The organism is Collinsella sp. i06-0019-1H4 (genome assembly GCF_042849575.1).
Lineage (GTDB): Bacteria > Actinomycetota > Coriobacteriia > Coriobacteriales > Coriobacteriaceae > Collinsella.
The window spans coordinates 1,095,147-1,152,229 of record NZ_BAABYB010000001.1; the positions used below are offsets into that span (position 1 = coordinate 1,095,147).

The window sequence follows — 57,083 nt, forward strand, 5'->3', positions numbered from 1 at the left end:
TGATGGGGGCGAGTAGTCGGCCGTCCGCATGCTACAGAGAGCGGGAAGCGCTGAGAACCCGTGCATGCGACCGATGAAAATCACCCCGGAGCTGCGGTCCCAACGGGCGCGCCGCACAGGCACGTCTTAGTAGATATCGCCGAGATGGTCGTCGATACAGGCCAGCCGAGTAACGGATGCGAGCGCGCGAATATGCGGGCGAGGGCATCTAAGCTGGGTGGTTAAGCGAAGAGCTTTTGCGAGCGTACAGCTCGATTTGTGGCGCTTCGTCCCAGCTTGTAGGGACGGGCGCTTTTTTGGTGCCCAACGGGCGTGCGCGCCCACGACATGAAAGGGGTACCGTGGCAAACGAGTACAAGCAGACGATGAATCTGCCCAAGACCGGTTTTCCCATGCGTGCCGGTCTTTCCAAGTCCGAGCCCAAGCGACTCAAGGACTGGCAGGACAACAAGGTCTACGAGCAGGTTCTGAAGAAGAACGAGGGTCACAAGAAGTTTGTGCTGCACGACGGTCCTCCGTACGCCAACGGTCCGATCCACATCGGCCATGCCATGAACAAGATCTCCAAGGACATGATCAACCGCTACTGGATGATGCAGGGCTATGAGGTTCCCTATGTCCCCGGTTGGGACTGCCATGGTCAGCCGATCGAGCACAAGGTCGAGGAGAAGCTCGGCACCGAGAAGTTCAACCAGACCCCCACGGCCAAGATTCGTGAGCTCTGCAACGAGTTCGCTGTTGAGAACATCGAGCTGCAGAAGGCCGGTTTCCGTCGTCTGGGCGTGCTCGGCGACTGGGATAACCCCTATCTGACGCTCTATCACCAGCACGATGCCGCCGACATCGAGGTCTTCAAGGCCATGTTCGATAAGGGCATGATCTATCGCGGCCACAAGCCGGTTCACTGGTGCAAGCACTGCCACACCGCGCTGGCCGAGGCCGAGATTGAGTACTCCGACGAGACGAGCCCCTCCATCTTCGTGCGCTTTGAGATGACCTCCAAGCCCGCCGGCCTAGAGAACTTCGACGGTCCGGTCGACTTTATCATCTGGACGACCACGCCGTGGACCATCCCCTCTGACCAGGCCGTTTCCCTTAAGCCCGGCGCCGCCTATGTCGCCGTTGAGCACGATGGCCGTGCCGAGGTCATGCTCGAGGACCTGGCTCCCAAGTGCTGCGAGGAGTTTGGCTGGGAGTACACCCCGGTTATGGTCGCCGGCAAGCCCTATGTGGTTCCCGCTGAGACCTTCCACCACATCCACTACAAGCAGCCGATCTTTGACGGTGTTGAGGGCGTGGCGCTGCTGGCCGATTACGTCGGTGTCGACGACGGTACCGGTATCGTCCACAACTCGCCTGGCCACGGCGTCGACGACTACTTCGCCTGCCTCAAGGAGGGCATCACCGACATCTGCATGCCGGTCGATGACGACGGCAAGTTCTACACCGGCGAGGAGTTTGGCACCGGTGGTCCCTTCAGCGGTATGGATACCGATGAGGCCAACCCGCATATCATCGAGTTCCTGCGCGAGCGCGGCACCCTGGTTCTCGAGAAGAAGATCACGCACAGCTATCCGCACTGCTGGCGCTGCAAGCACCCGGTGCTCTTCCGTGCTACCGACCAGTGGTTTGTCTCGATGGACAAGACCGGTTTGCGCGAGCAGGCTGGCAAAGAGGTCCGCGAGAACGTCAAGTGGTATCCGGCCCACGCGGCCAACCGCATCGGTGCCATGGTCGAGCAGCGTCCCGACTGGTGCATCAGCCGTCAGCGCAACTGGGGCGTGCCTATCCCCAGCTACACCTGCGCCGACTGCGGCGAGAAGGTCATGAATGATGCCACGCTCGACGCCGTCATCAAGCTCTTCCACGAGAAGGGCTCCGACGCCTGGTTCACCGACGCTCCCGAGAGCTACCTGGGTGAGGCCTGCGTCTGCCCCAAGTGCGGCGGCCATCACCTCAAGGCCGATAAGGACATCCTCGACGTGTGGTGGGATTCCGGCGTCTCCTGGAAGGCCGTCTGCGAGTATCGCCCCGAGCTTGAGTACCCGGCTGACGTGTATCTCGAAGGCTCCGACCAGCACCGCGGTTGGTTCCAGAGCTCGCTGCTCACCTCTGTGGGCGCCAACGGCCATGCTCCGTACAAGGCAGTCGTCTCGCAGGGCTTCACGCTCGACGGTCAGGGCCGCAAGATGTCCAAGTCGCTCGGCAACGTCATCGACCCCAACAAGGTCTGCGACGAGATGGGCGCCGACATCATCCGCCTGTGGGTCGCCTCGGTCGACACCAGCTCCGACGTTTCCATCGACCACGAGATTCTCGCTCGTACGTCCGATGCCTACCGCCGTTTCCGCAACACGCTGCGCTTCCTGCTCTCCGAGCTCGAGGGTCAGTTTGAGCCCGAGACCGACGGTGTCGCCTTTGCCGACCTGCTGCCGCTCGACAAGCTCATGGTTGCCCGCCTGACCCAGGTCCAGGCCGAGGTCGACGACGCTTACTCCTGCTACGAGTTCCCGCGCGCCTACCGTGCGCTTTACGACTTTGTGGTTACCGAGCTCTCCAACGTGTACCTCGACGCCCTGAAGGATCGTCTGTACTGCGAGAAGCCCGGCTCGCTCGAGCGCCGCAGCGCTCAGACCGTGCTCGCCGAGCTCTTCTCGATGCTCATGCGCGATCTGCAGCCGATCTTGTCCTACACCGTCGACGAGGCCATGGCCTATGCGCCCGCCGGCTGCGTCGATCACCAGAAGTACGCCGCGCTGCTCGATTGGTACAAGTCGCCTATCACGGTCGACGAGGCCAATGAGTTTGAGGGCGTGCTCGAGGCTTCGCTCGAGCTCCGTAGCGCCGTGACCAAGGCCCTTGAGGATGCCCGTTCTGCCGGCACCTTCACCAAGAGCCAGCAGGTTCGCGTCAAGGCGGTCGTTCCCGCCGAGATGTATGCGCTGTTGACCGGCGACAAAGCCGTCGACCTGGCCGAGTTCTACATCGTCTCCGATGTTGAGCTGACCCAGGGCGAGGAGCTTTCCGTTGCTATTGAGGCTGCCGAGGGCGAGTGCTGCGACCGTTGCTGGAACTATCGCACCACTGTCGGCGAGTACAACGGCCACGCGCATATCTGCAAGCGCTGCGCTGACGCTTTGTAGGTTACGGCGTTCGTAGAACGCCGTAACCTACCGACGCTGCGCGGGCCGCATTTGGACAATCTGACGTTCAATTTCAAGGGCGCGACCGAAAGGTCAGCGCCCTTTCATTTCACGTCATCTTGTCTCAAATGCGACCTGCTCGCTCATTTATGCTCTACCTGCGGTGTTTCCGTTCTTGGGAGATTTGTCGCTTCTTGCTTGCGTCAATGTATGATTATCTACTGCGTTAAACGGAATTCGATTATTCTTGAGGGTAGGGGATTTCTTTGGGTCGTGGTGCGGATATGACGCCGCCTTTGCGTTGGCGGTTGGGTGTTGCTGGTGGGGTAGCGCTCGTTGTGCTGCTTGTTGACCAGCTGACCAAGCTTGCGGTTCGTGCCGTTGGCGATGCCCTGCATGTGACCGTTATCCCCGGCGTGATCGATTTTCTGTTTGTCCGCAATATCGGAGCCGCCTTCAGCATGGGCGAGGGGCATGGCATAGCGTTTGCCGTGCTGGCGCTTGCGGTCATTGTCGCCATTGCCTTGTACTTGCTCCGTGCGCCTCGGCTCGCTCGTCTTGAGGTTGTGGGCATGGCTATGGTTGCGGGCGGTGCTATTGGCAACGCGATCGATCGCCTTGTCTTTGGCTTCGTGACCGATTTTATAGCCACCACGTTTATCGACTTTCCCGTCTTTAACGTGGCCGATATTGGCATTACGGTCGGCGTCGTGCTGGCGTTCATCGGTTACATGTTCTTGAGCCCCGCCGCTCGTGAGGTCGATGCGACTGCCGAACTCAACGCCCGTGACGAGGCCCGCGCCAAACGCAAAGCCAATCAGCGTGGGGAGCGTGCCCGCAAGATTCGCGAAAGGAACGAGCGCTAATGGCCGACATCCATATTCTCGTTGCCGACGATTCCGTTGGCCAGCGTCTCGATGCCTTTTTGGGCGCCAACGATGGCTGTCCCACGCGCTCTGCCTGCGCGCACTTGATTGAGGGCGGTGCCGTTGCCGTCAACGGCGAGACCTGCCTGTCAAAAAAATATGCTGTGCGCTCCGGTGACCGCATCTCGGTCGACCTGCCCGAGCAGCATGATCCCACCGATGTGATTCCCGAGGCCATTCCTCTCGATATCCGCTACGAGGACGACTACCTCATTGTGCTCTCCAAGCAGCGCGGCCTGGTGTGCCATCCCGCCCATGGCCACGAGAGCGGTACGCTGGCGAACGCCTTGGTCTACCACTGCGGCATCGATCATCTTGGTACCGTGCAGGGTGAGGACCGCCCCGGCATCGTGCATCGCCTGGATCGCGATACCTCGGGCCTTATGCTCGCGGCAAAGGACGACGACACCCAGCGCGCGCTTCAAAATCTTATCCGCACGCGCACGCTCGACCGTCGCTATATCACGCTCGTTCACGGTCACATCGCCATGGACGAGGGCACTATCAACACCGGTATTGCCCGATCGACGCGCGACCGCGTCAAGATGGCGGTTTCCGATGACCCCTTTGCGCGCCAGGCCATCACGACTTTCAAGGTGCTCGAGCGCTTTGATTCCGCGCGCTTTGACGACGGCTACACGCTCGTCGAGTGCCATCTGTTTACCGGCCGCACGCATCAGATTCGTGTGCATATGCGCCATATCAACCACGCCTGCGTGGGCGATCCACTCTACGGTAAGTGCGATGCACGCGCCGATCAGGGCCTGACCAGGCAGTTCCTGCATTCTTGGCACGTGGCGTTCGACCATCCCGTGACGGGGGAGCGCATTGAGTGTCGTGACGAGCTGCCGTGGGACCTTGCCGCGGTTCTGGATGACCTGGCCTCGCGTTCGCTCGGCCGCACTGCCGCCGGTGACGAAATCGTCCCGCAGCTCGGCCTGCTCGAAGCCTAGCCAGTATTAGGTGGTTTCTTGAACTCGGTAAGCCTGCGGTAAGATATACGGTTGTTTACGTAATGCGTTGCTGGGAGCCTGCATGCTCGCCTTTTTACAAACCAACACACCCATCGTGATCTTCAACCAGATTGTCGTCACGCTGCTCACGGTCTGCTTCCTGTACCAGGTGGTCTTCTTTGTCATTGGCGCTCTTCGTGGCGAGGTCGCGCCTCCCAAGGCCAAAAAACTCCATCGTTATGCCTTCTTTATCGCGGCGCATAATGAGGAGGCCGTAATCGCCAACCTCGTTCGCTCCATCAAGGATCAGGATTATCCGTCCGAGCTTATCGAGGTCTTTGTGGTCGCCGACGCCTGCACCGACAACACGGCGCAGCTCGCGCGCGAGGCGGGCGCTGTCGTTTATGAGCGCAATGACCTTGCCCGCAAGGGCAAGAGCTGGGTCATGGACTTTGGCTTCGACCGCATCCTTAACGAGTATCCCGATACGTTTGAAGGCTACTTTATCTTCGATGCCGATAACGTCATCGCCCGCGATTACGTCTCCAAGATGAACGATGCCTTTGATCAGGGCTTCCATGTGGTCACGAGCTATCGCAACTCCAAGAACTTCGGCAGCTCGTGGATCTCGGCGGCTAATGCTACGTGGTATCTGCGAGAGGCGCGCTTTCTCAACAACGCGCGTAATATCTGCAAGACGTCCTGCGCTGTCTCGGGTTCGGGTTACCTTATCTCGGCGAGCGTGATCGAGGGCATGCACGGTTGGCAGTTCCATACGCTGACCGAGGATATTCAGTTCACCACGTTCTGCGCCATTCACGGCATTCGCATTGGCTATGCACCGGCGGAGTTCTTTGACGAACAGCCCGTGACGTTTAAGGCTTCCTGGAAGCAGCGTATGCGCTGGACCAAGGGCTTCTACCAGGTGTTCTTTACGTATGGTAAGCACCTGGTCAAATCGACCTTTCGCTACCATCGCTTTGCCGCCTACGACATGTTTATGACGATCGCCCCGGGTATGTTGCTATCTCTGATCTCGATGCTCGCCAATGCCACGTTCCTGATTGTGGGCGGTCTTTCGCACGGCTTCCTGGCCACCGAGGTTGAGATGCAGGCGTGTGCCGCTTCTCTCATTATGACCTTCGCCATGATGTATCAGACGTTCTTTATCCTGGCGCTGCTCACGACCATCTTTGAGCACAAGCACATTCACTGCGCGCAAAAGTGGCGTCTGGTGACCAACCTGTTTACCTTCCCGATCTTTATGTTCAGCTATATCCCCATTACGGTGGCAGCACTGTTCTTGAAGGTCGACTGGGTGCCGACGCAGCACGCCGTGAGCGTTACCCTTGACGAGGTCATGCAAGGCGCCAAATAACCACGATCAAAACCACCACAAAGGGGACAGGCACCTTTGTGGTGGTTTTTGCGTTTGAGCTGCTGCCCAAGGAGGTGTTAGATGGTCTATATTCCGTTTTGGATTTGCATCTTTGCCGGCGCGGCGATTGATGCCCGTGAGCGACGGTTTCCCAATCAGCTTGCCGGCGCGTGTGCGGTGGCGGCGTTTGCAGGCGTTTGGCTCGACAAGGGCGTTAACACGGCGCTTGACCATGCCGGTCTTGCTGCCATCGCCTACCTTGCCCTTATGCTTACTGAGTCGCTCTGGCGTCGTGTTCGCCACGCTCCCGGCATTGGTATGGGGGACGCCAAGGCACTCTTTGCCCTTTGTACCTTCGATCCCTTGGGTGGTATCGTCGCGTTTGCGGCTGCGCTCCTGGCCCTTGCCGCCGCCTGTCTCATCGCAAAATCGCGCTCCCTGCCATTGCTGCCGTTTTTGGTGCCGATATTTGCCATAATCGAGGTTGTGGGTAGTACACTGTAACCGTTTGCGCGCCCTTTTTAAGGAGCATGCCATGGCAACCAATCAACAGACAGCCGCCATTAAGGCGCGTATGGATCGCATTCCCGCGGCGTTGTCGCCCGAGTTGGTCGGGCGTATCGCCGCCGACCGCGGCTCAGGTGTCGTTAATCCCTATCAATGTGGTGACGACCAGGTCATTCGACGCTTCGATCGAGCCGCAGATGTGGGCACGCTCATGCGTCCGGCATTTATGCGCGATACCGAAAAGATTTTGCATCTGCCCGCATACACCCGTTATGCAGGCAAAACGCAGGTCTTTAGTTTTCGCAGCAACGACGACCTGTCGCGTCGCGGCCTGCACGTGCAGCTTGTTTCGCGCATCGCGCGCGATATCGGACGTGCCCTGGGGCTCAACTGCGATCTGATCGAGGCGATTGGCTTAGGCCACGACTTGGGCCACACGCCCTTTGGCCATGCCGGTGAGCGATTCCTCAACGATATCTATCACGAGCGCACGGGTCGTTATTTTTTCCATAACGTGCAGTCGGTCCGCGTGCTCGACGCGCTGTACGGCCGCAACGTGTCGCTCCAGACGCTCGACGGCGTGCTATGCCACAACGGTGAGTACGAACAGCGTGTGTTTGAGCTTTCGGACATGAGCTCCTTTGACCAGTTCGACCTTACGGTTGAGGATTGCATTGCCACAGGTTACAGCGCAATTGAGCACCTGCGCCCCATGACGCTCGAGGGCTGCGTGGTTCGCATCTCGGATATCCTTGCCTACGTGGGGCGCGATCGCCAAGACGCCATTTCGGCGGGTCTGCTGTCACCCGACGCCTTTGACGATGACCTGGGCGGGGCATACAACAGCTGGATCCTTACGCATGCCTCCATCGATATCGTCGAGCACAGCTATGGTAAGCCACGCATCGAGATGAGCGAGGACCTGTTTGAGGAGATCCGCCGAGCCAAGCGCGAGAACTACGAGAAGATCTATAGCAAGGGCGGCATTGAAGGCGACTCCGAAGCGGAGCTGCGCGAGGCCTTCGAAAAGCTCTACGACCGTTGCCTGCAGGATATAAACGAAGGCGACGAGTCTTCGTATATCTTTAAGCACCACATTTCTCGCATTGAGCGGCAGCTTTTCTACTACGATCGCACCTATGCCTGGCAGGACGACAAGGATCAAGCGGTGGTGGATTACATCGCGAGCATGACGGACGGCTATTTCTGCGAGCTTACGAGCAAGCTGTTCCCGGGATTGAAGTTTCCGCACCGTACCTATATTAACGAACGGTAGTTCGTATTTATTCGGTATACTGTTGGTGGAAAACGTTTTTGATTGACGCACGGGATGGCTATGGACGACCTTTTTTCTGCTTCGACGCGCGAGCGTTCCTTTCAGAATGCGCCGCTTGCGGTGCGCATGCGGCCCAATTCGCTCGACGAGTATGTGGGCCAGCAAAAGGCCGTCGGTAAGGGTTCGTGGTTGCGTGCCGCGATTGAGCACGACGTGCTGTCGAGTGTGATTTTGTATGGGCCGGCCGGTACGGGCAAGACGACGCTGGCACATATTATCGCCAACCATACTAAGAGCGAGTTTGTCGAGGTCAGCGCTGTGACGGGCACCGTAAAGGATCTTCGTCGCGTGATCGACGAGGCTAAGACGCGCCTGAATACGTACGACCGCCGCACCATTCTTTTTATCGATGAGATTCATCGCTTTTCCAAGTCGCAGCAGGATGCCCTGCTGCATGCAGTTGAGAACCGTACCGTCATTATGATTGGCGCCACGACGGAGAATCCGTACTTCGAGGTCAACTCGGCATTGCTCTCGCGCGGTCGCGTGGTGGAACTTGAGCATCTTAAAGACGAGGATATCGCCACGCTTATTGAGCGTGCGCTCGAGGCGCCGCAGGGTTTGAACGGTAAGTTCTCGGCCGATGAGGATACGGTTAAGACCATTTGCACACTGGCAGCGGGTGACGCTCGATCGGCGCTCACGACGCTTGAGCTTGCGAGCGAGATTGCCGTCACGCGCCCCGATACCGAGGGAACGCCCGCGCCGGCGGCGGGGGAGCGCTATCCCATCACTGTTGACGACGTGAAGATTGCCAATCCGCGCCGTGGCTTTTCGTACGACAAAAACGGTGACATGCACTACGACATCATCAGTGCGTTTATTAAGTCTATGCGCGGTAGCGACCCCGATGCCACGATTTATTGGCTCGCGCGCATGATTGACGCGGGGGAGGATCCTAAGTTTATCGCTCGTCGTATTATGATTCAGGCTTCTGAGGATGTTGGCAACGCCGACCCACAGGCGCTTTTGGTGGCGCATGCCGCGTTTAAGTCTGCCGAGGTCATTGGCTATCCCGAGTGCCGTATTAATCTGGCTCAGGCTGCTCTCTATGTGTGCTTGGCGCCTAAATCCAACGCGTGCGAGGCTTCGATCGATGCGGCGTTGGCCGATATCCATTCAAGTGGGCTCCGCGAGGTGCCGAGTTATCTGCGCGATCGTCATCGCCCGGGCAGCGACGAATACGGTGTGTATAAGTATCCGCATGATTATCCCGAAGGCTGGGTCGATCAGCGTTATTTGCCCGAGGGGTTGGAGCGCGGTGCGTTTTGGCAGCCTGCCGGCCGCGGCTGGGAAGAGTGGCGCGTAGAGCAAAGCGAGCGCGACCGTAGCGGCAATGCGCCCAAGTAGGTCATTGGCACCTCGCACATCCCCTTTGGGTATCTTTCCCCTTCTTTGGGGTACCATGAACAGCGTTTGTATTTCGATTCCTTCGGGAGGCTTGTATGAGTCCCATTCAAATCGCCCTGCTGCTGCTCGCCGTTGCCGGTGTGTGGGCTGTTATCGAGCTCGCGCTCACACTGCGAAAGACCCGCACCGTCGTTGATTCGCTCGATAAGACCGTGAGCGACCTTAACAACACCATCGCCGAGGCTCAGCCTGTGGTGGCAAAGCTCGATGGTGCCGTTGACGAGCTTACGCCCGCACTTGCCCAGATGGAGCCGCTGCTTAAGTCGAGCAAGACTGCCGTTGACGCCCTGACGTCCAACCTCGTTGAGGTTGAGGCGGTCGTTCGCGACATCTCTGAGGTCACGGGCACCATGGCCGAGGCAAGCAACGCTGTGTCGAGCGTGACTGATTCTGCTGCTGGCGCCGTGCAGAAGCTTTTCAATAAGGTGAAGGCTCCTGCAGCCGACGCCGATCGCAAGCTCGCCGCTGCCGCCACCGAGGCCGAGCAGCCTATCGAGCGCGTTCTGATTGGTGAGGCTGAGGACGAGGCCGCCGATGGTGCGGTTGCGGCTCAGAAGCCCGCAGCCAAGCCTGCTCAGTATTACACCTATACGCCCGCCGAGACCTCCGAGGAGTCCTGCGATGAGTAGCGAAGCAACTTGCCCCATCACGCTGACTGTTGCCGGGGATCCGCGTCTGGCGCGCCTTGTGCGCATGACGGCGGCAAATGTCGGTGCGCTGTGCTCTATGTCCGTCGATCGCATCGAGGATATCCGTATGGCTGCCGAGGAGGCCTTCATCTTTGGCTGCACGGCCGTTGATTCTGACGACATTTCGATCAAATTCGACGTCGACGAATCGCACGTGGGCATGACCTTTACCTTTGGTGACCAGGCGACTGTCGATGAGGATGATCAGGCTGCCGTGTATGCCGAGCTCATTCTGGCAAGCGTGTGCGATTCCTACGAAAAGACTGCGGCGCCCCTGACGCTTTCCCTCGACCTCAAGGCGGATATCTAATATGACCGAACGTTCCCGGAGCGGTAAGACCGCTTGGGACAAGGAGAAAACCCGCGAGCTGTTTCGTCGCTACAAAGAGACCGGTGATCCGGACGCACGTGAGCAGCTCGTCATGTCCCATATGAACCTGGTAAGGTTTCTTGCCAACAAATTTAAGAACCGCGGCGAGCCGCTCGACGACCTCATGCAGGTCGGCTATCTGGGTTTGCTCAAAGCTATCGACCGCTTTGACCCCGAGCGCGGACTCGAGTTCACGACGTTTGCCACGCCTACCATCCTGGGCGAGATTAAGCGTCACTTCCGTGATAAGGGCTGGAGCGTGCGCGTGCCGCGCCGTTTGCAGGAGCTTTCTGCCAAGGTCAACCAGGCCACCGACAAGCTCACCAATGAGTTGCAGCGCTCGCCTAAGGTTGAAGAAATCGCTGAGTACCTGGGTGTGACCGTCGACGAGGTGCTGGAGGCCATGGAATCGTCTTCGGCCTATACCTCGGTGCCCATCGAGGCTCCTGGCGCGTCCGATTCCGATGATGCCCCCTCGATTCTCGACCGCTATGCCGATGACGACAACGAGCTCGATTTTACCGATGACCGCCTGGTGATCGAGGAAGCCATCCGCGATTTCTCGCCGCGTGAGCGTGAGGTTATCGAGCTGCGCTTTGTGAAGGGCATGACCCAGATCGAGATCGCCAAGAAGCTGGGTATCTCGCAGGTGCAGGTTTCGCGCCTGCTGCGCCGTACCCTTAAGAAGATACAGGACAAGATCGACCCCGACGGAGTGATGGTTCGTTCATGATTGAGCACCCCCAACAAACCGACCGCACGCTGCGTGATACTCGTATTCTGACGCTTCGCATTTGGGCTGTCGTTGGCTGCATTGTCATCGCAGCCGTCATCTTTAACCTTATGGGTATCCTGGCGCCTGTTATCGAGTTTCTCGCTGTCGGTTCCATCATCGCTTTTGTGATGTCGCCGATCACTAACTGGCTCGAGCATCACGGCGTCGGTCGTGGCATCGGTTCGCTCATCGCGCTGATCGTGGTTGTGGCAGTGCTCGTCGGCGTCGTCTGCATCCTGTCGCCTATTTTGCTCGGTCAGATTATGGAAGTCCTGAGCCGTCTGCCTGAGCAGCTTCGCGTTGCGGGCGGTGATCTCAACGAGATGATTTCGCACGCTAAGACGCTCAACAACACGCCGCTCAAGGAGTACCTGGACGATAATCTGTCCTCGCTGGTTACTGTGGCGTCCAAGTACGTATCGCAAATCGCCGCTGAGCTCGGTCGCGGCGTGTTCCCGCTGATCACCAACACGGCCTCGCAGCTGTTCGTAATCTTCCTGGGTTTGGTGCTTGCCTACTGGCTTGCCTGCGATTATCCCCGTATGCACCACGAGGTCTGTACCATCATCGGACAGGAAAAAGAGACCTCGTACCGCTTTATGGTCGCGATTCTTTCGCGCTCGGTCGGCGGTTATATGCGCGGCATGGTCGTGACGTCCATCTGCGGTGGCATCCTCGCCTTTATCGGCTTTACGCTCATTGGCCATCCCTACGCGGCACTCATGGCCATCTTTACCGGCATCATGCACTTGGTCCCGGTTGTCGGTCCTTGGGTAAGCGCGGCGATCGCCACGGTGCTCGGCTTTATGTTCAGCCCCATGCTGGCGTTGTGGACGCTCGTTGTGACCATGGTGGCTCAAAACGTCACCGATAACGTCATTTCCCCCAAGGTCATGCAGAGTTCGGTGCAGGTGCATCCCATCATGAGCCTGACGGCCCTCGTTATTGGTTCGGCACTTATGGGTCCCATCGGCATGGTCATCGCCATTCCGCTGTGCGCGGCCCTCAAGGGCATTTTCGTCTACTACTTTGAGAACGAGACCGGTCGCCAGCTCGTGGCATACGACGGCGCTGTATTTAAGGGCACGCCATATCGCGATGCCGAGGGCAACCCGGTCGCCGCCTACGACGCGCTTGGAGACGATACGTTCATTTACGAGTCCGAGCTCATCGGCAACGAGACCGCGCCCGAGGCCCAGGCGATGCCCAAGCCCGAGCTCGAGAATCCCTGGATCAAGCTCTCGGGCCTGCAGCCCGATGCGACGAGCTTTTTCAAGAATCCCTTCGCCAAGGACGATGACTCCAACTCGGACGACGATACCAAAACCGGCATCGACGGCTCCATGGACGATTCGGATTCCAAATAGGCACCGCTAGCGTTTCTTGAAGTTGTAAATGACAAGAAACGCGAGCAAAGCGATTGATAAGGGGCCGGCTACATAGAAAAAGAGAACGTCAATTGCGCGTAGAGTGTAATAGGCTTTATCGCCGGACATTACTGCATACAATACGTAGCCAAATGCTGGTTGGTTTGCGTACCAGCAGGAGAAAGCCAAAAGCGCTAAAAGTGCTACAACCAGAAGTGCATTCAGGACAAATCGTTTGCTTTTCATCGATCGCTCCTTCCGGGTGAATCTTATATGTAATTATACAGTAGCCTTTTTCAAAGCATCGCATACTCCTAAATAACGTGCACTTTCGCTGTAGGGTCGGCTTTATGTTGGCCCTCTTTTTTGCACTTGCGCGGCGGGATGGTAATATCGTTACGTTTGAACTGTTTCGATGTGAAACCGAGGAGATTCCCTCTATGAGTGCTGACTACCCGTCAATGACTACGGCCGAGATCCGCTCCAAGTTCCTCAACTTCTTTGAGGAGCGCGGTCTTAAGCTCTATCCTTCTTCGTCCCTTGTTCCCGACGACCCCTCGCTGCTGCTTGCCAACGCCGGCATGAACCAGTTTAAGGAGTACTACCAGGGCAAGAAGGCCATGAAGGAGATCGGCGCGATCTCCTGCCAGAAGTGTGTCCGCACCAACGACATCGACTGCATCGGCGAGGACGGCCGTCACCTCTCGTTCTTTGAGATGCTCGGCGACTTCTCCTTTGGTGGCGTCTCCAAGCAGCAGGCTTGCGCTTGGGCCTTCGAGCTTATCACCAAGGAGTTCAAGCTGCCGCTCGACCGCCTGTACTTCACCGTCTTTACCGAGGACGACGAGACCCACGACGTGTGGCGCTCCCTGGGCGTTGCCGAGGATCACATCTCGCGCCTTGGCGAGGACGACAACTTCTGGGCCGCTGGCCCCACCGGTCCCTGCGGTCCGTGCTCCGAGATCTACTTTGACATGGGCGAGGAGGTCGGCTGCGGTAGCCCCGACTGCAAGCCCGGCTGCGACTGTGACCGCTTCCTTGAGTTCTGGAACCTCGTGTTTACCCAGTACGACCGCCAGGAGGACGGCTCCATGCCGGAGCTGCCGCACCGCAACCTCGATACGGGCATGGGTCTGGAGCGCATGGCCGCCATCATGCAGCACAAGACCGCCAACTACGACGGCGATCTGATGCAGCACCTCATCAAGCTCGGTGAGAAGATCAGCGGCAAGACCTATGACGCCGACGATTACTCCGGCGCCAGCCGCTCGCTGCGCATCATCGCCGATCACTCCCGTGCCGTCGACTTTATGATCTCGGACGGCATCCTGCCCGGTAACGAGGGCCGCGAGTACGTCCTTCGCCGCCTGCTCCGCCGCGCCGTGTTCCACGGTCGCCTGCTGGGCATCGAGGGCGCCTTCCTGACCAAGTTCATCGACGAGGTCAACGCTCAGATGGGCGAGGCCTATCCCGAGCTGCTCAAGAACGTCGCACTTGTCAAGGGTATCGTCGCCTCTGAGGAGGAGCGCTTCTCCACGACGCTCGACAACGGCCGCGTCTACCTGGACGAGGCCCTGGCTGCTCTTGCCGAGGGCGCCGTGCTTCCGGGCGAGGTCGCCTTTAAGCTGCACGATACCTTTGGTTTCCCCATCGACCTGACCGTTGAGATCGCGGGCGCCGCTGGCCATGACGTCGACATGGACGGCTTCACCGCTTGCATGGAGGACCAGAAGGCCCGCGCCCGTGCCAACGCCAAGGGCGATGCCTGGGGCAGCTTCAACGACGTGTGGGTCGAGCTTTCCGACAAGGTCGCTGCGACCGACTTTGACGGCTACGACAACGACGTTATCGAGGGCGCCAAGGTTGTCGCCATCGTGCGCAACGGCGAGTCCGTCGAGTCTGCCGCCGCGGGCGAGGACGTCGACGTCGTGCTCGACCGCACCCCGTTCTACGCCGAGATGGGCGGCCAGCAGGGCGACGCCGGCGAGCTTTCCGCCGAGGGCGTTGTTCTGACCGTTGCCGACACCAAGAACCACAACGGCCTGTATGCCCACGTCGCGCACGTTGCCGGGGGTACGCTGACCGTCGGTGCTACCGTGACCGCCGCGCTCGACGCCGAGCGCCGTGGTTTCCTGCGCCGCAACCACACCGCCACGCATCTGCTCGACGCTGCGCTTAAGCAGGTACTGGGCGAGCATGTCTCCCAGGCCGGCTCTCTGGTGACGCCCGAGCACCTGCGCTTTGACTTCACGCACTTCGAGGCCCTGTCTTCCGAGCAGCTCAAGGCTGTCGAGGACCTGGTTAACCAGCAGATTTTCGCTTCCAAGCCGGTCGTGACCCGTGTCATGGGCATCGACGAGGCCAAGGCCGCCGGTGCTGTCGCCCTCTTTGGCGAGAAATACGGCGACGTCGTCCGCGTCGTTTCCGTGGGCGCCGAGGACCAGCCGTTCTCCCGCGAGCTCTGCGGTGGTACGCATACTGCCAACACTGCCGAGATCGGCCTATTCAAGATTATCTCCGAGTCCTCCACGGGCTCGAACGTCCGCCGTATCGAGGCCGTTACCTCTAAGGGCGCCCTCGACTACATGGCCGACCGCCTGGCACTCGTTGACGCCGCTGCCGCTGCGCTCAAGTGCCGCGTTGACGAGGTTCCCGCTCGTGTGGAGAACCTGCAGGCCGAGCTGCGCGAGACGTCTAACAAGCTCAAGAAGGCGCTGACCGGTGGCTCCTCCGACGCTATCTCCAGCGCCATCGAGGGTGCCGTCGAGCTCGACGGCTATAAGCTCGTCGTCGCTGAGCTCCAGGGCCTTGAGGCCGCCGACCTGCGCAACGTTTGGGATACCGTGCACCAGAAGGTCGCCGGTCCCGTTGCCTGTGTTGTTGCCAGCGTGACCGAGAAGGGCACCCCGGCCCTGCTCGCCGCCGGCTCCGATGACGCCGTGAAGGCCGGTTTCCACGCCGGCAACGTGATCAAGCAGATCGCGGGTCTGGTCGATGGTCGCGGTGGCGGCCGTCCCAACATGGCCCAGGCCGGTGGCAAGAACGCTGCCGGTATCGCCGATGCCCTCGCGGCCGCCAAGACCGCGCTCGGCGCCTAAGTAGTCGCTGTGGTCGCGCTCGCGCTGGACATAGGGGAGACCAGGATCGGCATCGCCGTCTCGAGCCGTGATGGCAAGATGGCGATGCCCGTCAAGGTGCTTCCGGCCGCTGAGGTTACCGGTATGGCCAAGACGTTCCGTTACCTGGTCGAGGACTATGAGCCCGACATCTTGGTAAGCGGGCGTCCCCTGACCATGGCCGGCGAGCCTGGCCCCCAGGCCGAGCGCGTTGCCGCCATAGCGCAAAAGATTGCCGACGAGCTCGATCTTCCGCTGGAGTTTGAGGACGAGCGCCTGTCCTCGCAAGAGGCCAAGCGTATCCTGCGCGAGCAGGGACTCAACGAAAAGCAGATGAGGGGCAAGATCGACATGATCGCCGCCAGCCTGTTCTTGCAGACATGGCTCGATCGTAAAAACGAGGAGGTTTCGCATGTCTAGCGCTTTCGATCCGCGCCAGCCGAATCGTACACGACAGCCTGCGCCACGCCCTGTATCGTCCGGTCAGCGTCCGATGCAACCGACGCAGCGTTCGGCTCAACCTACTCGGCGTACTGCTCAACAGCCCGCCGCTCGTCCCGCGCAGCCCGCGGGCGGTTCCCGCTTTAAGCAGCAGGCTCCTGCCCAGCGTACGCAGGGACAGGCACCGCAATCACGCTCCCACGCACATCATACTCATGGCTCGCACGGCGTTGCTCCGGCTACGCGCTCGAGCTATAACACGCGCGCTCGCCGTGGTGCCCAAAAGAAAAGCTCCCCGGTGCCTATGATTATCGGTGGCGTCGTCGCCGTGCTTGCGCTTGTCGCGATCGTTTTCTTTGTCGTGCCAGCTGTCAAGGGCTTTTTTGCTGGTGAGGATGCGAAAGTCACTGCTGGCCAGCAGGTTACTATCACTATTCCCGATGGTGCCTCGGGTGACAGCATCGCTTCGATTCTCTCCGAGAACCATATTGTCGAGAATCCCAAGGATTACTATGCGGCGGTCAAAAAGCTCAACGCGGACATGTCGCTTAAACCTGGCACGTACTCGTTCACGACGCTGATGGATGCGACTAAGGTCGTCCAGCAGCTCATGGAGGGCCCCAATGCCGGCTCCGATGCGCTGACAATCCCCGAGGGCCTGACGGTCGACCAGGTTGCCGACCGCGTGGCCCAGGCCTACGACAGTATCTCCAAAGAGGACTTCCTCAACCAGGCGAAGGCCAGCAATTATGTGAACGACTATGCGTTCCTGAAAGGCGCTGCGAACGATTCGCTCGAGGGCTTCCTGTTCCCTAAGACCTACTCGTTGGGCAAGGACCCAAGTGCCGATGATGTCATCCGAGCCATGCTCGATCAGTTCAACACCGAGTATAAATCGCTCGACTTTGCCGGTTGCGAGGCCAAGATCAAGGAGCGCTACGGCGTGGAGATGTCCGATTACGATATCATCAATCTCGCTTCCATCGTTGAGCGCGAGGGCCTCAACGCCGAGCAGCGCGCGCATGTCGCCTCGGTGTTTTACAACCGTCTTGCCGGCAAGCTCGACGGTCTGCGCTACCTCAATAGCGATGCGACCATGATGTATGTCACCGGCGGCGAGGTTACCGCCGACGACCTTCAGAGCGATAGTCCGTACAACACCTATAAGCATGAGGGGCTGCCGCCCACGCCCATCTGCTCTCCGTCGCTCGAGGCGCTCAAGGCCACCCTTGAGCCCACCGACTCCGATGACCTGTATTTCTACATTACGCAGGACGAGGAGTATTTCTCGCAGACCTACGAAGAGCACCAACAGTCTTGGAATTAAACATGAGGATTTTCAGCCCCAAACGATATGTTGCCTCGGTCGACCGCATCGACCTCGATACCCTTTGGGCCGATGGCAAGCGCGCCATTCTGCTCGATCGCGACAACACCCTGGTGCCGCGTGATACCGAGCAGGTACCCACTGCGGTCTCCGCTTGGCTCGAGGCCGCCCATGCCAAGGGCTTTAAGCTGTGCATGGTGTCCAATAACTGGCATCGCGACCAGGTCATGGCGTCGGCGCGCGAGCTGGGGCTCGAGGCCATCAGCCATGCCATGAAGCCCGCCCCGTTTGCCCTGAAGGCGGGTCTTAAGCGCCTGGGGGCCACGGCCGACGAGGCCGTGCTGATCGGTGACCAGCTTTATACGGACGTGTGGGGCGGTAACTTTGCCGGCGTTGACACTATTCTGGTTAAGCCGCAGGCAACCCAGGACCTGTGGTACACGCAGATCTTCCGTATCTTTGAGCGCCGGGCCCTGCGCGACCTTCCCTGCGAGGAATAGGTTTCGCCATGTCTCAGCACATCAAACACGGCTGCGACCATATCTTCTTTATCGGCTTTTTGGGTGCGGGCAAGTCGACGCTTGCGCGCAACGTGGGCACGATGTTCAAGCGTCGATTCATCGATACCGATCGTTTGGTTGTGCGTCGATGCGGCAAGTCGGTGACCGAGATATTTGAGACCGAGGGCGAGGATCGTTTTCGCGAACTCGAGACCTCGGCACTCCGTTCGCTTCAAAGCGAGCGCAGCCTGCTGGTATCGTGCGGGGGTGGCATCGTCGAGACGCCGGTGAACATTGAGCTGATGCACAAGATGGGTACCTGTGTGTACCTCGAAGGCGACTTTGAGGATTCGTTGCGCCAGATCCGCCGCTCCGATACCCGGCCCGATTTCCGCTCACCCGAGCATGCTGCGCGCCTGTTTGAACATCGCCGTCCGCTGTATCGCCAGGCCGCCGATATTACCCTTGATATTCGCAACAAGTCCTTCGAGGACGTTTCCTACCTTTGTGCCGAGATGCTTTTGGAGCGTGGACTGCTATGATTCGCCGTCAACTTATCAATTTCCAAAACCGCAGTGTCGATGTCCGCGTCGGATTGGGCGCGTTCGAGGAGCTGTCGCGCATGTTTGCCTCGGCTGTGGGCAAACCCAAGCGGGCGATGGTGGTTTGGAACAGCGCCACATCCGAGCGTTTTGGCGAGGTTGTCGAGCATGCGCTGGTCGACGCCGGTTTTGCCGTGTCGCCGCTTGTCCTCGAGGTTTCGCCTGCCGGTGCTACGCTGGCCGATGCCGATACCGTTTTTGGCGCCCTGTCGGCTAACGGCATTACCTGCGACGATCTCGTTGTCGCTGTCGGTGACACGGCGACCTGCTCGGTCGTTTGCTGGTGCGCCAACCAGTGGTGCGGACGCACCGAGTGCGCCTTGCTGCCGACGACGTTCGACGCCATGCTCACGGTCGCGACGACCATGAAGCCACTCGTCGCCTCGTCGGCGAATGCGCTTCCCGCTATCGCGTTCCGTCCCGAGCCGGGCTTGGTCGTGTGTGACCTCGAACTTGTTCGCGAAGCGGACCCCGAGGACCTCAAGCTCGGTTATGCGGTACTTGTTGGCACCATGCTTTCGAGCAGCAAGTCCCGTTGGAATCAGTTTACCGAGACCGTCCCCGAGATTCTCGCTGGCGAGGAAGTCGCGCTCGTCAATGCCGTTCAGTGGTCTCAGACTGCCCGCAAGGACGTACTGATGGCCACGAACCCGAGCGCCCGCCATGCGCTCGATTTTGGCAAGACGGGGGAGCGTACCCTGCGCGCCTGCTTGGGCGATGCCGCTTCGCAGGTCCCCGCATACCAGCTCCTTTCCGAGGGTATGCGCTTTGAGGCGCGCCTAGCACATGATGCCTGCGACTTCGATATCGACTACGTGTTTGAGGTTGATGACTGCCTGGAGGACTTTGGTATCGAGGAGCTTGCCTTCGATCTGGAGCCTGCCGCATATATCGAGGAGTTCCGCAAGCAGCAGTTCGCCCGCTCGAACCGCAGCATGTTGCCGCTGCCCGCGGCACTTGGCGCCATTCGTCTAACGAGCGTTGAGGACGAGGTTCTTGAGCGCCATGCTCACGCCTACTTGGCTTCTCGCAAAGAACTTCTCTAAGTTTTATTGACATCCATCGTCTTTCGTATCATGTTGAGGTGCGGGTTTTCAATCGGTTGCGGATCGCGTGCGAATCCGTCTTTCGATTGGGACCCGTCCCGCTTTTATGAGGACAACAAGAAAGGAATCTGCATGTCTGAGTTTGCTGCCGGTCCTGCCGGTCGTATCGAACGCGTCCGTGCCCTGATGGCCGAGCGCGGCTACGACGCCATCGTCGTGCGCGACGAGGCCAATCTCCGTTGGCTCACGGGCGTGAAGGGCGTCTTCGATTACACCTTCGAGTTCCCTCACGCCGCGTTTATTACGGCCGATCAGTGCCTGTTCCACACCGACTCGCGCTATCTCAACAGTTTTGAGGAGAACACGCCCGCCGGCAGCCCCTGGGTCTACGACATGGACGAGGGCACCATCCCCGGCTGGGTCGCCGGCAAGATTGCGGTCAACAAATGCCGCGTCTGCGCCGTCGAGGATGACATGCAGATTAACTTCTACCAGGGTATTCAGCGTGGTCTGGAGGACCGCTCCGTTGCCTGCATGCTGCCGCTGATGCATGACGACATCCGCAAGATGCGTGCCATCAAGGATGCAGAGGAGATCGAGCTCATGCGCCACGCGCAGTCGATCACCGATGCTGCCTTCCAGCACATGCTCGGCTTTATTAAGCCCGGCATGACCGAGAAACAGGTCCGCAACGAGCTCGAGAACTTTATGTTCGCCAACGGCGCCGACAGCCTGGCCTTTGGCTCCATCGTCGCGAGCGGTCCCAACACCGCCAATCCGCATGCCGTCCCGAGCGACCGCGTGATCGAGAAGGGCGACTTTGTCCTCATGGATTACGGTGCGGGCTACTGCGACTACCGCTCCGACATGACGCGCACTGTCGTGATGGGCGAGCCCACCCAGGAGCAGCTCGACCTGTACGCGCTCGTGCGCCGCACCCATGAGGAGTGCGTCGCCGCCATCCATCCGGGCGTCGAGGGCAACGACATTTTCAAGCTTTCCAAGAAGATCATCGGCGATGCCGGCTATGGCGATTACTACAACCATGGTCTGGGCCACGGCGTGGGCATCGACATCCACGAGCTGCCTAACTTCAACCGTAGCAAGAATATCATCGAGGTCGGCTCGGTTATCACCATGGAGCCCGGCGTGTACCTGCCCGGCGTGGGCGGCGTTCGCCTGGAGGACTACGGCGTCGTCACCGAGAACGGCTATGAGCCCTTCACCAAGACCCCGCACGACCTGCATATTATCGATTGCTAAACCATCCATTTGGGTTTTTGGAGGCGGGGCGTCCGGATCGATTCGGGCGTCCCGCGTTCTCTTTTTATGCGCTCGCCGCAGCCGCCGTCTGCAAGTGTATAATTTCGCTCGTATGTAATTTGGACGTTTGTGCGTCTAGCCAATAACAAGAAAGGTCGCTATGCCTACTATCTCTACCGCCGACTTCAAGAACGGCCTCGGTCTCCGCATTAAGGACAAGGTCTACACCATCGTCGAGTTCCAGCACGTCAAGCCGGGCAAGGGCGGCGCTTTCGTGCGCTACAAGACCCGCGACATCAAGAGCGGCCGCGTCGTCGAGAACACCTGCAACGCCGGCACCAAGTTCGAGAGCGTCATGCTCACCACCCGTGAGTTCCAGTACCTCTACAACGACGGCGCCGACTACATCTTCATGGATAACGAGTCTTACGAGCAGGTTCCCGTTCCCGAGGACATGGTGGGCGAGAACGCCAAGTGGCTGCGCGAGAACGACACCTGCCAGTTGCTCTTCGCCGACGACGAGCTCATGGGCGTGACCCCGCCGATGTTCATCGAGACCACCATCGTCCAGACCGACCCGGGCTTTAAGGGCGACACCGTCCAGGGTTCCACCAAGCCGGCCACCATCGACACCGGCGCTGTCATCCAGGTCCCCATGTACCTCAACGAGGGCGAGGTCATCAAGGTTGACACCCGCGACGGCAAGTTCGTCTCCCGCGTCTAGCAACCGACTCTTCTAGGAGGACTCATGCCCCAGGAAATCAAGATTGACGGCATCGGCATTTCGCCCGATGTTCTGACCGCCATCGTCTCGCGCGCCGTCACGGATGTCGAGGGCATCGCCTCCGTGGGCGTCAAGGACCTTGCCACCAACCTTGTCTCCATGATGCTTTCGTCCAAGGCCCCGGCTTCCGAGCCGGCGGTCGAGGCCAAGGTCATCGGCGACAAGCTCGCACTTACCGTGCGCGTCGTGGTGTTCTTTGGCTATCCGTTCAAGAAACTCGCCGAGGCCGTTCGCGCCGCCGTGGTCGCCGCCATCGATGCCCAGGTGGGCGTCGAGGTCGAGCGCGTTGACGTTTGCATCGACGGCCTCGTTTTCCCCAAGGAGTAACCTTTGAGCCTTAAGGTTTATCGCGGGCGTACGCTTGCCCGCAGTCAGGCGCTGCAGCTGCTGTTCCAGGCCGAGGCCACGGACAGCCCGCTCGAGCGCGTCCTCGAGGGCGATTTCCTGATCTCGAAGGGTCCCCTCGACCCCTACGCGCTGGAGCTGTGCCGCGGTGCCTACGAGCACATCGACCGCATCGACTGCGCCCTGCGCTCCGTCGCCAAGAACTGGGATCTTATGCGCATGCCCGGTGCCGATCGCAATCTGCTGCGCATCGCCGTCTATGAGATGCGCTTCCTCACCGACGAGGAGGTCTCGGATGCCATCGTGATCAACGAGGCTGTCGAGCTTGCCAAGGCCTATGGCACCGACCAGTCCGCGTCGTTTGTCAACGGCGTGCTGGGCAAGATCGCTCGTAGCGAGGAGCTGCCGGGCGAGGACCTCTATCAGGAGCTACTGGCCGAGGACCGTGCCCGCGAGGAGGCCCAGGCCGCCGAGGCTGCCGCCAAGGTTGCCGCCGCTCAGGCTGCGGCCGGCGTTCTCGACGAGGATGCCGAGGTCGCCGAGGCCGAGACCGGTACCGTCAAGGAGTAGCCATGCCAGAGGGTTCCGTCCGCAACTTCGACGAGATCTCGAACCGCTTGGACCAGATTATCGCGACCGTTCGCTCCAAGGATACGTCCCTGGAGCGTTCGCTCGATCTGTTTGACGAGGCGATCGAGCTGGGCTCCCGTGCGGTCGATATGGTCGATAAGTTTGAGTTAACGCCTCGTGAGGCCGATAAGCTCGAGCAGGAATACGATGAGGATGCGGCAAACGAATCCCAGGATAGCCAGGCCGCGTCTCCGGATACGAATGGTTGATGGCATTCATGAAACGTGTGCGTCTCGATGACGAACTGATTTCACAGGGCATCTGCGCCGATCGCGCGGATGCCCTTCGCACTCTTATGGCCGGCTTGGTCTCGAGTGGCGGCGAGCGTTTGACCTCACCGGGCCTTAAGGTGACGCCGGGCCTGCCGTTGCACGTGAAGGGTCGTATTCCCTACGTTGGGCGCGGCGGGCTCAAGCTCGAGGGCGCGCTCGATGCGTTTTGTATCGATCCCACGGGCCTTGCCTGCCTCGATGTGGGATGCTCCACGGGCGGCTTTACCGATTGCCTGCTCAAGCGCGGCGCCGCCACAGTCGTTTCGGTCGATGTGGGTCGCGCTCAGTTTGATTGGTCGCTTCGCCAAGACGAGCGCGTGACGCTCCACGAGCGCACCAACGTGACGCAGCTGCCCGAGCTCGGCTATGGCGGCTCTATCGACTTGGCTGTCTGCGACGTGTCGTTTACGAGTATCGCGAATATCATCGACGCCGTGCTGGCGTGCCTGAAGCCTTCGGGTTCGTTTTGCACGCTTGTAAAGCCCCAGTTTGAGGCGCCGGCTTCGCTGGTGGGCGAGGGCGGTATCGTGACCGACCCCGCCGTCCGCCGCGATACGCTCGTGGCGGCGATTGAACTCTTTGCCGCCAAGGGCCTGTTCCCGCTCGACGTGTGCGTGTCGCCCATCCATGGCGCCAAGGGCAACGTTGAGTTTTTCCTGTACGGCACGAGGTTTGCCACCGGTGACCGCACCGACGACGAGCTGCAATCCCAGGTATCGGTTTTGAGCGAGAAAGCTGCAACGCTATGAAGGTCTTTCTGGTTCCCAATTACTACAAACAAGAGGCGGTCGAGAGCGGCCTGATGCTCGAGCTTTGGCTTTCGCGCCAGGGCTACGAGGTCGCATGGGCTGCCGATCAGCGCTCCAAGATCCAGAGTACGCCCGATGTTGACGATGCCGACCTGGTCATTACGCTCGGCGGCGACGGTACGCTGCTGCGCGCCGCCCGCATTCTCAACTACCGCGAGATTCCCATTTTGGGTCTTTCCTATGGTCATTTGGGTTTTTTGACGGCCGCGAGCCCCGAGGAGCGCGACATTTTGCAGGTCGTGAGTGATGCCCTGTCCGGCGAGCTCCATGTGAGTCGCCGCGCCACCATCGCCGCCGATATCGTCTCGGTACGCGAAGACGGTACGAAGGATGTCGTGCGCACGTTTGCCCTCAACGATATGGCGCTTACGCGCGGACCCCTGTCCGATATGGTCGAGTTCGACATCACGGTGTCCGGCCATCATATCGACCGCCTGCGTGGTGACGGCGTCGTCGTTTCGACGGCGACCGGCTCCACCGGCTACGCGCTTTCCGCCGGCGGCCCCATCGTCAGCCCCGATTACACGGGCATGGTCTGTGTGCCCATCGCCCCGCATACCATTCAGGCTCGCGCTTTCTTGACTTCGCCGAGCGATGTCGTCGAGATCTTTATGTCAGATGATCGTCCGAGCGTGCCGGCGATTGCCATCGATGGACAGTTTATTACCTGCGATGGCACGGTCGAGAGCGTGGCCGTGCGTCGCGGTCCCGGCGATGTGCTGCTGCTGGATTACGGCCCCGAGAGCTTCTATAACTCGGTGAGCCGCGTGTTCTACGGAGTGCGTCATGATCGATGAGCTGCAGGTTTCCAACATTGCACTCATTCGCGAGGCGACGTTGGTTCCGAGCGCGGGTCTAACGGTTCTGACTGGAGAAACCGGCGCCGGTAAGACCGCGCTGCTCTCGGCACTCAAGCTCATTTTGGGCGAGCGCGCGGATTCGTCGACGGTGCGCGAGGGCGAGGCACTTGCCAGCGTCGAGGCGCGCCTGTTTGATGGCCCGCACGACACGGAGGGCTTCACCGTGCAGCGCAGCCTTTCTGCCGAGGGCCGCAGCCGTGTAAAAATTGACGGCCGCATCGCCAGCGTGCGCGAACTTTCGGAGCGCGTCGGCGTGATGATGGATCTTTGCGGCCAGCACGAGCACCAGCGCCTGCTCGACCCGGCGCACCACGTTGCCATGGTCGATGCTTGGGCTGGGCGCGCGGCGCTTGAGGCGCTCGAGAAGTATCGCACCTGCTTTAAGGCTTCGCGTGCCGCCGCCAAGGAGCTTCGCCGCGTCGAAGAGGCCTCGCGTGCGCAGGGGAGTCGCGTCGAGGAGGCGCGCTTCGCCCTGGAGCGCATCGCCGAGGTCGACCCCAAACCGGGCGAGTATGAGGAGCTCGAGGAGCTGCTGCCGCGCTCCGAGCATGCTGAGGTGTTGGTGGCCACGGCCAACGATGCCCATGCATCGCTTGCAGCTGAAGGGGGAGCGCTCGATGCCGTGAACAGTGCCGTGGCGGAGCTTTCCCGCATGGCGGCCGTCGACCGCAAGCTGGGTGATATCGCCGATGCGCTTTCGGATGCCTGTATCTCGCTTGAGGATTGTGCCAACGAGCTGCGCACCTATCGCGATGGGGTCGCCTTCGATCCGCGCGAGCTGGCTCGTATGCGCGAGCGCTATTCCGATCTTAAGGCCCTACTGCGTCAGTGGGGGCCCACCATGGACGATGTCTTTGCCATGCGCGACCGCTCACAAGAGCTGTTGTCGCTGGTCGATGATGGTGATGAGCGGATCAAGAAGGCTCGCGAGGCGCTCGGGTGTGCCGAACGCGAGCTTTTTGCTGCTGCCAAGGCGCTTAAACGCGTGCGGAATACCGCAGCCCCTCGCTTTTGCCACGAGGTTGGCCGTCAGATGGCGCGCCTGGAGATGGGCGACGCCGAGCTCGTTTGGGAGTCGCGCGATCTTCCGCGTGCCGAATGGACGCTGGCGGGGCCTTCGAGCTATGAGCTTTTGTATCGCAGTGGTGCCGGATTGACGCCGCGCCCCCTGCGCCGCATTGCGTCGGGCGGCGAGCTGAGCCGCGTCATGCTGGCGAGCAAGGTCGTTCTCGGTAACGCGGACGGCGTGGATACGCTGGTGTTCGACGAGGTCGATGCAGGTGTCGGCGGCTCTACCGCACGTGCCCTCGCGAGCGTGCTGGCAGATCTCGCCGCTACGCATCAGGTGATTGTCGTAACCCACCTGGCGCAGGTCGCCGTCATGGCCGATAAGCACTACGTGGTAAGTAAAGAGCCCGGCGACGTTCCCCAGACGCATCTGGATGAGGTGGCCGGGGACGCCCGCATCGCAGAGATCGCCCGCATGCTGAGCGGCGATCAATCGGAGGCAAGCCTGGCACACGCCAAGCAGATGCTGGAAGAGGCTCGAGGTTAGAACGAGCCGACAGTGTTGACGGGGACAAAATATCAGCAATTGTTGCACCGCCACTTGCTTGTCTGGCCCGACCGTCAAAAACTATGTCGGTTTACTACGATGAATCGGCGTAGCTCGAGCACAGCTAAAATTGTAAAAAGAAAACCGCAGGTAGAACCCCTGCGGTTTTCTTTTAAAACACGATGTGGTCGCATATTCCGATTTCATCGTAGTAAACCGGCATAGTTTTATCGGAATGGTACATAACGTCCCCTGATAAAACCTACTCCACGACCTTATCCGGCTGGATGAGCTCCTCGTAGTAGCTGATATGCTCGCGGGCGTCTTCAATCTCGGGCAGCAGGAAGTTGTAGATAACCTCGATGATCATCGTGGCACTCATCTTGGAGAACGCAAAGTCGCCCGTGGTGAGCAGTGCCTCGTGGTTCACAGTATTAAAGGTGTAGTCGGCCAGGCGAGCAAGCGGGGACTTGCTGTCGCTGCTGATGACGACAACGGTGGCGCCACAGCCGCGAGCCGCTTTTGCCATGCGATTCAGTCGACGCGACTTGCCGGAGTTCGAGATCAGCACGATGACATCTCCGGGGCGCAGCGTAAGCGCAAAACCAATCGAGGTCTCGCTGATGGTGCTTGCCATACAGCGAAGGCCCAGCTGCGAAAACTTAAACGTCGCGTCGAGCGCGACGGCGTTGGTGTTGCCTACGGCAGCAAACTCGATAGCCCCTGCGTTCTTAAACGCGTGCACGACGGCTGCCAACGTGTCGTGATCAATGCCATCGATAGTCGCATTGAGTTCGCTGACCTTGGCAGCGAGAATATTCTTGAGGCTCTGCTCCATATTGTCGAGCGAGACCTCGTCGGTGAGGCCTTCATTGCGCTGGCTTTCCAGATCGCGCGCTAGTGAAAACTGGAAACTGCGAAAACTGCCAAAACCCAGTTTGCGGCAGAAGCGCGAGACGGTTGCCTCGGAGGTTGCAGCGGCGCGCGAAAGCTGGGCGGCTGTCAGACGCGGGGCCTCGGACTGGTGCTCTAGGATATAGTCGACAATGCGCTGCTCGGACTCGCTGTACCCCCTGTGCATACTAATAAGGGAGAGTGCGCTCTTGCTGCTATCGGACATGGGATGGCTCCTGGCTGGCATGAAAATCGGACTTGTTTTGTAATGTCGTAGTATACGGGCATTTTCAATTACAAGATACACCTTGCCGTTTCAATAGTTGATGGTAAACTTTCATCGACCGTTTACGGTAATGAAAGAACCTTTCACCGGAGAAATGAGCTGTATTGCTTCTCATATAAGCGGTGGGTTGGTATCTTTCAGATGTGAAAAAACGCGCATTGAAGCGCGTGTAGGGGAGCGCCCGCGGGCGCTGTACTCAAGAAGGAGGGACACATGGCTAAGTTTGACATCATCGCCGCCACCGGTTGCCCGACCGGTATCGCGCACACCTTCATGGCGAAGGAGGCGCTGGAGAAGGCAGCTGCCGAGCGCGGTCTGACCATTAAGGTCGAGACCCATGGCCAGGTCGGTGTCGAGAACGAGCTCACCAAGAGTGAGATCGCTGGTGCCAAGGCCGTCGTCGTCGCAGCCGATAAGGATGTCCAGGCGGAGCGTTTCGCCGGTAAGCCCATGGTTTCCGTTGGTGTTTCCAAGGCCCTGTCCGTCGAGGCTGCCGGCAAGCTGATCGATCGTGCCCTTGCCGCCAAGGGCGACGACACGGTTGCGGCTGCTGCCGATGTCGAGGATGAGGTCGAGGAGAAGGAGTCCATCGGCCACATCATCTATAAGCACCTCATGAACGGCGTCAGCCACATGCTGGTCTTCGTCGTTGCCGGTGGTGTCCTGACCGCTGTTTCGTTCCTGTGGGGCATCACGTCCTTCGATTCGACGGCTGCCGACTACAACAGCTTCGCCGCTATGCTCAAGATCATCGGCGGCATTGCCATGAACCTCATGGTTCCCGTGCTTTCCGCCTACATCGCCGAGTCCATCGGCAAGCGCCCGGCGCTCGTTCCCGGCTTTGTTGCCGGTATGATCGCCATCCAGGGCCTGCCCGTTAACGCCGATACACACATGATCGATGCTGGCGGCACGGGCGTGGGCTTCGGCTTCCTCGGCGGCATCGTCGGCGGCTTCCTCGCTGGTTATGTCATCTTGCTGCTCGAGAAGGTCTTTGCCGGTCTGCCCAAGAACCTGGACGGCCTCAAGGCCATCTTCCTGTACCCGCTGTTCTCGACTGCTATCGTCGGTCTGGTCATGCTCGGCATCTCCGGCCCCATGGCTGCCATCAACACCGCCATGATGGACTTCCTCAAGGGTCTGTCTGCCTCTGGCGCTGTTGTCCTGGGTCTTGCTATTGGTTGCATGTGCGCCTTTGACATGGGCGGCCCGGTCAACAAGGCTGCTTACGTCACCGGTACCGCCATGCTCACCGAGGCCCTGGCTGCTGGTGTCGGCACCGACACCTACAACTTCGGCACCAACTTCATGGCTGCCGTCTCTGCCGCCTGCATCGTTCCGCCGCTGATCACCACCTTTGCCGTCATCGTCGGCAAGAAGTACTTCAGCCAGGAGGATCATGACGCCGGTGTCGTCAACCTCATCCTTGGTTGCACCCACATCACCGAGGGCGCCATTCCGTTCATGACCAAGAACATCTGGCCCGTCATGCCCATCATGATGCTCGGTTCCTCCATCGCCTCGATCCTGACCATTATGTTCAACGTTCACGATCCGGCGCCCCACGGTGGCTTCCTGGTCCTGCCCGTTGTCGAGAACGGTCCGCTGTGGGTCCTCGCGATCCTCATCGGCGCTGTGGTCGGTGGCATCCTGTTCGTCGCTTTCAAGAAGTATGACTTCGAGAAGAGCCAGAAGGCCGCTCCTGCCGCTCCCGCTAAGCCGGTCGAGGCCCCCAAGGCCGCTGCCGTCGAGGCTCCCAAGGCCGAGGCTGCCGATTTCGTGAAGGTCGAGAACGTTTTTGTCGCCGAGAACTTCGCTTCTCGTGACGAGGCCCTGAGCTTTGTCTCCAACCAGGCTGTCAAGGCCGGTGTCGCTGACGACGCCGATGCCGTGATGAATGCCTTCCTGGCCCGCGAGGCCGAGGGCTCCACGGGCATGATGGAGGGCTTCGCCATTCCGCATGCCAAGTCCGATGCCATTACCGATGCCGCCGTCATCGTCGTCAAGGACGACTCTGGCGTGACCGGTTGGGACACCATGGATGGCGCTCCCGTCAACGTGGCTATCGCCCTGCTTATTCCCGGTGCCCAGGCCGGCACCACGCACCTCAAGATCCTGTCCAAGGTCGCCGAGGCGCTTATGGACGAGGGCTTCCGTGCCACCGTCAAGGGTTCCACCGACGCCGCCGAGATCGCCAAGACGATCAACGCCCGTCTGGTCTAATCTCGCATCTCGCGAATAACATCGCCCCTTGTATATAAGGCGGGGACTCCACCAGGAGTCCCCGCCTTTTTCTACCCTTCCCACAAGTTGCGGTGAAATAGGGACTGTTTAAACGATTCAACCCCAAATTCAATCCATATTATCACCGCAAGTTAGAAGAAGGGGATAGCGCGGCCTGTCTATCGGATCGTCCGTGCGGATAAATATTCAGCCAGAATTCCGTTCTCACGATATTACTCTGGACCGACCAAGTTTCCGCAGCTTGCCTGCCGGGCGGGGCGGTTAAGTTTGTCGCGAGTTCCGCACGCAAAGGAAAGCACTTAATGTGCTTTCCGTCATGCGCAGGACTGTAGAGCAGCAAACTTAACCGCCCCGCCCGGCAGGCAAGCGGCCAGCAACGACATCCGTCCAATAATTCGTGCGAAACACAATGAAAAACAGTTTGATGTGAGTTAATATAAACAACGTCGTGAATATGGCTCCTGTCGCATGGCTGACAGGGGTTAAACACAAAAAGGAGTCAATTATGGTTTCTGAGAAGGCTACCCTCGTTAATCCTCAGGGTCTTCACATGCGTCCGGCTGGCCTCTTCGCCTCCACCATGGGCAAGTACGCCTGCGACGTGACGGTCGTCACCCCCGAGAAGGAGGTCAACGGCAAGTCCCCGATGGCCCTCATGGCTGCTGGTATCCCCTGCGGCACCGAGGTCGAGGTCAAGTGCGACGGCGCTGACGAGGCCGAGGCTCTGGCTGCTGCCATCGAGCTTATCAAGAGCGGTCTTGGCGAGTAGAACTCAAACGGGTCGCATGTTGAACAACTAAGTTCATATTTGGGGGCGCAGTGACCTGTTTTAAGGTAACTGCGCTCTTTTGTCATGGATATGGCAAAACGCTTTATCACATGACACGGAGAGAGGAATGGGAATGTATCAGGGAGTCAACGCTTCCGAGGGCATCGGTATCGGCACCGTTATGGTCGCCGTCGATCCCGACTTGACGTTTGAGCCGCACCAGGTTGCTGATTCGGCAGCAGAGAAGGAGCGCTATCAGTCCGCTCTTTCGGTCTTCTGCGAGAAGACCCAGGCTCAGGCCGACCACATGAAGGAGACGGTGGGCGAGGCCGAGGCCGAGATCATGAGCGGACACATCGTCCTGGCTCAGGACCCGGGCATGACCGACGCCATCAACGCCGCCATTGACGGCGGCACCTGCGCCGAGCAGGCGCTCATGGACACCTCGACCATGTTCGAGAACATGTTCCTGTCCATGGACGACGAGATGTTCCGTCTGCGCGCGGCCGATATCGCCGACATCCGCACCGGTATTCTGGCCGAGCTGCTGGGCAAGGAGGTCGTCGACCTTTCCGTCCTGCCCGAGAACACCGTCGTTGTCGTGCACGACCTTACGCCGTCCATGACCGCCACGATCGATAAGGCCCACGTTGCCGGTATCGTCACCGAGACCGGTGGCCGTACGTCGCACTCCGCGATTATCGCGCGCGCCCTCGAGATCCCGGCTGTCCTTTCGGTTTCCAACAGCTGCACCGCACTGCGCAACGGCATGACCGTTGTCGTCGACGGTGGCAAGGGCATCGTCGAGGCCGATCCCGACGAGGAGACGCTCGCCGCCTACACCGCCAAGGCCGAGGCCTTCGCTGCCGAGAAGGCAGCCCTCGAGGCCTTCCGCGGCAAGCCTTCTGTGACTGCCGATGGCATCAAGAAGATCATTGCCTGCAACATCGGTAACCCCGATGACGTGCCCAACGCGCTCGATCACGACGCCGAGGCTATCGGTCTGTTCCGCTCCGAGTTCCTGTTCATGGACTCTGCTGAGCTTCCTTCCGAGGAGGAGCAGTTCAACGCCTATCGCAAGGTTGCCAGTGCGCTCAAGGGCGCTCCCGTCATCATCCGCACGCTCGATGTGGGTGGCGACAAGGAGATTCCGTATCTGCACATGGTCAAGGAAGACAACCCCTTCATGGGCTTCCGCGCCGTGCGTTACTGCCTGGCAAATCCCGATCAGTACAAGGTCCAGCTCCGCGCCCTGCTGCGCGCCAGCGCCTTCGGTGACGTCAAGATCATGATCCCGCTCGTCACCTGCGTCGAGGAGGTCATGGCTGTCAAGGAGCTCGTCGAGCAGTGCAAGGCCGAGCTGACCGAAGAGGGTCGCAAGTTCAACGAGAACATCGAGGTCGGCATCATGGTCGAGACGCCCGCCGCTTCGCTGCTCGCTGACCGTCTTGCCGAGGTCGCCGACTTCTTCTCCATCGGCACCAACGACCTGATCGGCTACACCATGTGCGCCGACCGTGGTAACGACACCATCTCCAACCTGTACCAGGTTTACTATCCCGCCGTGCTCCGCTCGCTCAAGAACATCATCGAGAGCGGCGTGAAGGCCGGCATCATGGTCGGTATGTGCGGCGAGGCCGCTGCCGATCCACTGCTCGAGCCGCTGCTGATCAGCTGGGGCCTGGAGGAGTTCTCGATGAGCGCTCCGTCGATCCTGCGCGCCCGCAAGACCATCAGCCAGTGGACCAAGGCCGAGTGCGACGAGCTCGCCGAGAAGGCACTCGCCTGCAACACCGCCGCCGAGGTCAAGGCACTGCTCGAGTCCGCAGCTCGCTAATTTGGTATCAGAGGTAACCGCGTGGTTGGAATGGGCCGGCCACGCGGCCCTCACATATACAGGGGGTACTGTAAATGTTCTACACGCTAACCGCTAACCCGGCTGTCGACATGACGGTTTCGAGCTCTCCGCTTGAGCCCGACGAGAACGTCCGCACCGGCTCGGCCAGCTACACGGCTAACGGCAAGGGCCTCGACGTGTCCTTCGCCTTTAAGAAGATGGGCGTCGACACCGTCGCGCTCGGCTTCTTCGCCGGCTTCACGGGCAAGTTCATCGTCGAGGAGGTCATGAACCTGGGTTGCCTCTGCCGCCCGGTCTGGACCGACGGTATCACGCGCATTAACACCTATGTCAACGATGGCCAGCACGAGTACGGCATCCTGAACCCGGGTGCTCCGATCACGCCGCAGCACCAGGAGGAGCTCTACAACATCCTGGACACCGCGGGCGATCTCGAGTGCCTGATCGTTTCCGGCTCCGTGCCTCCCAAAGCTACGCCTGACTTCCTGGCTAAGGTCATGGAGCACGCTCAGGCTCGTGGCGCCGATGTCGTCTTGGACCTGTCCTCCGACAAGCTCAAGGAGCTCGCTCACAAGAAGCCGCTGCTCATCAAGCCGAACCATCACGAGATGAAGGCCATCTTCGGCGTGCCGGTCGACACCGACGACGAGGTCCGCGTTGCCATGAAGATGGCTCACGACGCCGGCGTTCAGAACGTGCTGCTCACCCGTGGTAGCCGCGGCGACGCTTACTTCTCCAACGGCGAGGACATCTGGTACGCCAAGCGTGAGTTCAACATTAAGCTGGTCTCTTCCGTCTGCGCCGGCGACTGCACCCTCGCTGCGTTCCTGCACAAGTGGTACAGGGATCGCGACAACGTCGAGGAGGCCATGAAGCTCGCTATGGCCACCGGCGCCAACGTTGCCGAGTCCGTCGGCATTGGCGACTTTGGTCACGTCGATGAGTACAGCAAGCGCGTTGCCGTCCGCAAGCTCGATCGTCAGTAATCGAATCGCGACATATTCGTGCGCATGCGGCGCCCCGGTTTCGGTCGGGGCGCCTTTTTTGTTCCGCCATGGGGGAGAGGTGTCCTGCCGTACTTCATCGCTTCCACACCGTTCACCGAGTTGTCCTAGCCTTTTACCGATGCGTGGAATATACTTTCATTAACACGTTGTTTCGTGAAAGGAACATCCATGATTTACACGCTCACTGCAAATCCCGCCATTGACTACAACATCGCCTGCGACGGCCTTACTGCCAATACCGTCACGCGTACCCGCAATGCCGTCTACACGCCCAACGGCAAGGGCCTCAACGTCTCGTTTACGCTTGACCACTATGGTGTCGACACCACGATCCTGGGTTTCTTCGCCGGCTTCTCGGGTGAGTTCATCGTCAAGGGCGCCGAGGCCCTGGGCGTGCCCGTCAAGCCCGTGTGGACCGACGGTATTACACGCGTCAATGTGTTCCTCAACGCCGGTCCCGACACCGAGTACAACATGGTCAATGCCGGTGCCGCCATCAATGAGGCCAACGAGCAGGAGATGTTTGAACTTATCGATTCGCTCGATGACATGACCTGCCTGGTCATCAGCGGCTCGCTGCCTCCCAACACTTCCGAGGGCTTCTTGGCCGAGGTCCTGCGCCGTGTCAAGGCCAAGGGGGCCGAGTTCGTCCTCGACATCTCGAGCCATCAGCTGGCAGACCTCATTGCTCTGGAGCCACTGCTGATCAAGCCCAATGACGACGAGCTGCTTGACATCTTTGGCATCAAGGTGAGCGGTGGCGACGACGAGTCCGTCAAGGGCGCTATGGCCGAGCTGCACGCCAAGGGCGCCAAGAACGTGCTGCTGACCCTTGGTGGCGCCGGTGCGTACTTCTCCAACGGCGAGCATATCTGGTTTGCCAACCGCACCTTCGACGTCAAGCTGCTGTCGACGGTGTGCGCCGGCGATTCCTCGCTCGCTGCCTTCCTGTCCGTGTGGCACGACGCCCCCGAGCGCGTCGGGGACGCCCTGCGCCTTTCGATGGCCACTGGCGCCAACGTGGTCGAGTGCCCCGGTCTGGGTGATTTTGCCAAGGTGGACGAATATAAGAAGCACATCGAGGTTCGCCAGGTCTGCTAGTTCCGGCACCTTGTCTGAATAGTTTGATTATTTCGCATCCGTCTTAGACTAGGACGGATGCGTTTTTGTTTATCGGACTTGCATGTGCAGTGGAGGCTGTTTCTTGCTAGACTTCTTGCAGACGCAATCGATAGCCAATTTGATAGTCGCAGGAGGCCATAGGCATGTGCAATGTTTCGCTCAACGGTACTCAACCGTCCGATGCGTCCCTGTGCGTCCTGCGCGCGCTTGAGGCGGCTGGTCTTGAGGCTTGGTACGTGGGCGGTTGGGTGCGCGACGCCCTGATGGGGTACCCCAGCCACGATGTTGATATGTGCTGTAGCGGCCTGTGGCAGGAGTCCAAAGCGGCGCTCGAGGCCGCCGGCATCGCGGTTGTGGAGTCGGGCATTAAATTTGGCGGAATCACGGCTATTTCCGATGGCGAGCGTATCGAGGTCACCACGTACCGTCTGGATGGCTTTTACACCGATGGTCGCCATCCCCAGAGTGTGGAGCGTGCCGCCTCGCTCGAGGACGATCTGGCGCGCCGCGACTTTACCGTCAATGCCATGGCCTGGCATCCCGAGCGCGGGCTTGTCGACCGCTACGACGGCCAGGGTGACTTGGAGCGCAAGCTGATTCGCGCTGTCGGCGATCCCAAGCGTCGCTTTAACGAGGACGCCCTGCGCATGCTGCGTGCGGTGCGCTTTGCCTGCCGTCTGGACTTTATGATTGAGCCCGAGACCAAGCGTGCGCTTGCCGAGTGCGCGCCGCTGCTCGATGCCGTGGCGCGTGAGCGTGTGGGTATTGAGCTCGAGGGCATTCTTTCGACCGGTCACGGGGGAGACGCCATGTTGCGCTACCCTGAGCTCATCTGCGCCGCTGTGCCCGAGTTGGCAGCGGGTCGCGGGTTTGATCAGCGAAGTGTCTATCATGCGTTTAACGTCTACGAGCATATCGCCCGTGTGCTGACGGTGGCAGGGGAGCTGGCGCTGTGCGACGGCGTCGCGCCATCGTCGAGCCTTATGTGGGCGGCGTTTTTGCACGATGTCTCCAAGCCCGAGTGCTTTACGGTCGATCACGCCGGCAGCGGACACTTCTACGGTCATCCCGAGCTCGGCGCCAAGAAAGCGCGCGTCATTATGGATCGCCTGGCACTCTCGCACGACCTGGTGCGCGACGTTTGCCTGCTCATCAAATATCACGATAAGCCGCTGCGCCCCGAGCGCTCCTGCCTGCTCAATATGATGCGCGCGCTTTCGGGTGAGGGCGTCGACACGGCCCGCCTGATTGACGAGCTCATGGACCTCAAGCGTGCTGACACGCTTGGCAAGGCCCCATCGTGCTTCTATTACGTTGAGACGATTGAGGAGATGCGCGCGATGGCGCACGAGCTGCTGAGGGCGGGGGAGCCCTATACGCTCAAGATGCTCGCCATCAACGGCGGCGACCTGATCCGTGCTGGAGTCAAGCCCGGGCCGGAACTGGGGCAGCTTCTCAACTCCGCCCTCGACGCCGTGATCGAAGACAACATTCCCAACGATCGCGAAGCTCTTTTGGTCCATCTCAACTTGAATTAGCTACCTAGTTTACCTGCGTGTTCCATAACCTGCCGACAATTTTTCGGCAATTTGGAATTTCTTCTTGCGCTGACGTTTTTTGTCCCGTAATATATTACCCCGCAGCACGGCAGTGCAGATGTCATGTGGCCCGTTCGTCTAGCGGTTTAGGACGCCGCCCTCTCAAGGCGGAGATCACCAGTTCGAATCTGGTACGGGCTACCACTTCTTTTCTGCTGAGGCTTATGGCCCGTTCGTCTAGCGGTTTAGGACGCCGCCCTCTCAAGGCGGAGATCACCAGTTCGAATCTGGTACGGGCTACCACGCATCTGATACCCGGACTTCCTATGGAAGGCCGGGTTTTTTATTTTTAAACAACCGTCTGCAATTCCCGTTTGAACCAGAGCTTTGCGTTCTGCCTATGGCCCTTACGGGTACAATATCCAAGATATTTTGACTGTTAGAAGGAGTCTCATGACGGAGTCCTCTCAGCATACGTCTAAGCCCCAGGTCGAGGTTGAGGCCTCGGGCGGAGATGACAATAAGAGCGCACGCCGCGGCGCCATCTTTATCGGCGTCGTGCTGGTAGGTTATATCGTCTATCTGGTGGTAACCGGGCAGATGGGGCAGTTCTGGGCCGCTATGTCGAGCGTCCAGGCGTCATGGCTCATTGTCGCGTGTCTTTGCATGTTCATGTACCTGTTCTTTGGCATTGTGGCCTATGCGATTGCCGTCTGGCTCGATCCCAATTCGCCCGTCGGCATCCGCGACCTGATCTCGGTCGAGGCGAGTGGCATCTTCTTTGGCAACCTGACGCCCATGATGATGGGCTCCACCCCGGCTCAGATCTATCGCCTGACCAAGGCCGGCCAAAACGTGGGCGAGGCCGGCGCCACGCAGTTCACGCGCTTTATCGTGTATCAGTTTGGCCTCGTTGCCTGGGGCGCTATCCTACTGCTTGCTCGCATGCCTTTTTTTGCCGAGCGCTATGGCGACATGACGCTGCTGTGTGTCTTTAGCTTTGGTGGGCACTGCTGCATCTTGCTTGGCATCTTCGCCGTCGCGCTCATGCCTAAGACCGTCACGCGCGTCGCCCATTGCATCATCAATTGGCTCGAGCGCATTGGTGTCTCGGCCACTAAGATCGAGGGTTGGCGCACGTTTGTCGATGGCGAGATCTACTCGTTCTCTGAGAAGTTCAAGCTTTCGGCTGGCCACTTTTCGTCCATGCTGCTCACGGTGGTCATCACCATGCTGCAGCTCGCGTTTTTCTACCTCGTGCCGTATTTCCTGATGCTTGCCTTTGGCCACCATGAGGTCGACTTTTTCTCGGTCATGGCCGCGAGCGCCTTTGTCCAGCTGTTGAGCTCTGCGGTCCCCCTGCCCGGTGGAACTGGTGGCGCTGAGGGCGGCTTTGCATTGTTCTTGGGTCATTTCTTTGGGTCGGCTTCGACCGCCGGCTATCTGCTGTGGCGTCTCATTACGTTTATTGCGCCGACCATTTTGGCTGCGCCCCTGTTGGGACTTAAGAGCGCCCACAACGAGAGCATCCATGCGCGCTGGGATCGCGTGATGCGCAAGCTCGGCCGCACGCCTCAGACGCCCTCTGCGCCCACTAAGCCGCACCCCACGAATGCTGTTACCGTTGATCCCAAGAAGCAGGCTCAGAAGGCTTCTGGGACCGCTAAGCCGGCTCATAAGGCCTATGTGCGCCAGACAGGCGATGGTATTCGCGTATCTCCGTCGGCACTCAATAAGAAGAAGCACCCTAAGTCGCAGTAGGGCAGTCGTGCGTTCTTCATGATGCGGGGCATATTTGTACTGTATGGGGGATAATCCTCTTACGTAGATTATCTCTCATCTGTTGATGAATGCTCGCATATCGAAGGGACATGCCCATGGCAACCAGCAAACCGCGTCTTGACCGCCGCATCGTTCGCAGCCGCAATGCCATCCTTTCCGCTTTCGAGCGCCTGCTCATGGAAAAGCCGCTGGCAGACATTACGGTGAGTGCCATCGCGCGCGAGGCCAATGTCGACCGCAAGACCTTTTACGTTCACTTTGGCACGGTTGACGGCCTGCTCGATGCCATTGCCGTCGATGTGGTGGAGATGATTGTCGACTCGGTCGAGAAAACGCTTGCTTCCATGGACGGCGACACCAACGAGCGCGCCCTGGGCGCGGCGGCGACCTTCTTTAAAACCGTTAACGAGGCACTGTGCAACAACTTGGTGCTCAATCGTCAGCTGATCGAGAACATTCCGCTCGATGATTTTATGGCTCGTCTTCGTGCGCCGCTCGAGCACGAGATTGCCGAACGCGATCTGCTGCCCCAAGGTCTCAAGGACGAGATGTTCGACTACTATCTGGCGTTTTTGCTGTCGGGTATTATCGGTATCTATCGCACGTGGGCGCTGTCTGACGGTTCGGTTCCTATCGAGCGCGTCTCTGGGGTCGCCAACGATCTGACTCTCAACGGTCTGTCGAGTCTGGAATCTCGCTTCGAATAGCATCGATAATTCAACAACTTATAGAAGTTGCGGTGGAATAGGGATCGTTTTGGTTATTGGAAGGCCGTTCTGGTCCCTATTTCACCGCAACTTAGTAAAACTGTTTTGATGGTAAGGCGGAGCAGCCTCGAAGATGAGCCTCGAGACTGCTCCGCTTCATTTCTGAGCGTTTGTCGTGTAGGGCAGCATTAATCGTCGTTTTTGAGTATGCGGCCCTGTTTTTCGAACTTGTGCATGTCGCTATCGGCCATGCCCTGCGACTTGTCCTCGTGACGCTTGGCGTATAACGGATCGTCGGAGTCGTTCCAGATGCGGTCGGCGACAGGTGACCATGCCTCGGCGGCAGCCTGGGTCTTTTCGCGCAGCTGCTCGGGTGACTCCTTCTCGATTAGGTCGGTGCTCATTGCGCCACTCTCGGCGACCAGTTTGGGCAGCACGTCGGGATTCTCGAGCATGGGGCATGGTTTGAGGTAGTTGTCGTTAAACGGCATGTTCTCGTAGTACTTCATAAAGAGGGGAGAGCGCAGCGCGTCGAGTAAACTCACATCGTGGATGTTGGCGTTTGAGTAGTGGATGAACACGCACGGCTCCACGTCTCCGGCGGCGTTGATGTGCAGGTAGCGGCGGCCGCCGGCGATACATCCGCCTACAAACTCGCCGTCGTTTTGGAAGTCGAGCGTAAACAGCGGCTTCTTCTCACGCATTTCGCGGATAAAGTGATACATGTGCTCGCGCTGCTCGGGCGTGGGCATGAGCTCGGGGGTTGCATTGCGGCCAACCGGCATAAAGTGGAAGTACCAGCAGAAGAGTGCTCCCTCGCCGATCATCCAGTCCATGTTCTCCTCGGTAGCAACCGTATCGGCATTGGCGCTGGTCCAACAGGTGGAGATACCAAACGGCAAGTCGCGCTCGCGCAGGAGTTTCATGGCGTGCTCGATCTTTGCGTAGGTACCCTCGCCGCGACGGGCGTCGGTGGTGTGCTCATTGCCCTCGGCGCTGATGGCGGGGACAAAATTACCTACGCGAATCATATCGTCGCAGAAGGCCTCGTCGATCAGCGTGGAGTTGGTAAAGCAGAGAAACACGCAGTCCTGATGTTTTTCGCAAATTCTGATCAGGTCGTGCTTGCGGACGAGCGGCTCGCCGCCGGTATAGATGTAGATATGCGTACCGAGCCCTTTGCCCTGCGTAACGATAGAGTCGATGTCTTCGAACGAGAGATTCTGCTTGTAGCCGTACTCGGCGGCCCAGCAGCCCGTACAATGCAGGTTGCAGGCGCTCGTGGGATCGAGCAGGATGGCCCACGGAACGTTGCACTGGTACTTTTCGCGGTTCTTTTCCTGCTCTGGCCAAGCTAGCAGGTTGGCGTCGACAATGAGGGTCTTAAGCAGTTTGGTTCGCATCTGGGGATTAAGGCTGAACACACGCATGATCAGGTCATACCAATTGCCGCGGCTCTTGATGACATTGGTGAATGCCTCTCGCTGTACAGGAAATACGCGATTGGGGACCAGCTTGTTCACGAGGCCCATGATTTTGTCGATGTTTTCTTGCGGGTTGTCGTCGAGATAATCGATGAGCTTGTTGAGCGCTGCACGCTCTGCTGACCGTGTAAGCGACATGGGTATATCCTTTCACGTGTGCTTAATGTGTGATAATACCCACTTGTGGATTAAACGAAGTCTAAAGATTTGTAGTGTGTCTATTCAACGAATCAATTTAATTTGGGGTGAAGCGTTATACGCCGACACCTTCTAAGTTGCGGTGAAATAGTGTCAGATGGGGATGCGGACGATTTCTTGGACCGCGCCTAGGCGTATCCATTGGAATCCTCCGATGCGCCTTCGCACGCTTGCATTACCTCGATACCATGCGATCGTGCGAACTCGACGAGCTCTGCGTTGCGGGCGTTTATGGTGCCGAAGGCGGCGGGGCACACGATAAGGCGCGCGCAGTGGACGAGGAGCTCTTTGGCGCGGGCTATGGTTTTATCCCCGATCGGCTCGAAGGCGCGCTCGGCCACGCATTCCGTCGCCAGGTCGCGCGCGAGCTCGCAGTCGATGTCCCCTTCGTGCAGAATGCCCGCGTAGAACGCCTTGCCCTGCCGGATGAGCTGGCGAAACACAGCTGACCCCGTACCTGCGCCGGCGATGACGAACGTGTGCGCATCGCCGTGTGGGCGCCCAATTTCCACGCTGCCGAAGCGCTCGTTGAAGGTGCCATGTTGAAGGCCGTAGAGCTCGCCAATCGTCTCGCGCGTGAATATGTCCTCGGGTGCGCCGGCGCGGAAGACCCGGCCGTCCTTCACGCAAATCACCTTGTCGGCGCTTTTCTGCGCGAGCTCGAGTTCGTGGATGGACATGATGACAGCAACATTCCGCGATTTCGCAAGGTGGCGAAGTATTCGCAGCAGGTCGATCTGGTAGCGGATATCGAGATACGACGTGGGCTCATCGAGCACGAGCACACGCGGATCCTGCGCGATGGCGCGTGCGAGCATGACGCGCTGGCGTTGCCCGTCGCTTATCTGCATGAAGTCGCGCTCGGCGAGCCCTTCCACATGTGCGGTTTTCATGGCCTCGTCGACCCGATTATGGTCATCGGGCGTGAGTGTGCCCATTCGCCCGGTGTAGGGATGCCTTCCCGCCTCTACGATATCGCGGCAGGTGAGGAGCTCGGTCCGGGGGCGATCTGTCAGCATGACGGCAAGGTTCCTTGCGAACTCCGCCGTCTTCCATCGGGAAATCTCTCGCCCGTCGAGCTCGACCGTGCCGGCATGCGGTGCCAGATGGCGTGTGATTGTTTTCAAGATGGTCGACTTGCCCGAGCCGTTCGGCCCGATGAGCGCCACGACGTCGCCCGCGCGAACCTCCAGATCGACGCCTTCGACTACGACCTTCTTGTCGTAACCCGCCGACAGGTCGCTTATGCGGAAAAGCGGCGCTCCGTCAGCCTGCGTTTCGACCGGGGTTTCGAGGTTCGACTCCCCTCCGAGCGTTTTGGGCTGCGGCACGAATTTCCCCATCTACCTCACCCGCTTCTTCAACATGAGTGCGATAACCACCGGCGCGCCGAAGATGGCGGTGACGGCGCTGATGGAAAGCTCGACGGGGGAGAACAGCGTGCGTGCGATCAAATCGCAGCCCGCGCAGAAGATGGCGCCTCCCAAGAAGCACGCAGGAATCACGCGGATGGGCTTCGACGACTTCAGCGCCGACTTAACGAGATGCGGAACCGCGATGCCTACGAACGACACCGGACCAGCGAACGCGGTCACGCAGGCGGAGAGCATGCTTGCTAGAAGGACGAGCACCACGCGGAAGCGTGCGACGTTCACGCCGACGCTTTTTGCGTAGGCTTCTCCCAGCTGGAAGGCGGAAAGGGGCTTCGATATCGCGAATACGCATGCGCTCACGGTGATCACCACGACCGCGATGACCGCGACGTCGTCCCAGCTCGAACCCGAGAAGCTACCCAAAGACCAGTTGTGCAGGTTCACGATGGACTGGTCGTCGGCGAAGGCGATGAGGAAGTTCGTCGCCGCCGAGCAGATGTATCCCACCATGACGCCCGCCACGATGAGCATGGCCATGGAACTTATGCGCCGTGCGATGAGGAGCACGAAGCCGATGGTGATAAGCGATCCCAGAAACGCTGCGGCCACCATGACCGGCGAGGACATGGCCTGGTTCGCGCCCAGAAGCACGATCATCGTAAGCGCGACGACGAACTTTGCGCCCGAGGAGACGCCCAAGATGAACGGGTCGGCGATGGGGTTGTTGAAAAACGTCTGCAGCAGGAACCCGGAGAGCGAAAGTGCCCCGCCGAGAAGTATGGCTGAAAGCACGCGCGGCAGGCGAATCTCCCAGATGACCTGGCTTTCCATGGAATTGGCCGCGCCGCCCGAAAGGATGTCGGGGATGTGGTCTGCGGGCACGAGCACGCTCCCGATGCACAGGTTGGCCCCGACGAGCACGATGAGGGCAACAGCGAGCAGCGCCGTCACGACGCGACACCGCGCGGCGCGCCCCGATTCGTCGTATGCCATGGTAAGCCGGCTTCTCATGGCGCTAGCCGAGCTTCCTCAGATAATGGAAGTCACTCGTGTCATCGCCGGTGAACGCCCCGTGCAGCTCGTCGATAATGTCGGCGGTAGAAGTCATCTGCTGGTACATGTCGGCGCTTGTGACCCAGACGTTGCCGTTCTTCACGGCTTTGAACTGCGACAATAGCGCGTTTTTGCTTACGAAGTCGCTCAAGGTGGCAACCGATTCGTCGATGGTGCCGTTGTAGACGATGATGTCGGCATCCTTCGCCGTCGCATAGAAGCGCTCCATTTCGAGCGTTACTGACGAACCTGACGTCGACGCCGTCTGTGCGTCATCGAGCGCGTAGCTGCCGCCTGCGAGCTCGATCATCTGCGCCACGTAGTCGCCCCTCCGCCGCGTGACGGCGGCCCCGTTCGAGTTAATGTAGAAATACGCCACGGTTTTACCTGACGACGCGAGCCCCGACGTTTGCTCGACGCGGGCCTTCTGCTCGTTGAACAGGTGCGCGGCCTCCTCTTCCTTGTCGAACAGGACGCCGAAAAGCTTAATCCACTCGACGCGTCCGAGTGCTTCGGGCTCGCTCGACGACTGTTCGGTGAGCACGACGAGCCCGAGCTTCTGCAGCTTTTCCTTCACATCGGGCGTGTGGTTGATCATGGTGTTCTCGATGGCGAGCGTGCAGCCCGAGGCCGATATTCGCTCGTAGTCGGGCGCGCTGTACTTGCCGCCGTAGGCGATCGCCCCACTTTCGAGCGCGCTTTTGAAGCCCGCGACCGAGCAATCGTCGGCCTTCGTGCCCGACATTAAGATATTGTCGTTCGCATCGAGCGCGTCGACCAGGCACATCGTCGCCGACGACACGAGGTACACCTTGTCGGCGGGGCGTCTTATGACCGCGATGTCGGAGCTCAACCCGTCAGGTACCTTCGCATCTTGCGGCACCACGAGGAAGCGCTCCCCGTTCGAAACGCAGATAAGCCGCAAGCCGCCTTCGAACTCGTCGACAGTGAAGTGCTTGGCGTATTCAAGCTGAAGCGCCCCCGTCGGCTCCCAGCCGCAGCCCAAATCAGCGTTGTGGAAGTCGGCCGCGGCGCTTGAAGCCGTTCCCGCAGGGGAGCCGCCGCTTGCATCGTCGCCCGATTTCTCCTTCATGGTGGATGAGTCGAAGTGGAGCGTGTAGTCGATGGTGTGCGGCGTCGACATGGCGACGGTCTCGGCCGACACGGCGATGTCCTCGTCGAGCGTGACGGGTATCTCGAACGTGGAGTTGCCGCCGTCGTTTACGGGCGCGTAGTCCACGCCGTCGACGGTCATCTTGTCGTAGTTCGAACTCGACCAGGTGATGGTCGCGGTGTAGGTGTCGCCATCCTTCACAATTGTGGTGGGCGAGGCGATGCTTGCGCGCCCTGACCCGCCGGAAAGCGAGACGCTCACAGTGTATTCCTGAGAGCCCGCCGTGGCACCGGTCACGTTCGGGCTCGCACTGCACCCCGCGAAGGGAAGCGCGAGCAGGGCGACGAGAACGCAGGCGATCGCGCGCGCCGCGATGCTGCGGCGCTTCCTGTTTTCCCCCTTGGGAAGAATCGACCGCATGGCGTTACTTCAGTGCGTCGGCGCGCAGATCGACGCCGGCGGATTCGAATACGAGCGTGCGGTCGTACCACCGCTCCCTTTTAATGCTCCACGCGGCGCAGGCGGTGTCCTCGTCGAGCGCATCAACGGGCACGTCGTAGGTGTACTTGCCTTCCGCGTTTTCCACATAGGGGATGAAGTCGGCCTCGCTCGCGGCGGCAGCCTCGTCGCCCGTGCCCATGAAGAGCTTGCCGTAGCCCGTGCCGGAAAGTGTCATCACGCAGTGCATGGAGCCGTTTTCCACGATGAGCTGGGCATCCACAATCCTGAACATGTTCGAGCTGGAATCTACGGTGATCGGATAGGTGCCGTCGGCCACCTTGTCGGCGGTGATGGGGGCAGCGCTTGCGCCCTCGGGCGCATCGGCCGCCTGTTCGGTCTTTTCCTGGGAATCGGCATCGCTTGCCTTTGCGCTGTCGATTGAATTTCCGCCGCAGCCGGCGAGCGAGAACGCGAAAAGCGCCGCCGACAGGGCGAAGGCGAGGGTTTTCTTCAACATGGAGGGGGTTCCTTTCAATCGCTTCGACCGCCCGCGCCGTGCGGTGGGCGGGCGGGATGCGAATGCAACGGGCATGCGCCGTCAGTCGGGGAAGGCGCATGCCCGTTGCACGGGGACGCGACCGGCGCCCCCGTGCGCGGCGAGTTTACAGCTTGGCGATGGCGTCGTCCACGTGCGCGACGTAGATGTCGTCGACCGCGACGTTCTGTCCCAGACCCTGGAGCAGGCACGTCACTTCGAAGCCGGCAGCCACGAACTTCGCAGCCCAGCTGTCGGGGTCGGTCTCGTCTGCCATGTCGTTGTTCGCGTGGTCGCCCGCGACCACCATGAACGGCGCGAGCACGGCCTTCTTGTAGCCTGCGGCGCTCGCGGCGGCGATAACATCCTCGCAGGTCGGTTCAGCCTCGACGGTGCCGACGAAGAACTGCGTCAAGCCCTCGTTCTTAAACACTTCCTGCATCTTGGCATAGTCGGCGTTGGAATCGGCTTCGGTGCCGTGGCCCATGAGGCACAGCGCCGTCTTGCCGTCGTCGAAGGACGCCATGTTCTCCTTAATGGCTGCGGCCACCTTCTTGTAGTCGTCGTCGGAGGTGAGCAGCGGGTCGCCGAGCGAGATTTTGTCGAACTTGTCGGCGTACTTGTCGAGCTCGTCTTTCACGTCGGTGTATTCCAGGCCACCCATGAGATGCGTCGGCTGCACGACGATTTCCTTCACGCCGTCTTCCACGCAGCGGTCGAGCGCCTCGGTCATGTTGTCGATCGTGATGCCGTCGCGCTTCTTCAGCTTGTCGATGATGATCTGCGCGGTGAAGGCGCGGCGGATGTCGTAGTCCTGCCAGTACTTCTCGCGGATAGCGTCTTCGATGGCGCCGATGGTGATGTGGCGCGAGTCGTTGTAGCTCGTGCCGAAGCTCGTGACGAGGATGACCGGCTTCACGGCCTTCTCCTTTTCACTCGATTTCTCGGAACTCGCGGAGGTGTTGGAGCAGCCCGCGAGCGCGACTCCGGCGAGCGCGAAGGCTCCGGTTGCTGCGGCGCCCATGAAGCCGCGGCGTGACATCTGGTCGGACATGGTTTTTCCTTTCCTCGGTTTGCCGGTCCCCCGGCGACAGTTGCTTGTCGGCACAAGCGAAAGAAAAGCGCACCCCTCGGGGTTCACAAGGAGCTAACGCCACGGCGATGCCGTGAGGAAAAGGCGAAGCAGTCTGGCTTGGGGCGCGAGGCGGTTCGCCCGTGCGTCCTATACAGTAATGTCCCTTGCCCAGGATTCCCACCTGGTTCCCTCCGCAAGCCAGCGCGGGCTGTGCGGGCGCCGCGCCGGTCATTTCCTTTTATCCGATTGTCATATGCTCGTTGCCGAATCTTTTACTATGATAGTGGGCACTTTTGAACGTGTCAAAGCCAGGGCGGGCGGCATTGCGCCTCCTGCCTGCGTATTTGCGCCGATTGCCGCTGCGGGCGCCGTGTTTTGGCCGCTGCGCGAATGGCAGCGTAAACGGTTGCGATGAGAAACGGGAAGGGAAGGCTCGGATGATTCATATCGTTGGCGCTGGCTCGGGCGCCGCCGACCTTATCACGCTGCGCGGGGCGCGCCTTTTGCGCGCGGCCGACGTGGTCGTTTGGGCGGGAAGCCTTGTGAACCCCGAGCTGCTCGCTGAGTGCAAGGAATCCTGCATCGTCTACGACAGCGCGCACATGACCTTGGAGGAAGTGCTCGACGTGATGTGCGCGGCAGATGCGCGGGGCGAGGACGTGGTGCGCCTGCACACGGGCGACCCGTGCCTGTACGGCGCCATCCAGGAGCAGATGGACGCGCTCGACGCGCGCGGCGTGGACTACGAGGTGGTGCCCGGCGTGTCGAGCTTTTGCGGTGCCGCGGCGGCGCTTCGCCAGGAATACACGCTGCCGGGAATCAGCCAGTCGGTCGTGATCACGCGGCTTTCCGGACGTACCCCCATGCCCGCGGGCGAGGGCATGCGCACCATGGCGGAAAGTGGCTCGACTATGGTCATCTTCCTGAGCTCGGGTATGCTCGCCGAGCTTTCCGCCGAGCTTTTGGCCGCGGGCCGCAGCTCCGACGAGCCGGCCGCGCTCGTGTACAAGGCGACCTGGTCTGAGGAGCGCGTGGTGCGCTGCACAGTGGGCACGCTCGCCGATGCGGGCGCGCGAGAGGGCATCGACCGCACGGCGCTCGTGGTGGTGGGCCGCGTGCTCGGAGCTCGCGGCGGGTTTTCGCACAACGGCGCGCAAGCAGAGTCGTACGAGCGCAGCAAGCTTTACGACCCTTCGTTTGCCACGGGGTATCGGAAGGCGAGCAGCTAGCGTGGCCTTCGAGCACTACATATATACCGGGACGACCCGCCTGCGCTGCGGCTACACCACGGGGAGCTGCGCCGCGCTCGCGGCGAAGGCGGCCTGCGAGATGCTTTTGTCACGAAAGCCCCTCGGCCGCGTGTCGATCGTCACCCCCGGCGGGCTGCCCGTCGAGGCGAACGTGGTCGACGCATGCATCGGCGAGGGGTGCGCCCAGTGCGCCGTGCGAAAGGACGCAGGCGACGATGCCGATGTGACTGACGGCGTACTCGTGTACGCGCACGTGGAACATGCGGGGTCGGGCACGGGTGCTGCGGGCAGCAAGGACGTGCCCGCGCGCGAATCGGAAGTTTCCGTCGATGGCGGCGTGGGCGTGGGGCGCGTGACATTGCCCGGGCTCGAGCAGCCGGTGGGGGCGGCCGCCATCAACGCGACGCCGCGCGCGATGATCACTTCGGCGGTGCGCGAGGTGTGCGCCGCGCACGGCTTTTCTGGAAATATTGCTGTGACGATTTCGGTACCCGAGGGTGTTGCCCTTGCCAAAAAGACCTTCAACCCGCATCTGGGGATAGAGGGCGGCATCTCCATCCTGGGCACGACGGGCATCGTCGAGCCGCGCAGCCTCGCTGCCTTGCGCGACAGCATCGAGCTCGAGATCCGGCAGCATGCGGCTATGGGGCGGCGCGGAGTCGTGCTCACGCCCGGCAACTACGGCGGGCAGTTCATCTCGGGGCATCTCCACCTAAACGGTGCGCCGGTGGTCTTCATCTCCAACTTTGTGGGCGATGCGATTGATTGCTGCGTTCGCGAGGGATTTACCAATGTCCTTCTTGTGGGACACATCGGCAAGTTGGTGAAGGTCGCGGGCGGCATCATGGACACCCATTCGCGTACCGCCGACTGCCGCGCGGAGATTCTGGCCGCCCACGCGGCCATGGCCGGCGCGGGCGCGAAGACCGTGCGCGAGATCATGTCGTCCGTCACGACCACGGCGGCGCTCGAGGTAATCGAGGCCGCCGGCGTTGGGGACGCTGCGCGCGCCTCGCTCGCTGCGGCAATTGAGGACAGGTTGCGCCGACGCGCGGCGGGCGCATGCGACATCGCCGCGGTCGTGTTCGACGCCGAGCGCCGCGAGCTTTTCCGCACGTCGGGCGCCGATGCAGTTATCGGGAAATTGGGGGCGACGTATGAGTAAAGGCGTTCTGTACGGGGTGCGCCGTGCAATCGGCTGGCCGGGGACGAAGGTGGTCATGAAGGCGCGCCGCTCGCTTGCGGACACGAAGCGCTTCCTTTGCGAGGAGGGTGCCTTCGACGGTGCCGAGCTTGTAGAGGACTGTGGGCTTCCGGGCGAGCGCGTGTACCGCTCGCTCGACGATGTGCCCGATCGGGGCAGCTACTTCTCGACGATGGTGGTGCGCTAGATGAGGGTTTCCTGCATAGCGTTCACTGAGAGGGGGTATGCGTTGGCGGTGCGCACCGCACACGCGCTTTCCGATTGCGCGCAGACAGGTGAAGACGACCTTGGCTGGGACGTTTCCGTTTCGCGCGGGTTCGGCGAGGGGAAGGCCGACCTGCGCGCATGGACGGCGCTCGCGTGGGAAGCGTCGGACGCGCTTCTGTTCGTGGGCGCGGCGGGCATCGCCGTGCGGGCGATCGCGCCGCATGTCGCCTCGAAGGCAAACGATCCCGCGGTTGTGGCGATCGACGAGGCGGGGCGCTTTGCCGTCCCGCTTTTGTCGGGGCATTTGGGCGGTGCGAACGAGCTTGCGCAAACTGTGGCACGCGCGGCAGGGGCCATCCCCGTCATCACCACGGCGACCGACGTCCGCGGCGTGTGGGCGGTGGATACGTGGGCGCGCTGTGCGGGGCTCGCCGTTTCGAATCCCGAGGCCATCAAGCGAGTGTCGGCGCGGCTGCTTTCGGGCGGGCGCGTGGCGCTCTATTCCGACATGCCGATTTCGGGACAGCCGCCTGAGGGGGTTGACATTGCGTCCGACCGCGCTCGGGCCGATATCGTCGTGTCGCCGTTCGCTGGCGCGAATGCAGGTGCGTCCGTTCGTGCGGCGGAGACAACGGGCGAGGTCGTGCCCGCCGGTGAGACGGGGAAGCCGGCGGGCGTGCGGGCGCAGGCGCCTGCGCCCGAGCCGCTTCGCCTTGTCGTGCCCTGCATCGTTGCGGGCATAGGATGCCGTCGCGGTGCGTGCGCCGAAGCGATCGAGGAGGCGTTTCTTCTCGCGTGCGGGCAGGTGGGTATCTCGCCTTCGGCCGTGCGCGAGGCGGCGACGATCGACGTGAAGGCGCACGAGGAGGGTCTGCTCGCCTTCTGCTGCGCGCGCAATATCCCGCTTGCGACGTATTCCGCAGAGGAGTTGTCGCAGGTCGAAGGCAGCGTTTCGCCATCTGATTTCGTGCGCGCGACGGTGGGGGTCGACAACGTGTGCGAGCGGGCAGCGCTCGCGGAGGGGGGCAAACTTATCTTCCCGAAGCTCGCTCACGGCGGCGTGACCGTCGCGTTTTCCAAGGTAACTATTAAACTTTCGTTTAAGGAGCGGTGATGGGAAAGCTCTTCGTGGTGGGAATCGGCCCGGGCGGCCCCGACGGCATGACGATTGCGGCTCGGCGTGCGCTCGAGGCGTCCGACGTCGTTGTGGGTTACACGAAATACGTGGAGCTCGCGCTCGCCGCCGTGCCCGACGCGGCGCATCTCGCGACGCCGATGATGCACGAGGTCGAACGGTGCCGCCTTGCGCTTTCACGCGCGCAGAGTGGAGACGCCGTGGCGCTCGTGTGCAGCGGCGACGCGGGCGTGTACGGCATGGCGAGCCCCGTGCTGGAGCTTGCGGAGGACTACCCCGATGTAGACGTGGAAGTTATCGCCGGGGCCACCGCGGCTCAGAGCGGGTCGGCGGTGCTCGGCGCCCCGCTTGCCCACGACTTCGCGGTCGTGTCGCTCTCCGACCTGCTCACGCCATGGGAGGTCATCGAGCGCAGGCTCGCCGCCGTGGCGAGCGCCGACTTCTGCATCTGTTTGTACAACCCGCGCAGCAGAAAGCGCGCCGACAGGCTCTCACGCGCGGCGAAGATTATGCTCGAATGGAAGGCCCCCGACACGCTCTGCGGCTGGGTACGCAACATCGGGCGCGAGGGGCAGCAGTCGGGCATGTGCAGGCTCTCTGAGCTGGGGGAGATCGACGCCGACATGTTCACCACCGTGTTCGTCGGCAACGCGGACACGAAGCTCGTAGGCGGCCGTATGGTCACGCCGCGCGGGTATCGGGAGATTCCATGCGAAAGGTAACGATCATCGGGGCGGGGCCCGGAAACCCCGACTTGCTCTCGCGCGCGGCGCTCGACGCTATCGACATCGCCGACGTGGTCATCGGCGCTCATCGCGCACTTGCCGGCATCGACGTGCCGCCCGACGTGGTGAGATGCGAGCTCGTGAAGACGGCGGACATCGTCGCCGCGCTCACCGATGCGGCGTCGTGGCAGCGCGCCGTGGTCGTGATGACGGGCGATGTGGGGCTGTTCAGCGGCGCGCGCCGCCTGGTGGAGGCGCTCTCCGGCAACGCGCAGGTGGACGTGCGCGTCATTCCCGGCATAAGCTCAGCGTCGTATCTCGCCGCGCGCCTCGCGCGTCCATGGCAGGATTGGCGCTTTGCGAGCGCTCACGGCGTGGCGTGCGACATCGTGGCCGAAGCCGAGCGCGCAGGTGAGCTCTTCCTCGTCACGTCGGGCGGGGAAGACCCCTCGCGGCTTTCCGGCGAGCTTGTGCAGGCGGGCTTCGGGGACGCGCGCGTGACGGTGGCCGAGCGCCTGTCGTACCCCGACGAGCGCATCACCTGCGCGACCGCAAGTGAAATCGCAGGTCAGACGTTCGACGACTTGAACGTGATGCTTATCGATTTCGCAGGCGGCGCCGGGTCGCCTGTGGGCTCTAGCGCATCTCGCGCCGCGAGCTCCCGCTGGCCGTACGCTTCCTCGGGCATTCCCGACGAGCTCTTCATCCGCGGCGACGTTCCCATGACCAAGCAGGAGGTACGCGCCGTCGCGCTCGCGAAGCTGCGCCTTGCCGCGACCGACACCGTGTGGGACGTCGGCGCCGGCACGGGGAGCGTGTCGATCGAGGCGGCGCTCGTCGCGCGAGCGGGGTCGGTATGGGCGGTCGAGCGCAACGCGACCGGCGTTCGGCTCATCCGAGAGAACGCGGATGCATTCGGGTGCGGCAACGTGCATGCGGTCCCCGGTGTCGCCCCCGAAGCGCTCGCGAAACTGCCCGTCCCCGACGCCGTGTTCGTCGGCGGGAGCGCGGGCGAGCTTCCCTCCATCGTGGAGGCGGCGCTCGAGAAGAACTCGCAGGTTCGCCTGTGCGTGCCATGCGTCACCGTTGAGACGCTCACCGAGGCGTGCGCGCTCCTCTCGGGTTCGCGCTTTAAGGGGTTCGAGGCGTGCCAGGTGTCGGCCGCCCGCGCCGAGGCTGTAGGCTCGCACCATCTTATGAAGGCGCAAAACCCCGTGTTCCTCGTCAGCGCGCGTGGTGCAGGTGGGGAAGGCGGCGCCCGGTGAGCACGTCCATCCCGCGCTTCATGGTCGCTGCGCCCTCGAGCGGGAGCGGCAAGACGGTCGTAACGTGCGCGCTCCTGCGCGCGCTCGCGCGCCGCGGCCTTGCATGCGCGGCCTTCAAATGCGGCCCCGACTACATTGACCCGCTCTTTCATCGCCGCGTCGTGGGTGCGCGCTCGGGCAACTTAGACGGCTTCTTCACCGACGCCCCGACGCTGCGCGCCCTGCTCGCACGCGGCGCCGCGGGCGCGGATGTCGCGGTGCTCGAGGGGGTCATGGGCTTCTACGACGGCATTGCGCCCGGCGTGTCCGATGCGAGCAGCTACCAGGTTGCGCGCGACACGGAAACGCCGGTTGTTTTAGTGGTGAACGGGCGCGGGGCGTCTTTATCGCTCGCCGCCGTAATCCACGGCATCGCCGAGTTCCTGCCTTGTGCGAACGTGCGCGGCGTCGTGCTGAACAAGACGAGCGCCGCTGCCTGCGCCTACGCGGCGCCTGCGATCGAGAAGCACACGGGCGTCGCGGTTTTGGGGAATATCCCCGCCGACGAGGCGTTCTCGCTCGAAAGCCGGCATCTGGGGCTTGTGACCGCCGGCGAGGTCGAGCAGCTCTCCGCGCGCATCGACAAGATGGCCGAGCTGGTGGAAAAGAGCGTCGACGTCGACCGCTTGCTCGAAATAGCGGCGACGGCACCCGATATCCGCGAGGAACCTTACCGGTTGGAGCCGATCGCGGGAGCGCGGCCCATCGTCGCCGTCGCGCGTGACGAGGCGTTCTCGTTCTACTACGAGGAGAACCTGCGCGCGCTCGAGGACCTGGGTTGCGAGCTTGCCTTTTTCAGCCCCCTGTGTGATAGCGATTTGCCCCGGGGGACAAGCGCCCTCTATCTGGGAGGCGGCTACCCGGAGCTCCATGCGCGGCAGCTCTCCGAGAACGCGCCGATGCGCGAGGCGGTGCGGCGCGCGGTGGAATCCGGCATGCCGACGGTCGCCGAATGCGGTGGGTTTCTGTACCTGCAGCACGAAATCGCCGATAGCGAGGGGCGGCGCTGGCCTGTTGCGGGCGCCCTTGAGGGCTCAAGCGAGAACGGGGGAAGGCTGTCCCATTTCGGGTACGTGGAGCTCACTTCTCAACGCGACGGGCTCTACGGGCCGCGCGGCACACGCATCCGTGCGCACGAGTTCCACTACTGGCAGTCCACCTGCCCGGGCGGCGACTTCTGGGCGCAGAAGCCCCGGCGCGACAAGGGCTGGCCGTGCATGACGACCACCCCGTCCCTGGTTGCGGGCTTCCCGCATGTGTACTATCCTGCGAACCCCGACGTTGCGCGCGCGTTCGCGTCTGCCGCAGCGTCGTTCGCAGAGAGGAGACGGCATGGCTGAAGCAACCGAAACCGCGCTTGCCTGCATCCGCGAGGAAGTCGAGCGCGCGTTCTCTTCGGCGCCGGGCGCCGTGCTCGAAGCCGCGCTCTCCCGGATCGCGCCCGCAGACGAGTGCGCCCGCGCCGCCGCGTACGCCGCGTGGGACTCCATCGCGCACCCCTTGGGGGGATTGGGCGACTTTGAAGACGCCGTCGCGCGTATCGCCGCAGCTCAGGGGAGCGTCGATGTGGCCGAGTTTCCCCGTGCGCTCGCGGTATTCTTCTCCGACAACGGGGTCGTTGCCGAGGGCGTGTCGCAAAGCGGGCAAGACGTGACGCGAGCCGTCGCGCGCAACATGTGCGAGGGGGCCACGAGCGCCTGCCGCATGGCGGCGTTCGCGGGTGCCGAGGTCGTGCCCGTCGACGTGGGTATGGCCCGGGGCATAGAAGACGCGCGCATGGTGCGCGCGAACGTGCGGCGGGGGAGCGGCAACATCGCGCACGGCTCCGCCATGTCTCGCGATGGGGCCGTGCGCGCGATCGAGGTCGGAATCGCCGTCGCGTGCGGGCTTGCCCGCGCCGGCGTGCGCCTTCTCGCCGCGGGCGAGATGGGTATCGGCAACACGACCACCTCGGCGGCGGTGGCCGCAGTGCTCATCCGGGCGGACGCGCGGAGCCTCGTCGGGCGCGGCGCGGGGCTCTCGGACGCCTCGCTCGCGCGCAAGCGCGACGTGGTCGAGCGCGCTATCGATGCGAACTCGCCCGATTCCGCCGACCCGATCGATGTGCTCTCGAAGGTGGGCGGCTTCGACATTGCGGCGATGTGCGGCTTCTACCTGGGGGCCGCGGCCTCGAAGGCGCCGGCGCTCCTCGACGGGGTCATATCCTGCACGGCGGCCCTGTGCGCGGCGCGCCTGTGCCCCAACGCCTTAGGTTACCTCGTGGGCACCCACGCATCAAGCGAGCCCGCAAGCCGGGAGCTCCTTCGCGAGCTCGGCATAAAGGCACCCCTCGACGCAGGCATGCACTTGGGCGAGGGCGCGGGCGCCATGGCGTATCTGCCCCTTCTGGATTCGGCGCTGCGCGTGTACCGGGATGGGAAGACGTTCACGGCGACTGGCATGGCTGCTTACGAGCATTTCGAGGCTGGGAAATGACGGTGACGTTCGTTATCGGCGCCGCCGCGAGCGGCAAGAGCGCCTATGCCGAGTCCCTGTGCCTCGGGCACGACGGCCCCCGCGTGTACCTGGCAACGATGGAGCCCTTCGGGGAAGAGGGCGCCCGCCGCATCGCGCGCCATCGGGCGCTGCGCGAGGGCAAGGGGTTTTCCACCCTCGAGCGCACGCGTGACGTGGGCGCCGCAGTGCCCGGGCTTCCGTGCGGCTGCACGCTTCTTTTGGAGGACGTGGGCAACCTGGTTGCGAACGAGCTCTTCGCGGAAGGCGGCTTGTCCCCACGTGACCCCGACGCTGCGGCGCGCGAGGTGCTCGGAGGCATCGAACGGCTCGCTCAGGCCGCTGCGTATACGGTGGTGGTCACCGTCGACGTGTTCGCCGATGGAATGCGCTACGATGAGGGGACCGAGGCATGGAGGCGCGCGCTCGCGCGCGTGAACGCGGGTGTGGTGGCGCTGGCCGACCGCGCAGTCGAAGTGGTATGCGGGATTCCCGTGTGGATGAAAGGCGAAGGACCTATAAGGTGAAGATAGCAGAGGCAATCGGCGCGGCGTTCGGAACGTTCTCGCGCATCCCCGTCCCGAAATCGGCCTGGACCGATTTCGGGTCAACCCATGCGCTTGCCGCGTTTCCCCTGGTGGGCCTTGCGGAAGGCTTCCTCATGACGGCGTGGGGGTACGTGGCGAACCTGCTCGGCGTACCCGCGACCATCGTCGCGGCCGTGCTCGCGGCGCTGCCTGTGGCGGTGACGGGAGGCATCCACTTAGACGGGCTCTGCGACACCTCCGATGCGCTTGCAAGTTGGGCCCCGCGCGAGCGAAAGCTCGAGATCATGCACGACCCGCGGGCGGGCGCCTTCGGGGTCATCGGTGTTGTCGTGTACCTTATTCTGCAGTTTTCCCTGTTCACCGCGCTGCCGCTTACGGCGGGGGCGTTCCTCGCGCTTCTGTGCTCGCTCGTGTTCTCCCGCGCGCTTTCGGGGCTCGCCGTAGAATGCTGGCCTGCCGCGCGGGCGGACGGCATGGCCGCGGGGCTCTCGCCTGCGAAGAAGCGCGCGGCGATCGTCGTGCCGCTTTGCGCTTTCGCCGCGGCTTCGGCTGCAGGGATGGTCGCGTGCGCTCAGGCCGTCGGCGTCCTTATGGCGGTGGCGGGGCTTTTGGCGCTCGCGTGGTACCGCCATGTTGCCCTGTCCCGCTTCGGCGGGGTGACGGGGGATTTGGCCGGATGGTTTCTGCAATGGGCCGAGCTCGCGATGCTTGCCATGCTGGTGGCGGGGGGCATGCTCCTATGATTCTCGTGGTAGGTGGCGCGCATTCGGGGAAGAGGACCTTCGTGCGCGAAAAGCTCGGGTTCGCGGCGGACGATTTCGTCGATGCGGCGCAGCTTGCGGAGGGCGGCGTGCCCGCGGCTTTTGCCGGCCGTGTCGCGTACCGTGCTGAGGAGCTCGTACGCGCGCTCGACGCAGACCGGGCGCTCGAGCGGCTGATTGGCTTCGACGCAGTGATTCTGCCCTTGGTCGGCTCGGGGGTCGTCCCCATGCGTGCGGAAGACGCCCAATGGCGCGAGCGCGCGGGGCGCTTTGGATGCGCGCTCGCTGCGCGTGCCGACGTCGTCGTGCGCATGACGTGCGGGATTCCCCAGGTCATCAAAGGAAACCTTGCCGATGCGCCTCGAGGGACGCAGGGCGCGGGCGCGCCTTTGGAAGTCGTCTTCGTGCGCCATGGTGCCACGGCGGGCACGGAAGACCATCGCTACAGCGGGGCGGGCACCGACGAGCCCCTGTCGAGCGCGGGCGAGCGCGCTTTGCGCGACCTCGCGTGTGATCGTGACATGTTCCGTGTTATCACGAGCGGCATGGCCCGCACCGACCAGACGGCGCGCATCCTCTTCCCGAACGCGGAGCTTATGGCGTGCCCCGGTCTGCGCGAGATGGATTTCGGCAACTTCGAGGGGCGAAGCGCCGCCGAGCTTAAAGAGGATGTGCGCTACCGCGCCTGGGTAGACTCCTGGTGCGAGACGCGCTGCCCGCATGGCGAGGGCAAGAGCGATTTCACCCGCCGCGTCGTCGCGGCGTTTCGGGAGGCGTGCGAATCGGAGCGCGCCCAGGGGAGTGGGCGCGCCGTCTTCGTCGTTCACGCGGGTACCGTGAAAGCGCTGCTCTCCGAGCTAGCTGTCCCGAAAATGGGATATTTCGACGTGCATACCGAGCCGGGCGGCGCATGGGCCGCCACCTGGGATGGGCGCTGCCTTCGCGACGTTCGTCCCGCTTCGGGGGGCGATGCCCGGTGATGACGATTCTTGCCGCCGCCGCCGGGTTCGCAGCCGACCTTGCCTTCGGCGACCCGCGCTGGCTTCCCCATCCCGTTGTCGCCATGGGGCGCGCGATCACGTGGGCCGAAGGCCGCCTGCGGGGCTCATTCCCGCAAACGTCCGCGGGCACGCGCGCCTCAGGGCTTGTGCTCGCCGTGGCGCTTCCGCTTGCGTGTGGGCTTTTGACCTTGGGAATCCTGCATCTTTGCGGCATGGTTCACCCCGGCTTGCGCTTCGTGGCCGAGGCATGGGCGAGCTATCAGATTCTCGCGGCATGCGAGCTGCGCCGCCAGAGCCTGGCCGTGGCCCGCGCGTTCTCGAAGGGCGGCCTTGTCGCGGCTCGCGAAGCCGTCGGGCTCATCGTGGGACGCGACACGTCTGTTCTCGACGAGCAGGGCGTTGCGCGCGCCGCCGTGGAAACGGTGGCGGAGAACGCGAGCGACGGCGTCATCGCGCCGCTTTTCTACCTTATGATCGGGGGTGCGCCCTTGGGCATGGCGTACAAGGCGGTGAACACGCTCGACAGCATGGTGGGCTACAAAAACGAGCGCTACATCGACTTCGGCTGCGC

Annotated in this window: 53 protein-coding genes and 2 tRNA genes (1 of these 55 only partly in view); 47 read left to right on the forward strand and 8 right to left on the reverse strand. The window is 61.4% G+C overall.

The features are described 5' to 3' along the window. The first annotated feature begins 365 nt into the window (after positions 1-365). From ileS to ACGHEN_RS04740, 11 genes are all read left to right on the forward strand, one after another. On the forward strand, positions 366-3,143 hold the full coding sequence (ileS, locus tag ACGHEN_RS04690) for an isoleucine--tRNA ligase (protein WP_390399368.1): 2,778 nt from the start codon (positions 366-368) through the stop codon (positions 3,141-3,143). A 338-nt stretch (positions 3,144-3,481) separates the two neighbouring features. Next, on the forward strand, positions 3,482-4,009 hold the full coding sequence (gene lspA / locus ACGHEN_RS04695; protein WP_390397631.1) for a signal peptidase II: 528 nt from the start codon (positions 3,482-3,484) through the stop codon (positions 4,007-4,009). Then, on the forward strand, positions 4,009-5,022 hold the full coding sequence (locus tag ACGHEN_RS04700) for an RluA family pseudouridine synthase (RefSeq protein ID WP_390397634.1): 1,014 nt from the start codon (positions 4,009-4,011) through the stop codon (positions 5,020-5,022). Before lspA ends, ACGHEN_RS04700 begins: the two co-directional genes overlap by 1 nt. 82 nt (positions 5,023-5,104) lie before the next feature. Then, on the forward strand, positions 5,105-6,400 hold the full coding sequence (locus tag ACGHEN_RS04705) for a glycosyltransferase family 2 protein (RefSeq protein WP_390397637.1): 1,296 nt from the start codon (positions 5,105-5,107) through the stop codon (positions 6,398-6,400). Between the two features lie 81 nt (positions 6,401-6,481). Then, the gene (locus tag ACGHEN_RS04710; protein WP_118237460.1) at positions 6,482-6,904 is read left to right on the forward strand and encodes a prepilin peptidase; all 423 of its coding nucleotides are present in this window, start codon (positions 6,482-6,484) and stop codon (positions 6,902-6,904) included. Between the two features lie 31 nt (positions 6,905-6,935). Further along, on the forward strand, positions 6,936-8,183 hold the full coding sequence (locus tag ACGHEN_RS04715) for a deoxyguanosinetriphosphate triphosphohydrolase family protein (protein WP_118237458.1): 1,248 nt from the start codon (positions 6,936-6,938) through the stop codon (positions 8,181-8,183). Between the two features lie 60 nt (positions 8,184-8,243). Beyond that, positions 8,244-9,593 (forward strand): replication-associated recombination protein A, encoded by a 1,350-nt coding sequence (locus tag ACGHEN_RS04720; protein WP_118237456.1) that lies wholly within the window; start codon positions 8,244-8,246, stop codon positions 9,591-9,593. 95 nt (positions 9,594-9,688) lie between these two features. Continuing rightward, positions 9,689-10,282 carry a hypothetical protein gene (locus ACGHEN_RS04725; RefSeq protein ID WP_390397640.1) on the forward strand — a complete coding sequence of 198 codons (594 nt, stop codon included), beginning with the start codon at positions 9,689-9,691 and terminating at the stop codon, positions 10,280-10,282. Continuing rightward, entirely contained in the window at positions 10,275-10,652 is a 378-nt protein-coding gene (locus ACGHEN_RS04730; protein WP_022094590.1) for a hypothetical protein, read from the forward strand. The genes ACGHEN_RS04725 and ACGHEN_RS04730 overlap by 8 nt, the downstream gene beginning before the upstream one ends. Position 10,653: 1 nt before the next feature. Then, positions 10,654-11,445 carry an RNA polymerase sigma factor SigF gene (locus ACGHEN_RS04735; protein ID WP_118237452.1) on the forward strand — a complete coding sequence of 264 codons (792 nt, stop codon included), beginning with the start codon at positions 10,654-10,656 and terminating at the stop codon, positions 11,443-11,445. Beyond that, positions 11,442-12,854 (forward strand): AI-2E family transporter, encoded by a 1,413-nt coding sequence (locus ACGHEN_RS04740; RefSeq protein WP_118237450.1) that lies wholly within the window; start codon positions 11,442-11,444, stop codon positions 12,852-12,854. Before ACGHEN_RS04735 ends, ACGHEN_RS04740 begins: the two co-directional genes overlap by 4 nt. 6 nt (positions 12,855-12,860) lie before the next feature. Here ACGHEN_RS04740 and ACGHEN_RS04745 read toward each other — a convergent pair whose 3' ends face one another. Continuing rightward, positions 12,861-13,100 (reverse strand): hypothetical protein, encoded by a 240-nt coding sequence (locus ACGHEN_RS04745; protein WP_118237448.1) that lies wholly within the window; start codon positions 13,098-13,100, stop codon positions 12,861-12,863. Positions 13,101-13,294: 194 nt separating this feature from the next. Here ACGHEN_RS04745 and alaS point away from each other — a divergent pair, with 194 nt between their 5' ends. The 14 genes from alaS (at position 13,295) to ACGHEN_RS04815 (ending at position 26,404) form a co-directional block, all read left to right on the forward strand. Next, positions 13,295-15,952, forward strand: a complete 2,658-nt coding sequence (gene alaS, locus ACGHEN_RS04750) for an alanine--tRNA ligase (protein ID WP_390397644.1) — start codon at positions 13,295-13,297, stop codon at positions 15,950-15,952. 9 nt (positions 15,953-15,961) lie between these two features. Continuing rightward, positions 15,962-16,390 carry a Holliday junction resolvase RuvX gene (gene ruvX / locus ACGHEN_RS04755; RefSeq protein ID WP_118237444.1) on the forward strand — a complete coding sequence of 143 codons (429 nt, stop codon included), beginning with the start codon at positions 15,962-15,964 and terminating at the stop codon, positions 16,388-16,390. A gap of 325 nt (positions 16,391-16,715) precedes the next feature. Further along, positions 16,716-17,738: an endolytic transglycosylase MltG gene (gene mltG / locus ACGHEN_RS04760; RefSeq protein ID WP_118237442.1), complete on the forward strand. Its 1,023-nt coding sequence runs from the start codon at positions 16,716-16,718 to the stop codon at positions 17,736-17,738. 2 nt (positions 17,739-17,740) lie between these two features. Further along, entirely contained in the window at positions 17,741-18,238 is a 498-nt protein-coding gene (locus tag ACGHEN_RS04765) for a YqeG family HAD IIIA-type phosphatase (protein WP_390397647.1), read from the forward strand. Between the two features lie 8 nt (positions 18,239-18,246). Next, on the forward strand, positions 18,247-18,780 hold the full coding sequence (locus ACGHEN_RS04770) for a shikimate kinase (RefSeq protein WP_118237438.1): 534 nt from the start codon (positions 18,247-18,249) through the stop codon (positions 18,778-18,780). After that, entirely contained in the window at positions 18,777-19,886 is a 1,110-nt protein-coding gene (locus ACGHEN_RS04775; protein WP_390397650.1) for a hypothetical protein, read from the forward strand. The genes ACGHEN_RS04770 and ACGHEN_RS04775 overlap by 4 nt, the downstream gene beginning before the upstream one ends. Before the next feature lie 132 nt (positions 19,887-20,018). Then, a complete protein-coding gene (locus ACGHEN_RS04780) occupies positions 20,019-21,149 on the forward strand; it encodes a M24 family metallopeptidase (RefSeq protein ID WP_390397653.1) in 1,131 nt (376 codons plus the stop codon). A 160-nt stretch (positions 21,150-21,309) separates the two neighbouring features. Then, on the forward strand, positions 21,310-21,873 hold the full coding sequence (gene efp, locus ACGHEN_RS04785; RefSeq protein WP_117583455.1) for an elongation factor P: 564 nt from the start codon (positions 21,310-21,312) through the stop codon (positions 21,871-21,873). Between the two features lie 24 nt (positions 21,874-21,897). Next, complete coding sequence (locus ACGHEN_RS04790) at positions 21,898-22,260, forward strand: Asp23/Gls24 family envelope stress response protein (protein WP_390397657.1); 363 nt, start codon at positions 21,898-21,900, stop codon at positions 22,258-22,260. 3 nt (positions 22,261-22,263) lie between these two features. Beyond that, positions 22,264-22,848 (forward strand): transcription antitermination factor NusB, encoded by a 585-nt coding sequence (gene nusB, locus ACGHEN_RS04795; protein ID WP_390397659.1) that lies wholly within the window; start codon positions 22,264-22,266, stop codon positions 22,846-22,848. A 2-nt stretch (positions 22,849-22,850) separates the two neighbouring features. After that, the gene (locus ACGHEN_RS04800; RefSeq protein ID WP_390397661.1) at positions 22,851-23,117 is read left to right on the forward strand and encodes an exodeoxyribonuclease VII small subunit; all 267 of its coding nucleotides are present in this window, start codon (positions 22,851-22,853) and stop codon (positions 23,115-23,117) included. An 8-nt stretch (positions 23,118-23,125) separates the two neighbouring features. Further along, the gene (locus ACGHEN_RS04805; RefSeq protein ID WP_390399371.1) at positions 23,126-23,929 is read left to right on the forward strand and encodes a TlyA family RNA methyltransferase; all 804 of its coding nucleotides are present in this window, start codon (positions 23,126-23,128) and stop codon (positions 23,927-23,929) included. Continuing rightward, positions 23,926-24,786, forward strand: a complete 861-nt coding sequence (locus tag ACGHEN_RS04810) for an NAD(+)/NADH kinase (protein ID WP_390397663.1) — start codon at positions 23,926-23,928, stop codon at positions 24,784-24,786. The genes ACGHEN_RS04805 and ACGHEN_RS04810 overlap by 4 nt, the downstream gene beginning before the upstream one ends. Beyond that, positions 24,776-26,404: a DNA repair protein RecN gene (locus tag ACGHEN_RS04815; RefSeq protein ID WP_390397665.1), complete on the forward strand. Its 1,629-nt coding sequence runs from the start codon at positions 24,776-24,778 to the stop codon at positions 26,402-26,404. Before ACGHEN_RS04810 ends, ACGHEN_RS04815 begins: the two co-directional genes overlap by 11 nt. Before the next feature lie 262 nt (positions 26,405-26,666). Here the strand turns inward: ACGHEN_RS04815 and ACGHEN_RS04820 are convergent, their stop codons facing one another. After that, the gene (locus ACGHEN_RS04820; RefSeq protein WP_390397668.1) at positions 26,667-27,524 is read right to left on the reverse strand and encodes a MurR/RpiR family transcriptional regulator; all 858 of its coding nucleotides are present in this window, start codon (positions 27,522-27,524) and stop codon (positions 26,667-26,669) included. Between the two features lie 273 nt (positions 27,525-27,797). Between ACGHEN_RS04820 and ACGHEN_RS04825 the strand changes: the two genes are divergently transcribed. From ACGHEN_RS04825 to ACGHEN_RS04870, 10 genes are all read left to right on the forward strand, one after another. Then, on the forward strand, positions 27,798-29,807 hold the full coding sequence (locus ACGHEN_RS04825; protein WP_390397670.1) for a fructose-specific PTS transporter subunit EIIC: 2,010 nt from the start codon (positions 27,798-27,800) through the stop codon (positions 29,805-29,807). A 526-nt stretch (positions 29,808-30,333) separates the two neighbouring features. Further along, positions 30,334-30,597, forward strand: a complete 264-nt coding sequence (locus ACGHEN_RS04830) for an HPr family phosphocarrier protein (RefSeq protein WP_022094575.1) — start codon at positions 30,334-30,336, stop codon at positions 30,595-30,597. A gap of 133 nt (positions 30,598-30,730) precedes the next feature. Further along, positions 30,731-32,434, forward strand: a complete 1,704-nt coding sequence (gene ptsP / locus ACGHEN_RS04835; RefSeq protein ID WP_390397673.1) for a phosphoenolpyruvate--protein phosphotransferase — start codon at positions 30,731-30,733, stop codon at positions 32,432-32,434. A gap of 74 nt (positions 32,435-32,508) precedes the next feature. Further along, on the forward strand, positions 32,509-33,441 hold the full coding sequence (locus ACGHEN_RS04840; protein WP_055309489.1) for a 1-phosphofructokinase family hexose kinase: 933 nt from the start codon (positions 32,509-32,511) through the stop codon (positions 33,439-33,441). A gap of 189 nt (positions 33,442-33,630) precedes the next feature. Next, entirely contained in the window at positions 33,631-34,563 is a 933-nt protein-coding gene (locus ACGHEN_RS04845; RefSeq protein WP_138112436.1) for a 1-phosphofructokinase family hexose kinase, read from the forward strand. A gap of 164 nt (positions 34,564-34,727) precedes the next feature. Then, positions 34,728-36,122 (forward strand): CCA tRNA nucleotidyltransferase, encoded by a 1,395-nt coding sequence (locus ACGHEN_RS04850; RefSeq protein ID WP_138112438.1) that lies wholly within the window; start codon positions 34,728-34,730, stop codon positions 36,120-36,122. A 127-nt stretch (positions 36,123-36,249) separates the two neighbouring features. Further along, positions 36,250-36,326 (forward strand) — tRNA-Glu (locus ACGHEN_RS04855). 22 nt (positions 36,327-36,348) lie between these two features. After that, positions 36,349-36,425 (forward strand) — tRNA-Glu (locus tag ACGHEN_RS04860). A 150-nt stretch (positions 36,426-36,575) separates the two neighbouring features. After that, positions 36,576-37,883, forward strand: coding sequence for a YbhN family protein (locus tag ACGHEN_RS04865; RefSeq protein ID WP_390397678.1), 1,308 nt, complete (start codon positions 36,576-36,578; stop codon positions 37,881-37,883). 116 nt (positions 37,884-37,999) lie between these two features. Continuing rightward, positions 38,000-38,611 carry a TetR/AcrR family transcriptional regulator gene (locus ACGHEN_RS04870; protein WP_175406030.1) on the forward strand — a complete coding sequence of 204 codons (612 nt, stop codon included), beginning with the start codon at positions 38,000-38,002 and terminating at the stop codon, positions 38,609-38,611. A gap of 188 nt (positions 38,612-38,799) precedes the next feature. On the opposite strand, the gene ACGHEN_RS04875 is transcribed toward ACGHEN_RS04870, so the two are convergent. The 6 genes from ACGHEN_RS04875 to ACGHEN_RS04900 all read right to left on the reverse strand — a co-directional run bounded on the left by ACGHEN_RS04875 (position 38,800) and on the right by ACGHEN_RS04900 (position 45,863). Next, on the reverse strand, positions 38,800-40,233 hold the full coding sequence (locus tag ACGHEN_RS04875; RefSeq protein WP_390397680.1) for a radical SAM protein: 1,434 nt from the start codon (positions 40,231-40,233) through the stop codon (positions 38,800-38,802). Positions 40,234-40,421: 188 nt separating this feature from the next. Next, positions 40,422-41,624: an ABC transporter ATP-binding protein gene (locus tag ACGHEN_RS04880; RefSeq protein ID WP_349074241.1), complete on the reverse strand. Its 1,203-nt coding sequence runs from the start codon at positions 41,622-41,624 to the stop codon at positions 40,422-40,424. A gap of 12 nt (positions 41,625-41,636) precedes the next feature. After that, complete coding sequence (locus ACGHEN_RS04885) at positions 41,637-42,659, reverse strand: iron ABC transporter permease (protein WP_195503389.1); 1,023 nt, start codon at positions 42,657-42,659, stop codon at positions 41,637-41,639. Between the two features lie 22 nt (positions 42,660-42,681). Continuing rightward, entirely contained in the window at positions 42,682-44,253 is a 1,572-nt protein-coding gene (locus ACGHEN_RS04890) for an ABC transporter substrate-binding protein (RefSeq protein ID WP_349127969.1), read from the reverse strand. Positions 44,254-44,257: 4 nt separating this feature from the next. Then, entirely contained in the window at positions 44,258-44,791 is a 534-nt protein-coding gene (locus ACGHEN_RS04895) for a hypothetical protein (RefSeq protein WP_195363984.1), read from the reverse strand. A gap of 145 nt (positions 44,792-44,936) precedes the next feature. Then, complete coding sequence (locus ACGHEN_RS04900; RefSeq protein WP_055286465.1) at positions 44,937-45,863, reverse strand: sirohydrochlorin cobaltochelatase; 927 nt, start codon at positions 45,861-45,863, stop codon at positions 44,937-44,939. Between the two features lie 458 nt (positions 45,864-46,321). On the opposite strand from ACGHEN_RS04900, the gene cobM reads away from it, so the two are divergent. The 12 genes in view from cobM to cbiB are tightly spaced (at most 2 nt apart) and all read left to right on the forward strand, a layout consistent with a single transcriptional unit that may run on beyond the window. Further along, on the forward strand, positions 46,322-47,113 hold the full coding sequence (gene cobM / locus ACGHEN_RS04905; protein ID WP_390397685.1) for a precorrin-4 C(11)-methyltransferase: 792 nt from the start codon (positions 46,322-46,324) through the stop codon (positions 47,111-47,113). A 1-nt stretch (position 47,114) separates the two neighbouring features. Further along, positions 47,115-48,299, forward strand: a complete 1,185-nt coding sequence (gene cbiD, locus ACGHEN_RS04910) for a cobalt-precorrin-5B (C(1))-methyltransferase CbiD (protein ID WP_390397687.1) — start codon at positions 47,115-47,117, stop codon at positions 48,297-48,299. Beyond that, complete coding sequence (locus ACGHEN_RS04915; protein WP_187359579.1) at positions 48,292-48,525, forward strand: hypothetical protein; 234 nt, start codon at positions 48,292-48,294, stop codon at positions 48,523-48,525. The genes cbiD and ACGHEN_RS04915 overlap by 8 nt, the downstream gene beginning before the upstream one ends. Then, on the forward strand, positions 48,526-49,659 hold the full coding sequence (locus tag ACGHEN_RS04920; protein WP_195625050.1) for a cobalamin biosynthesis protein: 1,134 nt from the start codon (positions 48,526-48,528) through the stop codon (positions 49,657-49,659). Continuing rightward, the gene (gene cobJ, locus ACGHEN_RS04925) at positions 49,659-50,402 is read left to right on the forward strand and encodes a precorrin-3B C(17)-methyltransferase (RefSeq protein ID WP_055286472.1); all 744 of its coding nucleotides are present in this window, start codon (positions 49,659-49,661) and stop codon (positions 50,400-50,402) included. The genes ACGHEN_RS04920 and cobJ overlap by 1 nt, the downstream gene beginning before the upstream one ends. Then, on the forward strand, positions 50,390-51,670 hold the full coding sequence (cbiE, locus tag ACGHEN_RS04930) for a precorrin-6y C5,15-methyltransferase (decarboxylating) subunit CbiE (protein ID WP_195503382.1): 1,281 nt from the start codon (positions 50,390-50,392) through the stop codon (positions 51,668-51,670). Before cobJ ends, cbiE begins: the two co-directional genes overlap by 13 nt. Further along, positions 51,667-53,049, forward strand: a complete 1,383-nt coding sequence (locus ACGHEN_RS04935) for a cobyrinate a,c-diamide synthase (RefSeq protein WP_390397689.1) — start codon at positions 51,667-51,669, stop codon at positions 53,047-53,049. Before cbiE ends, ACGHEN_RS04935 begins: the two co-directional genes overlap by 4 nt. Beyond that, positions 53,042-54,184, forward strand: a complete 1,143-nt coding sequence (gene cobT, locus ACGHEN_RS04940; RefSeq protein WP_195544688.1) for a nicotinate-nucleotide--dimethylbenzimidazole phosphoribosyltransferase — start codon at positions 53,042-53,044, stop codon at positions 54,182-54,184. The genes ACGHEN_RS04935 and cobT overlap by 8 nt, the downstream gene beginning before the upstream one ends. Positions 54,185-54,186: 2 nt before the next feature. Continuing rightward, positions 54,187-54,729 carry a bifunctional adenosylcobinamide kinase/adenosylcobinamide-phosphate guanylyltransferase gene (locus ACGHEN_RS04945; protein WP_195544689.1) on the forward strand — a complete coding sequence of 181 codons (543 nt, stop codon included), beginning with the start codon at positions 54,187-54,189 and terminating at the stop codon, positions 54,727-54,729. Further along, entirely contained in the window at positions 54,726-55,493 is a 768-nt protein-coding gene (locus ACGHEN_RS04950) for an adenosylcobinamide-GDP ribazoletransferase (RefSeq protein WP_195544690.1), read from the forward strand. The genes ACGHEN_RS04945 and ACGHEN_RS04950 overlap by 4 nt, the downstream gene beginning before the upstream one ends. Next, on the forward strand, positions 55,427-56,491 hold the full coding sequence (locus ACGHEN_RS04955; protein WP_390397692.1) for a histidine phosphatase family protein: 1,065 nt from the start codon (positions 55,427-55,429) through the stop codon (positions 56,489-56,491). The genes ACGHEN_RS04950 and ACGHEN_RS04955 overlap by 67 nt, the downstream gene beginning before the upstream one ends. Further along, on the forward strand, positions 56,491-57,083 hold the 5' portion of the coding sequence (cbiB, locus tag ACGHEN_RS04960; protein ID WP_195625071.1) for an adenosylcobinamide-phosphate synthase CbiB. Its footprint extends 382 nt past the window's final position; the window shows 593 of its 975 coding nt (coding positions 1-593); the start codon lies at positions 56,491-56,493; its stop codon lies beyond the right edge, outside the window. Before ACGHEN_RS04955 ends, cbiB begins: the two co-directional genes overlap by 1 nt.

Coding starts and splice junctions, on each gene's coding strand:
- ileS (WP_390399368.1), top strand. CDS start 366: ATGAATCTGCCCAAGACCGGTTTTCCCATGCGTGCCGGTCTTTCCAAG.
- ACGHEN_RS04700 (WP_390397634.1), top strand. CDS start 4,009: ATGGCCGACATCCATATTCTCGTTGCCGACGATTCCGTTGGCCAGCGT.
- ACGHEN_RS04705 (WP_390397637.1), top strand. CDS start 5,105: ATGCTCGCCTTTTTACAAACCAACACACCCATCGTGATCTTCAACCAG.
- ACGHEN_RS04710 (WP_118237460.1), top strand. CDS start 6,482: ATGGTCTATATTCCGTTTTGGATTTGCATCTTTGCCGGCGCGGCGATT.
- ACGHEN_RS04715 (WP_118237458.1), top strand. CDS start 6,936: ATGGCAACCAATCAACAGACAGCCGCCATTAAGGCGCGTATGGATCGC.
- ACGHEN_RS04720 (WP_118237456.1), top strand. CDS start 8,244: ATGGACGACCTTTTTTCTGCTTCGACGCGCGAGCGTTCCTTTCAGAAT.
- ACGHEN_RS04725 (WP_390397640.1), top strand. CDS start 9,689: ATGAGTCCCATTCAAATCGCCCTGCTGCTGCTCGCCGTTGCCGGTGTG.
- ACGHEN_RS04730 (WP_022094590.1), top strand. CDS start 10,275: ATGAGTAGCGAAGCAACTTGCCCCATCACGCTGACTGTTGCCGGGGAT.
- ACGHEN_RS04735 (WP_118237452.1), top strand. CDS start 10,654: ATGACCGAACGTTCCCGGAGCGGTAAGACCGCTTGGGACAAGGAGAAA.
- ACGHEN_RS04740 (WP_118237450.1), top strand. CDS start 11,442: ATGATTGAGCACCCCCAACAAACCGACCGCACGCTGCGTGATACTCGT.
- ACGHEN_RS04745 (WP_118237448.1), bottom strand. CDS start 13,100: ATGAAAAGCAAACGATTTGTCCTGAATGCACTTCTGGTTGTAGCACTT.
- alaS (WP_390397644.1), top strand. CDS start 13,295: ATGAGTGCTGACTACCCGTCAATGACTACGGCCGAGATCCGCTCCAAG.
- mltG (WP_118237442.1), top strand. CDS start 16,716: ATGATTATCGGTGGCGTCGTCGCCGTGCTTGCGCTTGTCGCGATCGTT.
- ACGHEN_RS04765 (WP_390397647.1), top strand. CDS start 17,741: ATGAGGATTTTCAGCCCCAAACGATATGTTGCCTCGGTCGACCGCATC.
- ACGHEN_RS04770 (WP_118237438.1), top strand. CDS start 18,247: ATGTCTCAGCACATCAAACACGGCTGCGACCATATCTTCTTTATCGGC.
- ACGHEN_RS04775 (WP_390397650.1), top strand. CDS start 18,777: ATGATTCGCCGTCAACTTATCAATTTCCAAAACCGCAGTGTCGATGTC.
- ACGHEN_RS04780 (WP_390397653.1), top strand. CDS start 20,019: ATGTCTGAGTTTGCTGCCGGTCCTGCCGGTCGTATCGAACGCGTCCGT.
- efp (WP_117583455.1), top strand. CDS start 21,310: ATGCCTACTATCTCTACCGCCGACTTCAAGAACGGCCTCGGTCTCCGC.
- ACGHEN_RS04790 (WP_390397657.1), top strand. CDS start 21,898: ATGCCCCAGGAAATCAAGATTGACGGCATCGGCATTTCGCCCGATGTT.
- ACGHEN_RS04800 (WP_390397661.1), top strand. CDS start 22,851: ATGCCAGAGGGTTCCGTCCGCAACTTCGACGAGATCTCGAACCGCTTG.
- ACGHEN_RS04805 (WP_390399371.1), top strand. CDS start 23,126: ATGAAACGTGTGCGTCTCGATGACGAACTGATTTCACAGGGCATCTGC.
- ACGHEN_RS04810 (WP_390397663.1), top strand. CDS start 23,926: ATGAAGGTCTTTCTGGTTCCCAATTACTACAAACAAGAGGCGGTCGAG.
- ACGHEN_RS04815 (WP_390397665.1), top strand. CDS start 24,776: ATGATCGATGAGCTGCAGGTTTCCAACATTGCACTCATTCGCGAGGCG.
- ACGHEN_RS04820 (WP_390397668.1), bottom strand. CDS start 27,524: ATGTCCGATAGCAGCAAGAGCGCACTCTCCCTTATTAGTATGCACAGG.
- ACGHEN_RS04825 (WP_390397670.1), top strand. CDS start 27,798: ATGGCTAAGTTTGACATCATCGCCGCCACCGGTTGCCCGACCGGTATC.
- ACGHEN_RS04830 (WP_022094575.1), top strand. CDS start 30,334: ATGGTTTCTGAGAAGGCTACCCTCGTTAATCCTCAGGGTCTTCACATG.
- ptsP (WP_390397673.1), top strand. CDS start 30,731: ATGTATCAGGGAGTCAACGCTTCCGAGGGCATCGGTATCGGCACCGTT.
- ACGHEN_RS04840 (WP_055309489.1), top strand. CDS start 32,509: ATGTTCTACACGCTAACCGCTAACCCGGCTGTCGACATGACGGTTTCG.
- ACGHEN_RS04845 (WP_138112436.1), top strand. CDS start 33,631: ATGATTTACACGCTCACTGCAAATCCCGCCATTGACTACAACATCGCC.
- ACGHEN_RS04850 (WP_138112438.1), top strand. CDS start 34,728: ATGTGCAATGTTTCGCTCAACGGTACTCAACCGTCCGATGCGTCCCTG.
- ACGHEN_RS04865 (WP_390397678.1), top strand. CDS start 36,576: ATGACGGAGTCCTCTCAGCATACGTCTAAGCCCCAGGTCGAGGTTGAG.
- ACGHEN_RS04870 (WP_175406030.1), top strand. CDS start 38,000: ATGGCAACCAGCAAACCGCGTCTTGACCGCCGCATCGTTCGCAGCCGC.
- ACGHEN_RS04875 (WP_390397680.1), bottom strand. CDS start 40,233: ATGTCGCTTACACGGTCAGCAGAGCGTGCAGCGCTCAACAAGCTCATC.
- ACGHEN_RS04885 (WP_195503389.1), bottom strand. CDS start 42,659: ATGGCATACGACGAATCGGGGCGCGCCGCGCGGTGTCGCGTCGTGACG.
- ACGHEN_RS04890 (WP_349127969.1), bottom strand. CDS start 44,253: ATGCGGTCGATTCTTCCCAAGGGGGAAAACAGGAAGCGCCGCAGCATC.
- ACGHEN_RS04895 (WP_195363984.1), bottom strand. CDS start 44,791: ATGTTGAAGAAAACCCTCGCCTTCGCCCTGTCGGCGGCGCTTTTCGCG.
- ACGHEN_RS04900 (WP_055286465.1), bottom strand. CDS start 45,863: ATGTCCGACCAGATGTCACGCCGCGGCTTCATGGGCGCCGCAGCAACC.
- cobM (WP_390397685.1), top strand. CDS start 46,322: ATGATTCATATCGTTGGCGCTGGCTCGGGCGCCGCCGACCTTATCACG.
- ACGHEN_RS04915 (WP_187359579.1), top strand. CDS start 48,292: ATGAGTAAAGGCGTTCTGTACGGGGTGCGCCGTGCAATCGGCTGGCCG.
- ACGHEN_RS04920 (WP_195625050.1), top strand. CDS start 48,526: ATGAGGGTTTCCTGCATAGCGTTCACTGAGAGGGGGTATGCGTTGGCG.
- cobJ (WP_055286472.1), top strand. CDS start 49,659: ATGGGAAAGCTCTTCGTGGTGGGAATCGGCCCGGGCGGCCCCGACGGC.
- cbiE (WP_195503382.1), top strand. CDS start 50,390: ATGCGAAAGGTAACGATCATCGGGGCGGGGCCCGGAAACCCCGACTTG.
- cobT (WP_195544688.1), top strand. CDS start 53,042: ATGGCTGAAGCAACCGAAACCGCGCTTGCCTGCATCCGCGAGGAAGTC.
- ACGHEN_RS04955 (WP_390397692.1), top strand. CDS start 55,427: ATGGTTTCTGCAATGGGCCGAGCTCGCGATGCTTGCCATGCTGGTGGC.